This window comes from Aestuariivirga sp., from assembly GCF_046294715.1.
GTDB lineage: Bacteria > Pseudomonadota > Alphaproteobacteria > Rhizobiales > Aestuariivirgaceae > Aestuariivirga.
In genome coordinates this window covers 55,272-98,389 of the sequence record NZ_JBKBKI010000013.1, presented here as the reverse complement: position 1 = coordinate 98,389, position 43,118 = coordinate 55,272, and the positions used below count along the sequence as shown (strand labels likewise).

At 66.9% G+C, this 43,118-nt stretch carries 39 protein-coding genes (1 of these 39 only partly in view); 13 read left to right on the top strand and 26 right to left on the bottom strand.

The window, feature by feature from the left end; translation table 11 throughout:
• The 6 genes from ACK4HL_RS11040 to ACK4HL_RS11015 form a co-directional block, all read right to left on the bottom strand.
• A partial coding sequence (locus tag ACK4HL_RS11040) for an ATP-binding cassette domain-containing protein (RefSeq protein WP_409760099.1) occupies window positions 1-278 on the bottom strand: 278 nt, incomplete at its 3' end.
• A gap of 5 nt (window positions 279-283) precedes the next feature.
• On the bottom strand, window positions 284-1,132 hold the full coding sequence (locus ACK4HL_RS11035; RefSeq protein WP_409760096.1) for an ABC transporter permease: 849 nt from the start codon (window positions 1,130-1,132) through the stop codon (window positions 284-286).
• Window positions 1,132-2,004: an ABC transporter permease gene (locus tag ACK4HL_RS11030; RefSeq protein WP_409760093.1), complete on the bottom strand. Its 873-nt coding sequence runs from the start codon at window positions 2,002-2,004 to the stop codon at window positions 1,132-1,134. The genes ACK4HL_RS11035 and ACK4HL_RS11030 overlap by 1 nt, the downstream gene beginning before the upstream one ends.
• A gap of 71 nt (window positions 2,005-2,075) precedes the next feature.
• Window positions 2,076-4,391 (bottom strand): aminotransferase class III-fold pyridoxal phosphate-dependent enzyme, encoded by a 2,316-nt coding sequence (locus tag ACK4HL_RS11025; protein ID WP_409760089.1) that lies wholly within the window; start codon window positions 4,389-4,391, stop codon window positions 2,076-2,078.
• A 65-nt stretch (window positions 4,392-4,456) separates the two neighbouring features.
• On the bottom strand, window positions 4,457-5,536 hold the full coding sequence (locus ACK4HL_RS11020; protein WP_409760086.1) for a PotD/PotF family extracellular solute-binding protein: 1,080 nt from the start codon (window positions 5,534-5,536) through the stop codon (window positions 4,457-4,459).
• A 126-nt stretch (window positions 5,537-5,662) separates the two neighbouring features.
• Entirely contained in the window at window positions 5,663-7,048 is a 1,386-nt protein-coding gene (locus ACK4HL_RS11015; RefSeq protein WP_409760083.1) for an aspartate aminotransferase family protein, read from the bottom strand.
• A 298-nt stretch (window positions 7,049-7,346) separates the two neighbouring features.
• Between ACK4HL_RS11015 and ACK4HL_RS11010 the strand changes: the two genes are divergently transcribed.
• Complete coding sequence (locus ACK4HL_RS11010; RefSeq protein WP_409760114.1) at window positions 7,347-8,081, top strand: peptidase; 735 nt, start codon at window positions 7,347-7,349, stop codon at window positions 8,079-8,081.
• A gap of 31 nt (window positions 8,082-8,112) precedes the next feature.
• Here the strand turns inward: ACK4HL_RS11010 and ACK4HL_RS11005 are convergent, their stop codons facing one another.
• The 5 genes from ACK4HL_RS11005 to ACK4HL_RS10985 all read right to left on the bottom strand — a co-directional run bounded on the left by ACK4HL_RS11005 (window position 8,113) and on the right by ACK4HL_RS10985 (window position 16,069).
• Window positions 8,113-9,750: an ABC transporter ATP-binding protein gene (locus tag ACK4HL_RS11005; RefSeq protein WP_409760080.1), complete on the bottom strand. Its 1,638-nt coding sequence runs from the start codon at window positions 9,748-9,750 to the stop codon at window positions 8,113-8,115.
• Window position 9,751: 1 nt separating this feature from the next.
• The gene (locus tag ACK4HL_RS11000) at window positions 9,752-10,870 is read right to left on the bottom strand and encodes an ABC transporter permease (protein ID WP_409760077.1); all 1,119 of its coding nucleotides are present in this window, start codon (window positions 10,868-10,870) and stop codon (window positions 9,752-9,754) included.
• Window positions 10,863-11,786 carry an ABC transporter permease subunit gene (locus tag ACK4HL_RS10995; protein ID WP_409760074.1) on the bottom strand — a complete coding sequence of 308 codons (924 nt, stop codon included), beginning with the start codon at window positions 11,784-11,786 and terminating at the stop codon, window positions 10,863-10,865. Before ACK4HL_RS10995 ends, ACK4HL_RS11000 begins: the two co-directional genes overlap by 8 nt.
• A gap of 79 nt (window positions 11,787-11,865) precedes the next feature.
• Window positions 11,866-13,449 carry a peptide ABC transporter substrate-binding protein gene (locus ACK4HL_RS10990; protein WP_409760111.1) on the bottom strand — a complete coding sequence of 528 codons (1,584 nt, stop codon included), beginning with the start codon at window positions 13,447-13,449 and terminating at the stop codon, window positions 11,866-11,868.
• A gap of 13 nt (window positions 13,450-13,462) precedes the next feature.
• The gene (locus tag ACK4HL_RS10985; RefSeq protein ID WP_409760071.1) at window positions 13,463-16,069 is read right to left on the bottom strand and encodes a hypothetical protein; all 2,607 of its coding nucleotides are present in this window, start codon (window positions 16,067-16,069) and stop codon (window positions 13,463-13,465) included.
• A gap of 182 nt (window positions 16,070-16,251) precedes the next feature.
• Between ACK4HL_RS10985 and ACK4HL_RS10980 the strand changes: the two genes are divergently transcribed.
• The gene (locus ACK4HL_RS10980) at window positions 16,252-17,466 is read left to right on the top strand and encodes a trans-sulfuration enzyme family protein (protein ID WP_409760068.1); all 1,215 of its coding nucleotides are present in this window, start codon (window positions 16,252-16,254) and stop codon (window positions 17,464-17,466) included.
• Here the strand turns inward: ACK4HL_RS10980 and pssA are convergent.
• From pssA to ACK4HL_RS10960, 4 genes are all read right to left on the bottom strand, one after another.
• On the bottom strand, window positions 17,463-18,281 hold the full coding sequence (gene pssA, locus ACK4HL_RS10975) for a CDP-diacylglycerol--serine O-phosphatidyltransferase (RefSeq protein ID WP_409760065.1): 819 nt from the start codon (window positions 18,279-18,281) through the stop codon (window positions 17,463-17,465). The genes ACK4HL_RS10980 and pssA overlap by 4 nt on opposite strands.
• A complete protein-coding gene (locus ACK4HL_RS10970) occupies window positions 18,281-18,985 on the bottom strand; it encodes a phosphatidylserine decarboxylase (RefSeq protein WP_409760062.1) in 705 nt (234 codons plus the stop codon). The genes pssA and ACK4HL_RS10970 overlap by 1 nt, the downstream gene beginning before the upstream one ends.
• A 70-nt stretch (window positions 18,986-19,055) precedes the next feature.
• Entirely contained in the window at window positions 19,056-20,972 is a 1,917-nt protein-coding gene (locus ACK4HL_RS10965) for an ABCB family ABC transporter ATP-binding protein/permease (protein ID WP_409760059.1), read from the bottom strand.
• A 45-nt stretch (window positions 20,973-21,017) separates the two neighbouring features.
• Window positions 21,018-22,577 carry a LysM peptidoglycan-binding domain-containing protein gene (locus ACK4HL_RS10960; protein WP_409760056.1) on the bottom strand — a complete coding sequence of 520 codons (1,560 nt, stop codon included), beginning with the start codon at window positions 22,575-22,577 and terminating at the stop codon, window positions 21,018-21,020.
• 171 nt (window positions 22,578-22,748) lie between these two features.
• On the opposite strand from ACK4HL_RS10960, the gene ACK4HL_RS10955 reads away from it, so the two are divergent.
• Window positions 22,749-23,348, top strand: a complete 600-nt coding sequence (locus tag ACK4HL_RS10955) for a TIGR00730 family Rossman fold protein (RefSeq protein WP_409760053.1) — start codon at window positions 22,749-22,751, stop codon at window positions 23,346-23,348.
• 1 nt (window position 23,349) lies between these two features.
• On the opposite strand, the gene rarD is transcribed toward ACK4HL_RS10955, so the two are convergent.
• The 4 genes from rarD to cysS form a co-directional block, all read right to left on the bottom strand.
• Window positions 23,350-24,294 carry an EamA family transporter RarD gene (gene rarD, locus ACK4HL_RS10950; RefSeq protein ID WP_409760050.1) on the bottom strand — a complete coding sequence of 315 codons (945 nt, stop codon included), beginning with the start codon at window positions 24,292-24,294 and terminating at the stop codon, window positions 23,350-23,352.
• Between the two features lie 84 nt (window positions 24,295-24,378).
• Window positions 24,379-25,962 carry a citramalate synthase gene (gene cimA, locus ACK4HL_RS10945; RefSeq protein WP_409760047.1) on the bottom strand — a complete coding sequence of 528 codons (1,584 nt, stop codon included), beginning with the start codon at window positions 25,960-25,962 and terminating at the stop codon, window positions 24,379-24,381.
• Complete coding sequence (locus ACK4HL_RS10940; RefSeq protein ID WP_409760044.1) at window positions 25,962-26,102, bottom strand: hypothetical protein; 141 nt, start codon at window positions 26,100-26,102, stop codon at window positions 25,962-25,964. The genes cimA and ACK4HL_RS10940 overlap by 1 nt, the downstream gene beginning before the upstream one ends.
• A complete protein-coding gene (gene cysS, locus ACK4HL_RS10935) occupies window positions 26,099-27,430 on the bottom strand; it encodes a cysteine--tRNA ligase (protein ID WP_409760041.1) in 1,332 nt (443 codons plus the stop codon). Before cysS ends, ACK4HL_RS10940 begins: the two co-directional genes overlap by 4 nt.
• 280 nt (window positions 27,431-27,710) lie before the next feature.
• Between cysS and ACK4HL_RS10930 the strand changes: the two genes are divergently transcribed.
• Window positions 27,711-28,607, top strand: coding sequence for a DMT family transporter (locus ACK4HL_RS10930; protein ID WP_409760038.1), 897 nt, complete (start codon window positions 27,711-27,713; stop codon window positions 28,605-28,607).
• A gap of 27 nt (window positions 28,608-28,634) precedes the next feature.
• Here ACK4HL_RS10930 and ACK4HL_RS10925 read toward each other — a convergent pair whose 3' ends face one another.
• Together ACK4HL_RS10925 and ACK4HL_RS10920 are read right to left on the bottom strand one after the other, a co-directional pair.
• Window positions 28,635-29,321, bottom strand: coding sequence for a glutathione binding-like protein (locus tag ACK4HL_RS10925; RefSeq protein WP_409760035.1), 687 nt, complete (start codon window positions 29,319-29,321; stop codon window positions 28,635-28,637).
• Window positions 29,322-29,479: 158 nt separating this feature from the next.
• Window positions 29,480-30,877, bottom strand: a complete 1,398-nt coding sequence (locus ACK4HL_RS10920) for a class II 3-deoxy-7-phosphoheptulonate synthase (protein ID WP_409760032.1) — start codon at window positions 30,875-30,877, stop codon at window positions 29,480-29,482.
• 174 nt (window positions 30,878-31,051) lie between these two features.
• Here ACK4HL_RS10920 and ACK4HL_RS10915 point away from each other — a divergent pair, with 174 nt between their 5' ends.
• Window positions 31,052-31,312 carry a hypothetical protein gene (locus ACK4HL_RS10915; protein ID WP_409760029.1) on the top strand — a complete coding sequence of 87 codons (261 nt, stop codon included), beginning with the start codon at window positions 31,052-31,054 and terminating at the stop codon, window positions 31,310-31,312.
• Here the strand turns inward: ACK4HL_RS10915 and ACK4HL_RS10910 are convergent.
• Window positions 31,296-31,514, bottom strand: coding sequence for a DUF2093 domain-containing protein (locus ACK4HL_RS10910; RefSeq protein WP_409760027.1), 219 nt, complete (start codon window positions 31,512-31,514; stop codon window positions 31,296-31,298). The genes ACK4HL_RS10915 and ACK4HL_RS10910 overlap by 17 nt on opposite strands.
• Before the next feature lie 84 nt (window positions 31,515-31,598).
• On the opposite strand from ACK4HL_RS10910, the gene ACK4HL_RS10905 reads away from it, so the two are divergent.
• On the top strand, window positions 31,599-32,828 hold the full coding sequence (locus ACK4HL_RS10905) for an aminopeptidase (RefSeq protein ID WP_409760024.1): 1,230 nt from the start codon (window positions 31,599-31,601) through the stop codon (window positions 32,826-32,828).
• A 16-nt stretch (window positions 32,829-32,844) separates the two neighbouring features.
• Here ACK4HL_RS10905 and ACK4HL_RS10900 read toward each other — a convergent pair whose 3' ends face one another.
• Both ACK4HL_RS10900 and xseA read right to left on the bottom strand, forming a co-directional pair.
• A complete protein-coding gene (locus ACK4HL_RS10900; protein ID WP_409760021.1) occupies window positions 32,845-33,297 on the bottom strand; it encodes a hemerythrin domain-containing protein in 453 nt (150 codons plus the stop codon).
• Window positions 33,298-33,381: 84 nt separating this feature from the next.
• Window positions 33,382-34,779 carry an exodeoxyribonuclease VII large subunit gene (xseA, locus tag ACK4HL_RS10895; RefSeq protein WP_409760018.1) on the bottom strand — a complete coding sequence of 466 codons (1,398 nt, stop codon included), beginning with the start codon at window positions 34,777-34,779 and terminating at the stop codon, window positions 33,382-33,384.
• 81 nt (window positions 34,780-34,860) lie between these two features.
• Here xseA and purD point away from each other — a divergent pair, with 81 nt between their 5' ends.
• The 5 genes from purD to ACK4HL_RS10870 are packed head-to-tail and all read left to right on the top strand — an operon-like array spanning window position 34,861 to window position 39,230.
• Window positions 34,861-36,135, top strand: a complete 1,275-nt coding sequence (gene purD / locus ACK4HL_RS10890) for a phosphoribosylamine--glycine ligase (protein WP_409760015.1) — start codon at window positions 34,861-34,863, stop codon at window positions 36,133-36,135.
• Window positions 36,132-36,431, top strand: coding sequence for a Dabb family protein (locus tag ACK4HL_RS10885; RefSeq protein ID WP_409760012.1), 300 nt, complete (start codon window positions 36,132-36,134; stop codon window positions 36,429-36,431). The genes purD and ACK4HL_RS10885 overlap by 4 nt, the downstream gene beginning before the upstream one ends.
• A gap of 9 nt (window positions 36,432-36,440) precedes the next feature.
• Window positions 36,441-37,343 (top strand): alpha/beta fold hydrolase, encoded by a 903-nt coding sequence (locus tag ACK4HL_RS10880; protein ID WP_409760009.1) that lies wholly within the window; start codon window positions 36,441-36,443, stop codon window positions 37,341-37,343.
• Window positions 37,333-38,397 carry a phosphotransferase family protein gene (locus ACK4HL_RS10875; RefSeq protein WP_409760006.1) on the top strand — a complete coding sequence of 355 codons (1,065 nt, stop codon included), beginning with the start codon at window positions 37,333-37,335 and terminating at the stop codon, window positions 38,395-38,397. The genes ACK4HL_RS10880 and ACK4HL_RS10875 overlap by 11 nt, the downstream gene beginning before the upstream one ends.
• Complete coding sequence (locus ACK4HL_RS10870; protein ID WP_409760003.1) at window positions 38,394-39,230, top strand: patatin-like phospholipase family protein; 837 nt, start codon at window positions 38,394-38,396, stop codon at window positions 39,228-39,230. Before ACK4HL_RS10875 ends, ACK4HL_RS10870 begins: the two co-directional genes overlap by 4 nt.
• On the opposite strand, the gene ACK4HL_RS10865 is transcribed toward ACK4HL_RS10870, so the two are convergent.
• Complete coding sequence (locus ACK4HL_RS10865) at window positions 39,227-39,676, bottom strand: nucleoside deaminase (protein WP_409760000.1); 450 nt, start codon at window positions 39,674-39,676, stop codon at window positions 39,227-39,229. The genes ACK4HL_RS10870 and ACK4HL_RS10865 overlap by 4 nt on opposite strands.
• A 42-nt stretch (window positions 39,677-39,718) precedes the next feature.
• Between ACK4HL_RS10865 and rsmD the strand changes: the two genes are divergently transcribed.
• The gene (rsmD, locus tag ACK4HL_RS10860; RefSeq protein WP_409759997.1) at window positions 39,719-40,282 is read left to right on the top strand and encodes a 16S rRNA (guanine(966)-N(2))-methyltransferase RsmD; all 564 of its coding nucleotides are present in this window, start codon (window positions 39,719-39,721) and stop codon (window positions 40,280-40,282) included.
• Window positions 40,279-41,382: a mandelate racemase/muconate lactonizing enzyme family protein gene (locus tag ACK4HL_RS10855; RefSeq protein WP_409759994.1), complete on the top strand. Its 1,104-nt coding sequence runs from the start codon at window positions 40,279-40,281 to the stop codon at window positions 41,380-41,382. The genes rsmD and ACK4HL_RS10855 overlap by 4 nt, the downstream gene beginning before the upstream one ends.
• Window positions 41,383-41,398: 16 nt before the next feature.
• On the opposite strand, the gene mutL is transcribed toward ACK4HL_RS10855, so the two are convergent.
• A protein-coding gene (mutL, locus tag ACK4HL_RS10850; RefSeq protein WP_409759991.1) for a DNA mismatch repair endonuclease MutL crosses the window boundary here: on the bottom strand, window positions 41,399-43,118 show its 3' portion. 2 nt of this gene lie beyond the right edge of the window; the window shows 1,720 of its 1,722 coding nt (coding positions 3-1,722); the start codon is cut by the window's right edge — 1 of its three bases falls inside, at window position 43,118; it ends in the stop codon at window positions 41,399-41,401.

The window sequence follows — 43,118 nt, the reverse complement described above, 5'->3', positions numbered from 1 at the left end:
ATGTGCGGGAACACCGCATAGGACTGGAACACCATGTTGGTGGGACGCTTGTTGGGCGGCGTGAAGGCCATGTCCTCGCCGGCGATGATGATCTGGCCCGAGGTCGGCGTCTCGAGGCCGGAGATCATGCGGAGAAGCGTGGTCTTGCCGCAGCCCGAGGGGCCGAGCAGCGCGAAGAATTCGTTCTGCGCGATGTCGAGCGAGACATTGTCCACGGCGGTGACGCTGCCTGCGAACTGCTTGGTGACGTTGCGGATGGAGACGATCGCGTCGGACATCTGTTTCAACCCTTGTCCGCCTTCTGAGGCGCCTGGAGTTTCATGGCAAGGACGGTGGCGACCACGGTGATGACGATCAGCACCGTGGAGGCAGCGTTGATCTCGGGCGAGACGCCGCGGCGCACCAGCGAATAGACCTTGACGGGGAAGGTCACGGTCTCCGGCCCGGAGGTGAAGAAGGTGATGACGAAGTCATCGAGGGAGAGCGTGAAGGCGAGGAGCGCCCCGGCGATGAGGCCGGGCTTCATGAAGGGCACGATCACCGACCAGAAGGTCTGCCACTCGCTGGCGCCCAGATCCTTCGAGGCTTCCTCGAGCTGGCGGTTGAAGCCCACCAGCCGCGAGCGCACCACCACCGCCACGAAGGGAAAACAGAAGCTGACATGGGCGAAGATGATGTTCCCGAGGTTGAGCGGCCAGGGCATGTTGACGAAGAGCTCCATCATCCCCGAGTTCACGAAGAACAGCAGCAGCGCAACGCCCATGCAGATTTCGGGGATGACGATGGGAAGCGCCATGAAGCCCTCATAGGCGCCCTTGAAGGCAAAGCGGAAGCGCCACAGCAGCAGCGCTGCAAGCGCCCCGAGGATCGTGGCGAACAGCGTGGCGATGAGGGCGATGACGAGCGAATTGGTGAGCGCCTCGATCAGCGAGGCGTTGTTCCATGCCTTGGTGTAGTTGTCGAAGGTGAAGCCGCGCCAGACCACGCCGCGCCTGTCGGTGTTGAAGGAAAAGGCGATGAGCGTGATGATCGGCGCATAGAGCAGGAAGAAGATGGCGGCGAACAGCAGCTTGAGCCAGGTGCGGCTGCCGTAGTCGAGGGGCCCCTGGCCGGGTTTCAGTTTCGCAGCCATCACACATCCACTCCCTTGCTGCGCAGCGTGAAGAGGTAGCGCAGGGCCAGCGCTCCGAAGGTGGCATACATCAGGAGGAAGGAGAGCGCTGCGCCGAAGGGCCAGTCGTTCGCCGCCTTGAATTGCCGCTCGATCACGTTGCCGATCATGATGGCGTTGGCTCCGCCCAGGAGATCCGGCGTCAGGAAGGAGCCGAGGCATGGAATGAAGACCAGGATGATGCCCGAGACGATGCCCGGCATGGTGAGCGGCACGGTGACGCGCAGGAACGTCTGGAACTGGGAGGCGCCGAGATCGAGGCTGGCCTCGAGGAAGGACTTGTCCAGCCTCTCGATCGTCGCATAGAGCGGCAGCACCATGAAGGGCATGTAGACGTAGACGAGGCCGAATATGACGGCGAAGTCGTTGTAGAGCATCTCGAAGGGGCCGAGGCCCACCACGCCCAGGACTTTGTTCACATAGCCCTGGGTTCGGAACACCGCGATCAGGGCATAGGTGCGGATCAGCAGGTTGATCCAGAAGGGCAGCACCACGAGCAGCAGGAGCAGCGGCTTCCAGCGTTCCTGAGCGAAGCAGATGCCGAAGGCGATGGGATAGGCGGTGAGCAGGCAAAGCACGGTGGCCAGCGCGCTGATCCACACCGACTTCCACATGATGGTGAGATAGAGCGGATCGAAGGAACGGAGATAATTGCCGATGCCCGTCAGGTAGTCGTATTCGGTGATCGACACCTGCCCGTCGATGACCGCCTTGTCGCTGAAGGACATGACGAAAAGGAAACCGAGCGGGATGATGAAGAAGGCGAGAAGCCAGACGGAGGGAGGCAAGCCCAAGGTCCAGAAGACCCGCGGGTTCTGTTTCCAGTTCTCCAAGATTCCGTCACTCCCCCTGTTCTGTTTTGAATTGAAGCTAGCGCAGACCTGCCCTGCACGGCAACCCCGGGTTAGAGCCGGGCGAGCGCCCGGTCCACCGCGGCGACGGCGATATCCGCATCCCCACGGGTGAAGACGATGGGCGGCCTGATCTTGAGCACATTGCCGAACTTGCCCTCGCCGCCGATCAGCACGCCCTCGTCGCGGAGCAGGCTGAGGAGGCGCGTGGTTTCGGCTCCCGCGGGTTCCTTTCCCTTCCGGTCCCGGACGAGTTCGACGCCCGTCGCCAGCCCCACGCCGCGAACGTCGCCGATGAGCGGGTGCTTGACCATGAGCGCGGAAAGCCCCTGCCGCAGATAGGCCCCGGTCGCCCGGGCGTTCTCCACCAGCCCCTCGTCGCGGATCACGTCCAGGACCGCGATCCCCGCGGCGCAGGCGACGTTGTTGCCGCCGAAGGTGGAGAAGAACGGGCCGAAGCTCAGGAAATGGGCGAGAATTTCCGGCCTCGTGATCACTGCGCCGACAGGATGCCCATTTCCGGCCGGCTTTCCGGTGGTGATGAAATCCGGGGTGACGCCGTGGTGGCGATGGCCCCAGAAGGCGGTGCCCATGCGGCCGAAACCCGACTGGACCTCATCCGCGATGAAGAGGCCCCCTGCCCGGTGCACCCGGTCGACGATGGCCTGGAGATAGCCCTCCGGCGCGTCGAGGATGCCATTGGTCATGAAGGCGGAATCGATCATCGCCGCGGCGACGCCGTGCCCCGTGGCCTCGAGCTCGGCGATCAGCGGATCGGCAAGCGCAGCGTATCGCGCGCCGAGGCCCAGCTCGTCCGCCCCGTAGGGACCGCGATAGGTGTCGGGCGGCGGCAGCAGGCGGATGTGCGGGGCGTGCCAGTGTTCCGGCGCGTTGGAGGGCGAGAAGGCGTCGATCGCCTCGCTCACCCCGTGATAGGCGAAGTCCATGGCGAGGCCGCCCGACTTGCCCGTGAAGGCCTTGGCCATGCGCCAGGCGAGATCGTTCGCCTCGCTTCCCGAATTGACGAAGACGACGGCGGTGAGCCCCTCGGCCGAAAGGCCGGCCAGCCGCTCGGCATATTCGATCGACTGGTCCGTGATGTAGCGGGTGTTGGTGTTGAGCGTGCGGGCCTGGCGGGCGATGGCCTCGGTGACATATGGATGGCAGTGCCCGACATGCGGCACGTTGTTGTAGCAGTCGAGATAGCGTCTGCCGTCCGAGGCGGTGAGCCAGACGCCCTCGCCCCTCACGATGTGCAGCGGCGGATCGTAGAAGACGTAGAGCTTCTCGCCCATCACCCGGCGGCGGCGGGCGATCGCCTCCTCCGCCGTCTGCGCGTGGCGGGCGGGCTCGGACGGGAAAGTGGCGGCGCGGCGGACCAGACCCTTGAGCTTTCCGGGGCCGAGCCTCCGCAACTCGCGGATCATCGGCATGCTGCGGCCGTTGAAGGATTCGAAATAGCCCTGCGCCTCGATGCCGTTCGCCGATTTCAGTGCATCGATGAGGGGCGTCATCACCAATCGCACTTCGATGAGGTCGAGGAGCGCATCGGCCTCGGCTTCCTCGAGGGGCGTCACGGACTGGTAGCCGCGCACCATCTCGAACAGGGTTTCGGCGGCATCGCCCGAGGGATGAAGGAAATCGCCCGCTGCATTGGCGAGGTCGAGGATCAGCGGCCCGTGCACCATGTCGCCGAAGTCGATGATGCCGGAGACCCTGCCATCACGGCCATGCAGCGCGTTGTAGGGGTGGACGTCGCCGTGGATGATCTGGCTCCGCATGCGGCGCATGGCGGGAGCCGTCACGTCGCGGTGGCGGGCGAGGATCTCCGCGGCGAGCGCTCCGTCCTCTTCAGGCAGGAGTGCGGCCTGGGGCGCGAGGCCGAGCACGCGGCGGGTGTCCCACACCAGCGACCGCGCGGCGGGAGCGCCGCTGACGAAGCCGCGGAGCGCAAGGCCGAGGCGGGCGAGCAGCGCTCCGAGATCGCGCAGCGCCTCGGGCGTGAGCCTGTCCTCTCCCAGCACGCGGCCTTCGAGCCAGCTCAGCACCATCACCGGATAGCGGCGGCCCTCGTGCTCGAGATGGCCGAGAAGGTTCCGCTCGCGCGTGCGGAGAAGGCGCGGCACGGGAAGGGAGGGATCGGCCAGCGCGATATGCTCGAGCGCTTCGGCCTGGCAGAGCAGGACGTCCTCCCCCTCCTCCGGATGGCACAGCTTGAAGACGACGCTGCCGGCGCCGCCTTCCACCCGGAAGTTCTGGTCGCGCTCGCCCTCGAGCGGCGTCCAGCGGCCTTCGAGCCCGTAGGCCGCGGTGGCGAAGGCCTGGAGCACGGAGGCCGGAAGCCGGGGAGGCCGCAGGGTATTGAGCATCACGTCGCCTGTCTCGCCACAGAGAAAGGGCGGCGCTTGCGGGCGCCGCCCATGGGAAGTGCCGCTCAGGCGGCCTGGATGCGCGTCCAGATCTCGTCGCGGACCTTGGTGGCCTCTTCGCCGAGGTAGAGTGCCGGCTCGCACTTGGCCAGAACATCTTCCGGCGGGAAGATCACCGGGTTGTTCTTGTAGTCGTCCGGCATCAGGTCGCGGGCCGCGCGGTTTGCGGTGGCATAGAGGATGGTCTGGACGATCTCCTTGCCGGCCTCCGCGTCGAGCACGAAGTTGATGAAGGCATGGGCGTTCTCCGGGTGTGGCGCGCCCTTCGGAATGGCCAACGTATCCTGCCAGACAAGAGAGCCCTCCTTCGGCACGACGTAGTTCACGTCGTCATCTTCCTGCATGATCTGCTTGATGTCGCCGTTCCACTCCTGGCAGATCTTCACCTCGCCCGAGGCGAGCAGGTCCTGGCCGTTGTCGTCGGCGAAGACCTTGATGTTCTTCTTCTGCTTGATCAGGAGCTCCTCGGCCTTCTTGAGCTCGTCGGCATTGGTCGAGTTCCAGGAATAGCCCAGATACTTCAGGGCGGCGCCCAGCACGTTCTGCTGGTCGCCGAGAAGCGATATGGCGCCGGCATATTCATCCGAGTCGAGCAGCACCTTCCAGCTGTCCGGCGGGGCGCTCACCGCGGACTTGCGATAGCCGATGCCGAGGGTGCCCCACATGTAAGGCATCGTGAACTTGCGGCCGGGATCGAACTGCGCATCCTGGAAGGCCTTGTCGATGTTCGACATGTTCGGGATCTTGGAGTGATCGAGCGGGACCACCATGTCCGCCGCGATCATGCGCTCCACCATGTCATTGGTGGGAACGATCACGTCGTAGCCCGGGTTGCCGCCCTTCAGCTTGGCGAAGAGCTCGTCGTTGTCGGCGTAGAGGTCCATCTTCACCTCGATGCCGGTGGCCTCGTTGAAGTTGGCGAGCGTGTTCTCGCCGATGTAGGTATCCCAGTTGTAGAAATTCAGCTTCTTCTCTTCCTGGGCCAGCGAGAAGCGCGGCAGGAAGGTGAGGCCCACGGCGAGGGCGCCGGTGCCCTTCAGCACCGCGCGGCGGTTCGGGCGGAAACGGGGACGGTACGTCGACATTTCTGAAACTTCTCCTTGGTTGCACCGATGCTGGAACCGCCCGGCGCTTCAGCGGCTCAATCCGGCAGGAAGACTAGCGCCCCCCTGCCGCCGCGCAATGCGCTTTTTTCTTAAGCTCCTGTAATCTCACACAACTTCTGCCTTCACATCGGCATAGGTGGCATCCAGGGCCGCACGCGCAAGTTGTACGAGCCTGTCGATCTCCTGGCGGGTGATGACGAGCGGCGGCGCCAGAACCATGGTGTCCCAGCAGGCGCGCATGATGAGGCCGCTCCGGAAGGAGTGGTCGCGGCACATGGTGCCGACGCGGCCCGGCTTGGCGAAGCGGCCGCGCTTGGCCTTGTCGTTCGAGAGTTCGATGGCGCCGATGAGGCCCATGGAACGCGTCTCGCCGACGATCGGGTGATCGTTGAGCGAGGCCAGCGCCTCGGCGAAATAGGGGCCGATCTCGCGGGTCCGCTCGACGAGCTTCTCCTGCTCGATGATCTCGATGTTCTTCAAGGCGACGGCGCAGGCGACCGGGTGCCCGGCATAGGTCATGCCGTGATAGAACTCGCCACCGAGCTCGAAGAAGTCCTTGATCAGGTGGTCGGCGAAGGCCACCGCACCGATCGGCAGGTAGCCGGAGGACAGGCCCTTGGCCATCGGCACGATGTCCGGCTCGAAGCCGAGGCTCTCGAAGCCCCACCAGTTGCCGGTGCGGCCGAAGCCGCAGATCACTTCGTCCGAGATGATGAGCACGCCGTACTTGCGGCAGATCCTCTGCACCTCCGGCCAGTAGGTGGAGGGCGGGATCAGCACGCCGGCCGCGCCCTGGATCGGCTCGCCGATGAAGGCCGCAACGTTGTCCGGCCCGACCTCGAGGATCTTCTTCTCGACTTCGGCCGCGGCCTCGAGGCCGAACTCCTCCGGAGTCTTGTCGCCGCCGAAATCGTACCAGTAGGGCTGCTGCACGTGGTGGAAGCCGGGGAACTCGGTGCCGACCTGCTCGTGCATGCCCTGGAAGCCGCCGAGGTTGGCCGCCACCATGGTGGAGCCGTGATAGCCGCGGGTGCGCGCGATGAAGTGCTGGCGGTAGGGCTTGCCCTTCAGCTTCCAGTAATGGCGGACGAAGCGGACGATGGTGTCGTTCGATTCCGAACCCGAGTTGGTGAAGAAGATGTGCTTGAACCGCTTCGGCATCACCGAGGAGATCTTGGCCGCGAGCTCCGCCGTGGGCACCGTCGTCGTCTTGAAGAAGGTGTTGTAATAGGGAAGGTCGAGCATCTGGCGGTAGGCCGCCTCGGCGAGCTCCTTGCGGCCATAGCCGACATTGACGCACCACAGGCCGGACATGCCGTCGAGGAGCTTGTTGCCCTTGCCATCCCAGATCCAGATGCCGTCGGCCTGCGTCATCACGCGGGGGCCGCCCTCGGCGTGGAAGGCCTTGTGGTCGGTGAAGGGGTGGAAGTGGTGCTCCACGTCGTGGCGCACGACTTCGGCCAAGTCGATGTTCTTGCTGAGGACGTTCATGACGGTGTCTCCGGACTGAATACGGGAAAGCAGGCCCTTCTGGGGCTTCTGGCAGGCGATCAGGCTGAAGAGAGAGGCCTTACGGCTTGAATCCGATCCGCGCACAGCGAAGCATGACTTCGTCATATGCGGTTTTTGACCAGACGGGCAAAATCGCCCCGGATATGGTCGCGTGGAAGCACATGGCCTGCTTATGGCATTTCCGCCCGCATTTCGCAAGAAAGCCACGGGGCCGGCGGAACACTTGGCGGGTGAGGCGGGTTTTTTCCTGTTTTTCGAAGGCACGGACGAAACGGATATGACCTATTGCGTGGGACTGCTGCTCGACGAGGGCCTGGTCATGGCCGCCGACACCCGCACCAACGCGGGCGTGGACAATGTCGGGAAATTCAAGAAGCTCTATACGTGGGAAAAGCCCGGCCACGCGGTGTTCGTGCTGCTGACGGCGGGAAACCTCGCCATCACCCAGGCGGTGGTGAGCCTTCTGAACGAGGGCGCCGAGAGGAAGGGCGCGGGAGCCGAGCAGAACCTGTTCGCCGCCCGGACGATGTTCCAGGCGGCGCGCATCGTGGGCCGCGCGGTGCGTGAGGTGAAGGCGATCGACGCCGAATTCCTGCACGCCCAGGGCGACGCCTTCGCGGCGAGCTTCATCTTCGGCGGGCAGATCGGCAAGGAGAGGCCGCGGCTGTTCAACGTCTATGCGGCGGGGAACTTCATCGAGGCCACCGTCGACACGCCCTTCTTCCAGATCGGCGAGCACAAGTACGGAAAGCCCATCCTGGACCGGGTGGCGCGCAAGGACATGAAGCTCGGCGACGCGGCGAAGATGGTGCTGCTCTCCTTCGATTCCACGCTGCGCTCCAACCTGAGCGTGGGGCTGCCCATCGACATGCTGACCTACGAGGCGGGCTCGCTCCGCATCGAGCACACACGGCGCTTCGGGCTGGACGACCCGTATTTCCAGAGACTGTCGCTGGCCTGGTCCAAGGCGCTGCGGACCGCCTTCACGGAGATCGAGGCGCTGGACCTGTAGGGCAGTTTTTTCCTATTGACTTTTATTCCTATTACGGGTATAGACCCCCGTGATGCTGCTGATTGAAAACATAGTTTCTTTCCGGAAATGCCGCCGCCATCAGGCGCTGGGTGTAATCATCCTGGGGATCGTCCATCACCTCCTCTGGGGAGCCCTGCTCCACCACGCGGCCGTCCTTCATCACCATGATGTGGTCCGCCATGGCGCGGACCACGGCGAGATCGTGGCTGATGAAGAGATAGGCGAGATCATGCGCCCGCTGCAGGCCGCGCAGCAGCTCCACGATCTGCTTCTGGACCTGCCGGTCGAGGGCGGAGGTGGGCTCGTCCAGCACGACGAGGCTGGGCTTCAGGATGATGGCGCGGGCGATGGCGATGCGCTGGCGCTGCCCGCCGGAGAACTCGTGCGGGTAGCGGTTGCGGAGCGCGGGGTCGAGCTGCACCTCCTCGAGCGCCAGGGCGGCGCGCCTGTCGCGCTCGGCGCGGCCCATGGCGGGCTCGTGGACGAGAAGCCCCTCGGTGACGATCTGGCCCGCCGTCATGCGCGGGCTCAGGGAGCCGAAGGGATCCTGCAGGACGATCTGCATCTGGCGGCGCAAGGGCCGCATCGCCTCCCGCGGGAGGTTCTGGATGGAGCGGCCCTCGAAACTGATGGCGCCCTCGCTGGGAATGAGGCGGAGCAGCGCGCGGGCGAAGGTGGACTTGCCGGACCCCGACTCGCCCACGATGCCGATCGTCTGCCCCCGCCGCAGCGTGAGCGACACGCTGTCCACCGCGCGGAGGAGGAGCGGCGGGCCGGAGAGGAAGCCGCCGCCGATGCCGAAATCGACCTTGACGGCGGTGGCATCGAGAAGCCGCGGCGCGCCGGGAGGGACGGGCTCCTTGCGGCCCCCGGGTTCCGCCGCGATGAGCGCTTGAGTGTAGGGATGGCTGGGGGCGGCGAAGATGCCCGCGGTGGACCCCTCCTCCACCACCTCGCCGCGGCGCATGACATAGACCCGGCCGGCGATGCGCCTCACGATGTTGAGGTCATGGGTGATGAAGACCATGGCCATGCCGAGGCGCAGCTGCAGGCCCGCCATGAGATCAAGGATCTCGGCCTGGATCGTGACGTCGAGCGCGGTCGTCGGCTCGTCGGCGATCAGCACGTCCGGCTCGTTGGCGAGCGCCATGGCGATCATCACGCGCTGGCGCTGGCCGCCCGAGAGCTCGTGCGGGTAGGAGGACATGCGGCGCTCGGCCTCGGGGATCAGCACCAGTTCCAGCATGTCGACGGCGCGCCGGTGCGCCTCGGCCGACGTAACGCCGGCGTGGCGGATGATCGGCTCCGTCAGCTGGTCGCCGATGGTGTAGAGCGGGTCGAGCGAGGTCATGGGTTCCTGGAAGACCATGCCCACCTTGCGGCCGCGAATGGTGTTGAGCTTCGCCTTGCGCATGGCGAGAAGATCCTCGCCGCGATAGAGCGCCTGGCCCGAGGCCTTGCCATTGGCGGCAAGGAGGCCCATGGCCGCCATCATCAGCTGGCTCTTGCCTGAACCGGATTCGCCGACGATCGCCACCGTCTCGCCCGCTTCGACGTGCAGGCTCACGCCCTTCACGGCCTCGACCGTGCCGTCGAGCGTTCCGAAATTCACCCGCACGTCGCGCAGTTCGAGGATGGGCGCGGGCATCTCAGCGGTCCTTCGGGTCCAGCGCGTCCCGCAGGCCGTCGCCCAGGAAGTTCAGCGCGAAGAGCGTGGTGGTGAGGAAGAGCGAGGGGAAGATCAGGAGCCAGCTGGCGCCCGGGATGTTCTTGGCGCCCTGCGAGATGAGAACGCCCCAGCTCGACATCGGCTCCTGCACGCCAAGCCCGAGGAAGGAGAGGAAGCTCTCGAGGATGATCACCTGGGGCACGAGCAGCGTCATGTAGATGACGACCGGGCCCAGGAGGTTCGGCACGATGTGGCGGATGAGGATGCCGGAGGGCGGAACGCCGAGCGCCTCCGCCGCCTGGACATATTCCTGGCGCTTGAGCGACAGCGCCTGGCCCCTCACGATGCGCGCCATGTCCAGCCACAGCACGGCCCCCACGGCGAGGAACATGAGCACGAAGTTCCGCCCGAAGAAGACGACGAGCATGATGACGAAGAAGATGAAGGGCAGCGAATAGAGCACGTCCACGACGCGCATCATCACCTCGTCCGTGCGGCCGCCGGCGAAGCCGGAGACCGCGCCATAGACCACCCCGATCACCACCGCGACCAGGCCGGCGAGGAGGCCGATCGCCAGCGAGACGCGGCCCGCCACCAGCGTGCGGGTGAGGAGGTCGCGGCCGTTGGCATCGGTGCCGAAGAAGAAGTGCTTCCGGTCGATCTCGGCGCTGAGCGTGAGGCGCAGGCCATCGGCGGATTTCCCCTCCACCATCGCAGCTTCGAAGACATCCGAGCGGTCGATGTAGCGCGTCACCCGCTCGTCGATGGGCTGCGACCCCGTGAGGGTGATGAAGATGCGCCCGTCCCTCTCCTCCCAGCCGGCGAGATCGAGTCGGGCGCGCTTCACCGCGTCCTGCACCGCGGCCTCGACGGCATCCGCCCTGGGGTAGGCCGAGAGGCTCGGCGGCACGCGGGTGTAGTCCTGGTAGATGGTGGTGAAGGCATGCGGCGTGAACCAGGGCCCGGCAATGCAGAGGAGAGCCATGAGCGCCAGATAGACGAGGCTCACCATGGCGGCGCGGTTGGCCTTGAGGCGGACCCAGGCATCGGCCCAGAGGGAGCGGCCCGGCGCGGCTGCGGCAAGGCTCGCGTCAGTCATAGCGCACCCGCGGATCGACCACGGCGTAGAGGATGTCCACCGCCAGGTTGAAGAGGATGGTGAAGATGGCGATCACCACCACGGTGCCCATGACGAGCGTGTAATCCCGGTTCAGGGCCGCCTCGACGAAGTAGCGCCCTACGCCCGGGATGGCGAAGATCGTCTCGACGATGATCGAGCCGGTGAGCAGTGCCGCGGCGGCGGGGCCGGCATAGGAGACGACGGGAAGCAGCGCGCCGCGGAGCGCATGGCGGATGACGACGGAATAGTCCGACAGCCCAAGGGCGCGGGCGGTGCGGATGTGGTGCGAGCGCAGCGACTCGATCATGGCGCCGCGCATGAGCCGGGCCACGATCGCCAGCTGCGGCAGCATCAGCGTGAGAACGGGCCCCACCTTGTTGACGAGGGCGCCATCGCCCCAGCCGCCGACCGGAAACCACTTGAGCGTGAGCGCGAAGAAGAGCTGGAACAGGGGCGCGATGACGAAGGTGGGAATGGTGGAGCCGGCGGTGGCGGCGGCGATCACCGCGTAATCCGCCGAGCGGTTCTGGTAGAGCGCGGCGAGGATGCCGAGGGCGCCGCCGATCACCAGCGCGAGAACGAGTGCGGTGGCGCCGAGCTGGATCGAGATCGGCAGACCGGCGGCGAAGAGCTCCGCCACGGTGAAATCCGGCAAGGTGTAGCTCGGGCCGAAATCGCCCTGGAGGAGATTGCCGAGATAATGGAGATATTGCCGCCACAGCGGCTGGTCGAGATCGAAGGCGCGCTCGAGATTGGCCTTGATGGCGGGGTTCAAGCCCTTCTCCTGGTTGAAGGGACCACCCGGGGCGAGGCGCATCAGGAAGAAGGACAGCGTGACGATGACGAAGAGCGTCGGGATCGCCGTCAGGAACCGCCTCAGCACGTAGCGCAGCATCAGGGGGTGATCTCCTGGGGGAGGCCGGGCCGCCCCTGCCCCCGAGGGGGCAAGAGGCGGCGCATCGTCCGTGGACGGATCACTCCTTGGACAGGAAGCGCGTGGGGTGGACGTCCATCACGTTGTCCTCCCAGCCCTTGATGCGGTCCGAAACGACGGTGTGATAGCTGTAGAAGAGGAGCGGCATGACGCAGAGATCGCGCGCCACGCCGAGGGCCTCGGCCTCCGAGAGCTTCTTCATGCGCTCCTCCGGCGAGGCGGCGGAGGCCGCGGCGGCGAGGAGATCGTCATAGTCCTTGCCGGAATAGCTGGCGTAGTTGTTGCCCGCACCCGTCTTGCAGAGGGAGAGGAAGTTCTCCGGGTCCTTGTAGTCGGCGATCCACCCGGCGCGGGCCACGTCGAAATCGCCCTTCTGCTCGAGATGGCCGTAGTGCGTCTTGGTGTCGGTGTTGAGGAGCGTCACCTCGATGCCCAAGGGCTTCAGCTGTTCCTGGATCGCCACGGCGGTGTTCTGGTGGTTCTCGGACGTGTTGAAGCGGATCTCCATCTTCAGGGGCTTGTCCGGGCCGTAGCCCAGTTCCTGGAGGATCTTCTTCGCCTCGTCCTCGCGGTCGAGCTGGGACTTGCCGGAATAATCCGTGGCGCGCGCCTCGTAGCCGGGGATGCCGGGAGGCACGAAGGAATAGGCCGGGAGCATGGTGTTCTGCCACACCTTCTCGGCCAGATAGTCGCGGTCGATCGCCATCGAGACGGCATGGCGGAGCTTCACGTCGTTCCACGGCGCCTTGTCGGTCTTGAAGGCGTAGTAGTAGGTGCCGAGATAGGGGCCGATCCTGAGCTGGTCGCCGAACTTGGCCTTGAGGTCGGCGAGCTGCTCGGTGGGGATGTCGTCGTTCGAATCGAGTTCGCCCGCCTCGAAGCGCTTCATGGCGGTCGAACGGTCCTCGGTGGGGATGTAGTTGACCACGTCGATCTTCACGTTGGCGGCGTCATGGAACTTGTCGTTCTTCACCGCCTCGATGTGATCGTTGGGAACGAACTCCTTCAGCACATAGGCGCCATTGGAGACGAGGTTGCCGGGCTTGACGAAATCGGCCCCGAACTTCGCGATGTTCGCCTCGCTCACCGCATAGGTGGCCTGGTGGGTGAGCATCTCCAGGAAATAGGGGGTGGGCGCGTTGAGGGTGACCTCGAAGGTCATGTCGTCCACCGCCCTGACGCCCAGCTCCTCCGGCTTCTTCTCGCCCTTGGTCACGGCCTCGGCATTGACCACGGGTGCCAGCATGTAGGCGTATTCGGCCGCGGTCGCCGGATCGACGAGGCGGCGCCAGGAAAAGACGAAATCCTTCGCGGTGACGGGCGAGCCATCCGACCACAGCGCGCCCTGGCGGAGCTTGAAGCTGTAGACCTTGCCGTCCGGCGAGACGGTGTGGCTCTCGGCGGCACCGGGCTCGAGCTCGGCCTTGGCATTGTGGATCATCAGGCCCATGAACAGGTCGCGCAGGATGTTGGCCTCGTAGACGGTCGAGGTCTTGTGCGGGTCGAGGGACTCGGGATCGGCCGAGTTGCCGCGGTTGAAGACGGTCTCGGCGAAGGCGCCGCCCGCCGCCAGCGCCAAAAGGGCGCAGGCCGTGGCCCAGGATTTCAGGCCGTTCTTGAGCATCATGATGTTCTCCCTATTCACGTGTCTTGCCATTGGTGCGCGCCGCCACACCTGTGGTTGAGGCTAGCACCGCTTCCGTCTCCTGTCTCGGGCTTCGGCGCGAGCGGAAGAGCGCCTCATCGCCCGGCGACAGCCGGTCGAGCCAGCGGGCGAGCGCCGGAACGATGAGGACGCAGAGCAGCGCCGCCATCACCAGGAGCAGCGCGAGCACGGCGCCGAACTCCGCCACGGCGGGGCGCGAGGAGACGGCGAGCGGGGCCACCGCGCCGGCGAGCACGACGGGCGCGAGGAGCGCCGCGCGCACCGGCAGCCGGGACTGCGGCTTGCGGAATTCCTCGGGCCCGGCGAGGCGGGCGGCCACCATCATCGAGGAGGCGATCAGCACGGCGACCGCGGCGCTGGCGCCTGCCAGCATGGCGGCGTTGAGCCAGATGCCGAGGCTCACCGTGACGGCCGCGGTGAAGGTGACGAGGGCCGCCGCGGGGGCGAGCGACAGGACCCAGGCCTTGATGCTGCGCAGCGCCGCGAGCAGGAGCACGGCGGCGGCGACGAGCGCCGCGGCGAGCGCCAGGATCGTCTCGTGGTGGATCATCTCGTTGCGCACCAACGCCACGACGGGCTCGCCGGCGCTTTCGGGCACGGCGCGGCGGAGTGCTGCGGCGAAGGAGAGCTGGCCCACGCCGTTCCGCGGCATGACCTCGATCCGCCACTCTCCGGCGGGCGAGACGAACCGCGCGAGGAGCCGCGGGTCGAGATCGGCCACTTGCGGCTCACGCAGCGTGGCGAGGCGCCGCGCGCTGGCGGAGGCCTCGCCGAGGCTCGCGAAGAGGGCACGCTCCAGCTCCGCCACGCGTTCCGCCGCCGGCGGGGCGGCCGAGGCATAGAGCTGGACGGCGCGGCGCAGGCGCAGGGCGGCATCGCGCAGCGCCTCCGAGGTGGCAGGGCCGCTGGCGATGGTGGCGAGCTGCTCCTCGAGATCGGCGAAGGCCTGGCGAAGCGCGTCCTCCTCGGGGGGATCGCGGTAGACGGGGTCGAAGGGCGTCAGGTCGCGGAGCCGCCGCAGCTCGGCCACCTTGGGGGCGGCATCGGGCGGCAGGAACTGGGAAGCGGTGCGGATCGCCCCCACCTCGGGAAGCTTCGCCAGACCCGCCACCAGATCCGGCACGCGCCCGGGCGGGGCGAGGATGTGGACGGCGCCCCGCGAATCCGGCGTTTCGAGGAGCGGCGGCGGGGCGGAGGGCAGCTGCCGCTCGCCAAAGCGCATGGCGGGCAGGAAGATGGCGCAGAACAATGCCGCCGCCAGCACCAGCATGGCGAGCACGTCCATGGCGTTGCGGGCGTGGCGCGAGAGAGGCCCGTCCAGCGTCTCGTCCAGCCAGTGGCGCGGCTCCTCCTCGCGCATGGGAGAGAACAGCGCGAAGGCGGCGGGCAGCAGCGTCATGGCGAGGAGCCAGGCGACGGCGCAGCCGACGAGCGCGATCATCGCGAACTGGCTCAGCGAGGGGAGCTGGCGCACTGCCCAGGCTACCCAGACTCCGGCGAAGAGAAGGATTGCGGTGGACACGAGCCCGCCCTGGCGCTGCGCCGAGAGCATGACCGACTGGACGGCGGAGAGACCCCTCGCCCGGCACTGGCCGTAGGCGATCGCCAGCATGGCGCCGGCGACGATGACGGGGGCGAGCACGGCGAGCGCGAAGGACCAGGTGGCGCCGTCGAGCGGGCGGCCCATGGCGGCAGCGACGGCGGCGGTGGCGGCGAGCGTCACCGCGCAGGCGAGCATCACCGCCAGGGTCTGGCGGAAGGAGCCCAGCAGTGCGGCGAGCAGCAGCAGCGACAGGAAGACCGAAAGGGCCGCGGGCACCACGAAATCGCGCATCGGGCTCGGCGTGGCGGTGAGCGCCCGGCGCGGCCACAGCCAGCTCACGCCCTGCATGCCGTCAGAGGCCTGGCGCGCCAGCGCCGCCGCCTGCCGTTCGGCACCGGGCTGCGGCACGGCGAGCACGTACCAGCGCTGGCTCGCCACGTCGCCGTCGAGCCCGGCCAAGACCGTCCAGCGCACCGGCCGCGCCATGCCCTTCACCTGCGCTTCCGTGGTGGCGGCGGCGGCGGCGAGCACCGCCTCGAGGCCGGGCGGCGAACGCCCCTGCTCCACCGCGCGGCCGATCTCCTTCACCAGGGCGGCGAAGCCCAGGATGTCCGGGGCGGCCGCCATGGCATGGTAGAGGGGTTCCATCGCGAGCAGCTGATCGACCCTGGCGCGCACGTCGGCTGCATCGTGGAACAGGAGCGCATGGTCGCGGTAGAAGGCGCCGGTGCCGGGCACGAAGGCGGAGAGGAACAGGTCCGGGCGGTTGGCGAGCGATGAGGCGAGCGCCAGAGCCTGCTCGCGCGCCGTCTCGGGATCACGGCTTTCGACGAGGGCGAGGAAGGTCTGCTCGATGCCGGGGAACTGCCGGTCGAGCGCGGCCTGGAGGCGCGCGGTGTTCTCGTCGAGCGTCACGCGCGGGCGGGCATCGGGATCGGCGCGCAGAACGCTCGCCGCGGCTCCGCCCATCACCAGCGCCAGCACGGCGTAGAGCAGCACGAGGATCATGCGGTTCTCGGCGGAGAAGCGGGCCATTCGCGCGAACGCGTTGGGGCGCAGCCTCGGCCGCGGCACGGCGCTCGGCTGCGGCCTACCGCTCCAATGGGGCTGCTCCCATTCCATGCCCGGCCCTGAAGATCCCCACTCTGCTCTGTTGCAGATTCGTCCTGCCCCCCGCATCATAGGCGAGATTTGTCTGAAAGGAAGAAGAGTGCATCATGGCGTCGCGGGCGGAAGGCAACAGGGAATGGGCGGTGGAAACCGCGGCGGTGCATGCGGGCGAGGCGATCGACCCCGCGACGCGCGCTTCCTCGCCCAATCTCGTGATGTCGGTGACCTTCGCGCCCGAAACGCTCACCGGCTTCTCCGCGCGCGACGAGCAGGGCTATGACGGTTTCGTCTATGCCCGGGCCGGAAGCCCCACGGTGCAGCAACTCGCCGACAAGCTCGCGGCACTTGAAGGGGCGGAGGCGGCACTCTGCTGTGCCTCGGGCGTTGCCGCGGCGCACGCGCTGATCTGCGGCAGGCTCGGCCGCGGCGACCACCTGATCCTTCCCGATGCCAATTACGTCGGCATCGCGGAACTGGCGCGCGACACGCTGCCCCGCTTCGGGATCGAGGTTTCCTACGTCGACCTGGCGAGGCCGGAGGAGGTGGCGGCGGCGATCCGCCCCGAAACGAAGATGCTGTGGCTCGAGACGCCCGCCAACCCGACGATGAAGCTCGCCGACATCGCCGCCCTCGCGAGGCTCGCGCACGAGAGGGGCGTGCGCGACGTGGCGGTCGATTCGACCTATGCGACGCCGATCGCCACGCGGCCCATCGAACTCGGCGCCGACTTCGTCGTCCATTCGCTGACCAAGTACATCGGCGGGCATGGCGATGCGATGGGAGGAGCGGTGATCGGCCGCAAGGCGGAGATCGAGGCGCTCAACCTCGAGGCCAACGTGCATTTCGGCGGCGTGCTCTCGCCCTTCAACGCCTGGATGATCCTCAGGGGCGCGGCGACGCTGCCCATCCGCATGAGGGCGCACGAGGAGGCGGCACTCAAGGTGGCGCGCTTCCTCGAGGACCATCCGCAGGTGGCCCGCGTGTTCTATCCGGGCCTCCCCTCCCACCCGCAGCACGCGCTGGCGAAGCGGCAGATGCGGAACTTCTCCGGCATGATGACCTTCCAGACGAAACGGCCCGGCGCCGAGATCGCGGCGCGCATGGTGAAGGAACTCGAGGTGATCCACTACGCCGTGTCGCTCGGGCATCACCGCAGCCTCGTCTACTGGATCGGCACGGAAGACATCGAGGCCTCCACCTTCCGGCACGATGCCGAGCAGCGCCGCCGCTACCGCGAATATGCGGGCGACGGCGTGTTCCGGCTATCGGTGGGGATCGAGAATGCCGACGACCTCACGGCCGACCTCGCGAGAGTGCTCTAGGAGCCGGCGGCCCGCCTCTGGTCCTCCGCCATGCGGCGGCGGTAGGAGCGCATGCTGACGGGGATCATCGCGAGATAGAGAATGCTCACGATGGTGAGGAATTCCCAGGGGTAGGCGATGAGCATGATGACGGCGAGGACCGCGAGGCCGAGCACCGGGAGCACCTTGTCGCCCGGGATGCGGCCCATGTTCTTGCCGGAGAAGGTGGGGATGCGGCTCACCATGAGGAGCGCGATCAGCACCACATAGGGGCCGACGAGCAGCGCCCAGCCGTGGCCGTCGTCAATCACGCCGAGGAAGCCCAGATAGAGGGGGAGCAGCGCCAGCCCGGCGCCGGCGGGCGCCGGCGCCCCGGTGAAGAACTGGCTCGCCCAGGCGGGCTTGTTCGGATCATCCAGGGCGACGTTGAAGCGCGCCAGCCGCAAGGCGCAGCAGATCGCCAGCACGAGGGCGATCACCCAACCCGCGGTGCGCAGCGTGTTGAGCGACCAGACATAGAGGAGAATGGCCGGCGCCACGCCGAAATTGACGAAGTCGGCGAGCGAGTCGAGTTCGGCCCCGAACCGCGAGGTGCCCTTGAGAAGCCTGGCGAGGCGGCCATCCACCGCGTCGAGCACGACGGCCAGCATGACGCAGGCCACCGCCAGCTCGTAGCGCGCCTCGACCGCCAGCCTGATCGCCGTGACGCCGCTGCACAGCGCCAGCAGCGTGATCATGTTGGGCAGAAGGTAGCGCACCGGAACCATGCGGAAGCGGCGCTGCCGGTTCTGGCCGTCAGCCACCGCGCCGTCGAGGTTCTCGGGGGCCTCTTCCATCAGCTCGTGCGCCCCTGGCGCTCGGGTTCGGCGGCATCGAGATCGGCGAGCACGGTCTCGCCCGCGACGGCCCGCTGGCCGACGCAGGCCAAGGCCTTCACGCCGGCCGGCAGATAGACGTCGACGCGGCTGCCGAAGCGGATCAGGCCGAAGCGCTGGCCGGCGGAGAGATGCTCACCCTCGTTGACGAATTTCACGATGCGGCGGGCGACGAGGCCGGCGATCTGCACGACGCCGATGCGGCGGCCGTCGGCACGCTCCAGCGTGAGGGCCTGGCGCTCGTTGTCGAGGGAGGCCTTGTCGAGGTCGGCGTTGACGAAGAGGCCCGGCACATAGGTGATGCGGCGGATCGCTGCGTCGATCGGCGAACGGTTCACATGGACGTCGAAGACGTTCATGAAGACGGAGATGCGGGTGACCGGCCCGCGCGGCAGGTCGAGCTCGACGGGCGGGATCACCTCCTCGATGGCGCTCACGCGGCCATCGGCGGGCGAGATCACCAGCCCGTCGCGGAGCGGCGTCACGCGTTCGGGGTCGCGGAAGAAATAGGCGCACCAGAGGGTGAGCACCAGCCCGGCCCAGGCGAGCGGACCCGCCCCCAGCCAGAACAGCACCAGCGTGACCGCCGCGAAGATCGCGATGAAGCGATAGCCTTCACGATTGATGGGGACGAGGACTTCGGACACCGAGTTGATAATCGACATGAGGGTCCATGTAGCGAGTCAGGGGGAGTTTGAAAAGCGTTTCGGCTCGCGCGGGGCGGGCATTCGCCGCCTAGACGGTGTAGCTGGTCGCCCGCTTGGCGAGTTCGCGCTCGATCTCTTCGGGAATGCCCAGCGCATCTTCGTCCTCGGCTTCCTTGAGCTTCTCCCGGGCCTCCTCCGCCTCGCGCTGGCGGTTCCACATGGCGGCGTAGATTCCGCCTTCGGCCAGGAGCTCGGCATGGGTGCCCCGCTCGGCCACCTGGCCGCGGTCGAGCACGACGATCTCGTCGGCATCGACGACGGTCGACAGCCGATGCGCGATGACAAGCGTGGTGCGGTTCTCCGACACCTTGCGCAGCGCCGCCTGGATCTGGTGCTCGGTGAAGCTGTCGAGTGCCGAGGTGGCCTCGTCGAGGATGAGGATGGGCGGACCCTTCAGGATGGTGCGGGCGATCGACACGCGCTGCTTCTCGCCGCCCGACAGCTTGAGGCCGCGCTCGCCCACCAGCGCGTCGTAGCCCTTGGGCAGGCTCATCACGAAATCGTGAATCTGGGCCATGCGGGCGGCCTCCTCCACCTCCTCGTCGGTGGCGTCCGGCCGGCCATAGCGGATGTTGTAGCGGACGGTATCGTTGAACAGCACCGTGTCCTGCGGGACCATGCCGATCGCCGCGCGGAGCGATTTCTGGGTGACGTCGGCAATGTCCTGGCCATCGATCAGGATGCGGCCCGAGCCGACGTCGTAGAAGCGGTAGAGAAGGCGCGAGATCGTCGACTTGCCGGCGCCCGAGGGGCCGACGATCGCCACCGTCCTGCCGGGCGGCACGCGGAGCGACAGGTTGCGCAGGATGGGCCGCTCCGGATCATAGGCGAAGGTCACGTTCTCGAAGACGACCTCGGCGTCGCGCACGTCGAGCGGCCTCGCGTGGGGCTTGTCCTCGATCTCGGCATTGACCTTGAGCAGCGTGAACATCTGCTCCACGTCGATCAGGCCCTGCTTGATCTCGCGGTAGGAGGAGCCGATGAAGTTCAGCGGCATGTAGAGCTGGATCATCAGCGCGTTGATCATCACGAAGTCGCCGACGGTGGCGGTGCCGGCCCGCACCGCGAGCGCCGACATGACCATGACGACCGTGAGGCCGATCGAATAGACGACGGCCTGGCCGGAGTTCAGCACGGCGAGCGACACCCAGGTCTTCACGGCCGCCTTCTCGTAGCTCTCCATGGAGCGGGCATAGCGCCGCGTCTCGTGCTCCTCGTTGCCGAAATACTTCACCGTCTCGAAATTGAGGAGGCTGTCCACCGCCTTGGTGTTGGCCTCCGTATCGGCGGCGTTCATGTCGCGGCGGATGCTGATGCGCCACTCGGTGGCGGCGTAGGTGAACCACACATAGGCGATGACGGTGGCGACGATGACCGCCGCATAGAGCCAGCCATAGGACCAGGCGAGGATGGCGGCGACGAAGACGATCTCGAGGATCGTCGGGAAGGTGTTGAAGAGCGAGAAGCGCAGCACGGTGTCGATGCCCATGGTGCCGCGCGAGACGATGCGCGAGAGACCTCCGGTGCGGCGCTCGAGATGGAAGCGGAGCGAGAGCGCGTGCAGGTGGCGGAAGGTGCGGACGGCGAGCTCGCGAACGGCGCGCTGGCTTACCCGCGCGAAGACCGCATCGCGGAGCTGCGCCAGGACCACCATCATGATGCGGCCCACGCCATAGGCGAGGACGAGGAAGACGACGGCGGTGGCCGCCGTGGTGGCGGCGTCGGCGTTCCCGGTCAGGGCATCGGTGGCGTGCTTGAAGGCATAGGGCGTGGCGACGGTGACGACCTTCGACAGCACCAGCGCCAGCATGGCCAGCGCGACGCGCGCCTTGAGGCCGGGATGGCCGGCGGGCCAGAGATAGGGGAGCATGTCGCGGAGGATGGCCCATTGATTGCCATCCACCGCGAGCGGCTTTTCGAGATTCGTGGTCGTCCTGCGGCTCATGAAGGCTGCATATAGGTAGCCGGAGCCGTTACAGGAAGCGGAAAGCTACTGCACCCCGGCCGCATTCTCCTCCGGCGTCAGGGGATCGCGGCGCTTCGGGTCGATGGCTTCGGTCTTGGGCGCCACCTCCGGCGTCTTGAAGACCTGGCCCGGATAGATCAGGTTCGGGTTGCGGATCTGATCCTTGTTGGCCTCGTAGAGCAGCGTGTACTTCGTGCCGGAGCCGTAAAGGACGCGCGAAATCCGCCAGAGGTTGTTGCCCGGCTGGATGACGACGCGGCCTTCCTTCGGAGTGGCCGGAGCCTCGGCCTGGGCGGGTTCGCCGATGGCGGCGGCCTCGGTCTGCGCCTCGGGCTGTGCCGTGGTGACGGGCTGGCTGCTTGCCTCGACGGAGGGCGCGGCGGCTGCCGGGGCCTCGGGCTGGGCCGGGGGGGAGGCTTCCGCAGCAGGCTCGCCTTCGGTGGCGACGGTGCCGCCCGCCGTTTCAGCCGCCGGTGCCGGGGCCGGCGCCTGCGTCGCCTCGGCCACCCGGGCGTGGTCCTCGCGGACGAAGGGCACCTCGACGCGGTTCACGACATTGCCCTTGGCATCGAGACCATCCACGCGGAGCGTGTGAACGCCTGGCTTGATCTCTGCGGTGCCGGAGAAGCTCCAGCGGCCGTCCTCTCCCACGGGGGCATCGCCGATGAAGGAATTGTCGACGTAGACACGCGCGGTGTTGCCCTTCTCGCCCTGGCCCGAGAACACGATGTTGCCGGAGGAGTCATAATCCACCGCATCGATGCTCACGAGCTTGGCGGGGGTGGGGGAAGATTCGGCCGCGGCCGGTTCGGCGGCGGGAGAAGGTTGCGCGGCGGCGGTTTCCGGCGCGACCTCGGCCGCCGGGGCGGCGGCCTGTTCCTGGGCCGGCTCCTGGGCCGGCTGCCCAGCGGGCTCCTCTGCCGGCTTCTGCAGGACGCGGGTCGGCTCGTCGGGGCTCACCACCGCGACGAGCGGCTCCTGGCCGCCCGCGGGAACGATGACGGCGACGCTCTGCTCCGAGGCGGTCGGGGCCTGTTCGTCCTGGGCCCTCGACTCGAGGGTGAGCGCGCCGCTCCCCTGCGGCAGCGGCTTTTCCGGGACCACGACGAAGGCGCCATCGTTGTTGGCCTTGGCCCGGCCGATCTCCGCGCCATCGAGCTTGACCACGACCTCGGAGCCCGCTTTCGCGGTTCCGGCGATCACGGCCTCGCCCGTCTTCTCGACACGGACCGTGTCAAAGGCGGGAACTTCGGCGCCGGCAGCGCCGTTCGGTGCTGGCTGCGCTCCGGCCGGCGCTTCCGCAACGGGCTCTTCCGAAGGCGTACCGGGCGGGGGTTCGGTCGTGGCCTGCTGGCTCCCGCCGGCGGGCTGCTCCGGGGCGGGGCCCGTCTCCGCCGGCGCTTCGGCGGCGGGAGCGGCGGCCTGCTGCTGGCCGGCCGGCTGCTGGGCCGGCTGGGCGGCTTCGGGTGTTGCGACGGCCTCGGTCTTCTCGGCCATCCACTGGTCGCGCGTCAGTCCGGCGACGGCTGCAACCGCCACGATGGCGAGGCCGGTGAGCACCAAAATCGGGTTCTTGTTCTTCATGTCCTTGCCGTTTCCAACCTTCGACGCCTGTGGCGAATGGCCCCTTCGAATTCGGGGAGAAAGCGCCTTAATAGGCCGCTGTTTCCATTTAGGCAAAGATTTGCGAAGGGTTTCTTGACCCGCAACCGGGGTGAATCGTCGCGATTCGCCCGTTTCTGGAGGAGTCCGTCCATGAGTCCACCCCGCAAGCTCTGCGTCTATTGTGGTTCCGGCCACGGGCGGAACCCCGCCTACAAGGCCGCCGCGCAGAGGCTCGGCCGGGCGATGGCGGAGGCCGAAATCGGTCTCGTCTACGGCGGCGGCAGCCTCGGGCTGATGGGCGAAGTGGCCCGGGCCGTGCTCGACAATGGCGGCCATGTGACGGGAATCATTCCAGAATTCCTTGCCAACCGGGAGCGGATGCTGACCGACGTGAACGAGCTCATCGTCACCGCCGACATGCATGAGCGCAAGATGACGATGTTCGCCCGCGCCACCGGCTTCGTGGCGCTCCCGGGCGGGCTCGGCACGCTCGAGGAGCTGGCCGAGATCTCGACCTGGGCGCAGCTCGGCCAGCACCAGAAGCCGATCATCCTCTGCAACATCGAGGGCTATTGGGACCCGCTGGTGACGCTGTTCGAGCACATGCGGGCCGAGCGCTTCATCCGCGAGGGGCTGGAATTCGGCATGGATGTGGTGAAGCGGGCGGAGGACGTGATCCCCGCCTTCGAATACCGGGTGAAGACCACGCGCGAGCTGGTGCCGGAGCAGCCGCTGCTCACCAAAATGTAGTCTAGACGGGCTCGGCGGCCTCGGCCGTATCCTGCCGCCTCGTCCGCTCGTCCCGCAGCGCCGCCAGCGAGAAGATGGCGAGCGCCAGCCAGATCAGCGCGAAGGAGGCGAGCTTGAGGAGGCTCATCGGCTCGCCGAAGACGAAGACCGCGGTGAGGAAGACGAGCGAGGGCGAGATGTATTGCAGGAGACCCGCCGTCGAGTAGCGGATGCGGCGGATCGAGGCGGCGAAGAGCATGAGCGAGGCCGCCGTGAGCACGCCGCAGCCGAGCAGCATCAGGGTGTCGAAGGTGGTGGCGCCGAAATGCGCCTCGCCCTTCGAGAACAGCCACCACTGCGCGGCGAGCAGCGGCAGCGCCGCGATCGCGACCTCGATCAGGAAGCCCTGGGTGGGGCCGACGGGGATCGTTTTCCGCAGGAAGCCGTAGAGGCAGAAGGTGGCGGCGAGCATCAGGCCGAGCCAGGGAAAGTGGCCGAGCGCGACGGTCTGGATGATGACGGCCACCGCCGCCAACGCCAGCGCAACCTTCTGCGCGCCGGTGAAGCGCTCGCCCAGGAAGAGATAGCCCATCACCACGTTGAGCAGCGGATTGATGAAATAGCCGAGGCTCGATTCCAGCGTGCGGCCAACCTCGATCGACCAGACATAGAAGCCCCAGTTGAACACCACGAGGCCGGAGGTGAGCGCCAGAAGCGCGAGGTTCCGGGGGCTCGACACGGCGCGGCGCACGTCATCCCACTGGCCGAGGTACCAGACGACGGCAATCGCGATGGGAAGCGCCCAGAAGCCGCGGTTCACCGCGATCTCGATAGGCGAGATGTGGCGGATGAGGCCGAAATAGACAGCCATGCCGCCCCAGACGAGATGGGCCATCACGGCCAGCACCACGCCCTTCTCGGCACTCGTCAGTGTACGGGGCACCCGGCTTTCCTCGGCGATCGACATCGGTGCCCTTTAGACCTTGAGTGGTGCGCGGCACAAATCCGCGCCGGGCATGGTCTCATGACGCGCGCGCATGACCCGGCGCCCTCACTCGGCCGGAATCCCTTCGCGGACGAGCTTGTAGGTGATCGAGTCCGACAGCGCCTGGAAGGAGGCATCGACGATGTTGGGCGAGACGCCCACCGTGAACCAGCGGTTTCCCTTGCCGTCCCGGCTCTCGATCAGCACGCGGGTGGTGGCGCCCGTGCCGCCGTTGAGGATACGAACCTTGAAATCCACGAGTTCCATGTCGTCGATGTAGGTCTGGTACTTGCCCAGGTCCTTGCGGAGCGCCACGTCGAGGGCGTTCACCGGGCCGTTGCCCTCGCCGGCGTTGAGATAGATCTCGTCGTCGACCTTCACCTTGACCACCGCCTCCGAGATCATCTCGCGGTCGCGCTCCTCGACGATGACGCGGAAGGAGAGCACGTCGAAATACTTCGGCACGCTGCCTAGGGTGCGGCGCGCGAGAAGCTCGAAGGAGGCCTCCGCACCGTCATAGGCATAGCCCTGCGACTCGCGCTCCTTCACCATGCGGAGCAGATCGTCGAGGCGGGAATCCTCCTTCGCCACCGCGATGCCGATGCGCTGGAGCTCGGCGATGAGGTTCGACTTGCCCGCCTGGTCCGAGACCAGCACCTGGCGGCGGTTGCCCACCGCTTCCGGCGGCACGTGCTCGTAGGTCTCGGGCTCCTTCATCAGCGCCGAGGCGTGGATGCCGGCCTTGGTGGCGAAGGCGCTCTTGCCAACGTAAGGCGCCTGCTTGTTGGGCGAGCGGTTCAGGAGCTCGTCGAAGGCGCGGGAGACGTGCGTGAGCTGCGAAAGCCGCGCCGTGTCGACTCCCGTCTCGAAGCGCGCGGCATAGTGCTTCTTGAGGGCCAGGGTGGGGATGATGGAAACGAGATTGGCGTTGCCGCAGCGCTCGCCGATGCCGTTGAGCGTGCCCTGGATCTGGCGCACGCCCGCCTCGACGGCGGCGAGCGAATTCGCCACCGCGTGGTCCGTGTCGTTGTGGGCGTGAATGCCGAGATGGCTGCCCGGCACGCGCTTCGTCACGGCACGGACGATCTCCGAGACCTCGGAGGGGAGCGTTCCGCCATTGGTGTCGCACAGCACCACCCAGCGCGCGCCCGCGCCGTAGGCCTCTTCCGCACAGGCGAGCGCATAGGCGGGGTTGGCCTTGTAGCCATCGAAGAAGTGTTCGGCATCGATCAGCACTTCCTTTCCCGCCGCCTTCGCGGCCTCGACCGTCTTGCGGATGGAGTCGAGGTTCTCCTCGTTGGTGCAGCCGAGGGCCACGCGCACGTGATAGTCCCAGGATTTCGCCACGAAGCAGGCGGCCTGCGACTTCGCGTTCAGGAGTTGCTGGAGGCCCGCGTCGTTCGACACCGAGCGCCCTGCGCGCTTTGTCATGCCGAAGGCGGTGAAGGTGGCCTTCGTCCGGCGCTCGGCCGCGAAGAGTGCCGTGTCGGTGGGATTGCCGCCCGGATAGCCGCCCTCGATGTAATCCAGCCCCAGCTGGTCCAGCATGGAGATGACGACGAGCTTGTCCTCGAGCGAGAAGTCGATGCCCGGGGTCTGCTGCCCGTCGCGCAGGGTCGTGTCGTAGAGGTAGATGCGTTCGCGGGCCATCACAGCAATCCGTTCCAGCGCAGCACCAGGTACACCGCGAGCGCCAGCACGACGATCTTCAGCGCGATGTAACCCAGCCAATGCTTCGGAAAGGGCAGATTGTCGTGCCAGGACTTCTTGCCGTTCTCGGGAGTGCTCATCTCTTCATTTCCCAGCTCGTGGTGCCATCCTTGTTGTCCTTGATGGCAATGCCCATGGACGAAAGTTCGTCCCGGATACGGTCGCTCTCCGCCCAGTTCTTCGCCTTGCGCGCCTCGAGGCGCGCGGTGACCAACGCGTTCACCGCCGCCTCGTCCACGTTGGTCTCCGCGCCCGGCGTGACGAGGTTTCCGGTGAAGCCCAGGGCCTTCAGCGTCTCGCCCAGTTCGTTCTGATGGCCGGGCCTGTCCAGCGCGTGTAGTTCGGCGATAGCCTTGGGCGTGTTGAGATCGTCCTCGAGCGCCTCTCGCACGTGGGGGGCGATGCGGCCGGCCTCGGCATGAACGGCCCCGGCATTGTTGAAGAAGCCCTCGAGGAGGCGCCAGCTCTCCTCCAGACCCTTCACCGTCCAGTCGATCGGCTGGCGGTAATGCGTCCTCAGCATGTTGAAGCGCAGCACGTCGCCCGGCCAGTCCTTCAGCAGGTCGTGGATGGTGAGGAAGTTGCCGAGGCTCTTCGACATCTTCTGGCCCTCGACCTGCAGGAAGCCGTTGTGCATCCATATGTTCGCCATGACACGGTGGCCGAAGGCGCAGCGCGTCTGGGCGATTTCGTTCTCGTGATGGGGGAAGATGAGATCGATGCCGCCGCCGTGGATGTCGAAGACTTCGCCCAAGTGCTTCCAGCTCATCGCGGAGCACTCGATGTGCCAGCCGGGGCGGCCGCGGCCCCAGGGGCTTTTCCAGCCGGGCGTTCCCTCATCCGAGGGCTTCCACAGCACGAAGTCCATCTCGCCGCGCTTGTAGGGCGCGACGTCGACGCGCGCACCCGCCACCATCTCGTCCAGCGAGCGGCGGGAGAGCTGGCCGTAGTCCTTCATCGATGGCACGTCGAAGAGGACGTGCCCATCCGCCGCATAGGCGTGGCCGGAGGCGATGAGCTTCCCGATGAGCGCGATCATCTCCGCGATATGCTCGGTGGCGCGGGGCTCGACGGTGGGGGGCAGCACGCCCAGCGCCGCGATGTCCTCGTGGAACTGCTTCGCGGTCCGCTCCGTCAGTTCGCGGATCGAGACCCCCTCCTCGCGGGCCCGCGCGTTGATCTTGTCATCGACGTCGGTGATGTTGCGGACATAGGTGACGTGCCCGGCGCCATAGAGCTGGCGGAGCAGGCGGAACAGCACGTCGAAGACGATGACCGGCCTGGCATTGCCGATATGGGCATAGTCGTAAACGGTCGGCCCGCAGACGTACATGCGCACGTTCGAAGGGTCGAGGGGGGCGAAATCCTCCTTCGTGCGGGTCAGCGTGTTGTAGAGGCGCAAAGACATGTCGATCCTCAGGCTTGCCGGCCCGGGTACGCTTTGTCTTGGATTCAGGTCAAGCGGCGCCCAGCCAGCGTTTTTCGGCTAGCTGCAAATAATGAGGCCGCAAAGGGCGGCGGTGGCGGGGCGGCGGGTCATTTCGCGGCGCACCATGCGTCAGCCCGCTTCCAAAATCAAGGGCCTGGAGAAAAGCAGGGTTGCCATGCCGTTTCCCGGCTACCGGGCCTGCGGGGCCTGAGATATGAGGATTCTCCCGCCAGCCCCCTCCGCCGGACCCACGCCTTCCATGACCGCCGCCGAACACAGACAGCACAGGATCGGCCTTCTGCTGGTGGCGGCGGCGGCACTCGCCTGGTCCACCTCCGGCCTGTTCGTGCGCAACATCTCGGCCGACCTGATGACCATGCTGTTCTGGCGGGGCGTCTTCTCCGGCGCTGCGGTGTTCGCGATCTTCTTCGCCATGGAACGGCAGCGCAGCCTGGACATCCTTCGCTCGCTGCGCTGGCCGACGCTGGCGGTGGCCTTCTTTTCCGCCTCCGGCATGATCTCTGGCATCGGGGCGCTGCGTTTCACCACGGCGGCGGACGCCATGGTGATCTATGCCACCGTGCCCTTCGTGACGGCGGCGGTGGCGTATCTGGCGATCGGCGAGCGGCCGTCGCGTTCGACGCTGACCGGCAGCACCTTCGCGCTCCTGGGCGTGGGCGTGATGCTGTGGGGCTCGGAAATGGGCGGCAGCCTGTTCGGCCAGTTCCTGGCGGTGCTGATGACGCTTTCCATGGCGGGCTTCACCACCATCATGCGCCGCCACCGCGAGGTGCCGATGCTGCCGGCGATGGCGCTCTCGGGTTGGCTCTGCTCGCTGTTCTGCCTGTGGTTCGCCGAGCCCCTGGCGATCTCGCAAACCGATTTCCTGCTCTGCGTGGCCTTCGGCATCATCCAGAACGCCACGGGGCTGGCACTCTACACCTTCGGCTCGAAGCGCGTGCCGGCGGCGGAAGCGACACTGCTCGCCGCGCTGGAAGTGCCGTTCACGCCGTTCTGGGTGTTCCTTTTCCTGGGCGAGACGCCGTCGCTGCAGACGCTGGCGGGCGGCGGCATCGTGATGGCGGCCCTGTTCCTGCACATCCTCTCGGAATTCCGCCGGCGGCCGCTCGCCTCCGAACCCATGATGGTGGTCTGAGGCGGGGAGGCCCTCACCGGGCCTTCCTCAGCGCTTCGCCGTCTGCCCGAAGAGAACCATGCGCTCTTCCTCCGTCACCGGCTTCGAGTAGGAAGGCCGGACGTTGGCGTAGACCTTGGCCACGGCGGGCCGCGCCTTGATCGTCTCGAACCAGCGCTTGAGGTTCGGGAAGTCGGCGAGGTCCTGGCCGTAGCGCTCGTGCGGCACGACCCAGGGATAGGAGGCGATATCGGCAATGGAATAGTCGCCGGCGAGGAAGGGACGGTCTGCCAGTCGGCCGTCCATGACGCCATAGAGGCGGTTCGTCTCCCTCACGTAGCGGTCTATCGCGTAGGGGATCTTCTCGCGCGCATAATGCACGAAATGGCCGTTCTGCCCGGACATGGGGCCGAGACCCGCCACCTGCCAGAACAGCCACTGCAGCACCTCGGCCCTTCCGCGGAGGTCCTGCGGGAGGAAGAGGCCCGTCTTTTCGGCCAGATAGAGCAGGATGGCGCCGGACTCGAAGAGCGAAACGGGCTTGCCGCCATCGGCCGGGGCCGTGTCGACGATGGCCGGGATGCGGTTGTTGGGCGAAATCGCCAGGAACTCCGGCCGGAACTGCTCGCCCTTGCCGATATTCACCGGGTGCAGGTTGTAGGCGAGGCCCGCTTCCTCGAGGAAAATCGTGATCTTGTGCCCGTTGGGAGTGGGCCAGTGATAAAGCTCGATCATGACGGCTCCGCTTTTCCGTAACAACGATCCTCACAGTTATGTGGCGCAGCGGATCCTTTCAACCCGCCGCCCAATCCGGACGCGCATGGCCCGCCCCCGAAAAAGAATGGCCGGGTCAAGCCCGGCCATGTGCAAAACGTGAAAAGAGGACCGCGGGTTCACTCCGCCGCTTCGACCATGCCCTCGTCGTCGGTCCTGGGCCGCGAGGCCATTTCCTTCTTGATCTCCTCGGCGACGAGGAAGGAGAGCTCCAGCGCCTGGGCAGCGTTGAGGCGGGGATCGCAGAAGGTGTGATAGCGGTCGTTCAGGTCTTCGTCGCGGAGCGCCCTGAGGCCGCCGGTGCACTCGGTCACGTCCTTGCCGGTCATCTCGACATGGATGCCGCCGGCGTGAGTTCCCTCCGCCTGGTGAACGCCCATGAAGCGGCGCACCTCGGAGAGCACCGCCTCGAAGGGGCGCGTCTTGTATCCCGAGGTCGACTTGATGGTGTTGCCGTGCATCGGGTCGCAGGACCAGACCACCACCTTGCCCTCGCGCTTCACCGCCCGGATGAGCTCAGGCAGGTGCTTTTCCACCTTGTCCGCGCCGAAGCGGGCGATGAGGGTGAGGCGGCCCGGCTCGTTCTCCGGGTTGAGCGCGTCGATCAGCCGGACGAGCTCGTCGGCCTTCAGCGAGGGGCCGCATTTGAGGCCGATCGGGTTCTTGATGCCGCGCATGAATTCGACATGCGCATGGTCCGGCTGGCGGGTGCGGTCGCCGATCCACAGCATGTGGCCCGAAGTGGCGTACCAGTCGCCGGAGGTGGAATCGACACGGGTGAGCGCCTCCTCGTAGCCCAAGAGAAGCGCCTCGTGGCTGGTGAAGAAATCGGTGGTGCGAAGCTGCGGCGCGGTATCGGCATTGATGCCGCAGGCGCGCATGAAGCCGACCGCCTCGGTGATGCGGTCCGAGATCTCCTGGTAGCGCTCGTAGGCGGGGGAATCCTTCAGGAAGTCCAGCGTCCATTTATGGACGTGCTCGAGATTGGCATAGCCGCCCTGGGCGAAGGCGCGCAGAAGGTTCAGGGTGGCCGCCGACTGCCGGTAGGCCATGATCTGGCGCTCGGGGTCCGGCCGGCGGGCCTCGATCGTGGTCTCCGCGCCGTTCACGATGTCGCCCCGGTAGATGGGGAGCTCGATGCCGTTCACCGTTTCGGTGGGCGATGAGCGCGGCTTGGCGAACTGGCCGGCGATGCGGCCCACCTTCACCACCGGCTGTCCGCCGGCGAAGGTCAGGACGACCGACATTTGCAGGAAGACGCGGAAGAAGTCGCGGATGTTGTCGGCGGAATGCTCGGCGAAGCTCTCGGCGCAGTCGCCGCCCTGCAGAAGGAAGCCCTTGCCTTCAGCCACGCGGGCGAGCTTGCGCTTCAGCTTGCGCGCCTCGCCTGCGAAAACCAGCGGCGGGAAGCCGGCGAGCTGCTCTTCAACGGACTTCAGCTTCGCCTTGTCGTCATAATCGGGCACCTGCACCACCGGGAATTGCCGCCAGCTGTCAGGTGTCCAGTTAATGCTCATCGATCCTACTCCGCCGGGGTGCGATCTAGCCCCCGCCCCTTCTGTTAGCACAGGTTTCGGGCGGTCCTATACACGGCTTGGGGAGATGATTCCAGTCTGAGGGGCAATCTCAAGAAAGCCTTAACGCCGGCCTGCAATCATTCTCACGCCTCTGGGAGAACGAAACGGACAGCCATGCTGGAGTTGATTTACAGGGCGAGATGGGACCAGGCCTACCTGTTTCTGGCCTCGGGAGAGCCGTCCCTGGCGGTGAAGCTGTTCGCGCTCAACGCCTTCTTCCTGGTGCTCTATGCAATCCGCAAGGTGAGTACTCAGAAAACGATTACCATGCGCGGATTGGTACAGCTTCACCTGCTGATCTTCCTGGCCAACTGCGTGGTGCTGTTCCAGTACGACATCCAGCGGCTGACCAACCCCCTCATTCTCCGGATCTGACGAGGGCGTCGAAGGCCGCCTCGGCGGTCTTGAACGGCACCTGGCGGAGCACGTTCCAATAGCGAAGGCTGGAGAGCGGGATGGGATCTCCGGTTGCAGCGCAGCGAACGAACTCCCCCTCCAGTATGATCTGGAAATCGGCATCGAGGTAGCGGAGCTTGGCTTCGCGGGCCTCGGGGCGCGTCGGGTCGAGAATGTTCATGGCCGGAAGACTACTCCTCCAAGCGGGCGAAATGAAGATGCCCGAGATTGGACTTGGCGCGGACTTTCCGTGTAGATTCGCGGCATGACAAATGAACAGCTCCTGGATTCCTATGCGAAGCTCGCCGTCAGGTCGGGCCTCAACCTGCAGCGCGGCCAGCAATTGCTGATTTCGGCGCCACTCGATGCGGTGCCGCTGGTGCGGCGCATCACCGAACATGCCTACCGGGCGGGTGCAAGCCTCGTCACCACCGTCTATGCCGACGACGCCGCCACGCTGGCGCGCTATGCGCATGCGCCGGACGAAGCCTTCGACGTTGCTCCGGCCTGGCTGTTCAACGGCATGGCGGAGGCCTTTCGGGGCGGGGCGGCGCGGCTCGCCATCGCCGGGGAGGACCCTTCGCTGCTGGCAGGCCAGGATCCGAAGAAGCTGGCGCGCGCCAACAAGGCCCGCTCACTCGCCTACCGTCCGGCACTCGAACTCATCACCGGCTTTGCCATCAACTGGTGCGTGATCGCGGCGGCGACGCCCGCCTGGGCCCGCTCCGTGTTTCCAGGGCTGCCGGAGGCGGAGGCGGTCGAGCGGCTGTGGCGGGCCATCTTCGCCTGCACCAAGGCCGACCTGCCGGACCCCGTCGCCGCGTGGGAGGCGCACAACGCCGAGCTTCACCGGCGCACCGAGTTCCTCAATGACCGGCGATACAGGGCGCTGAAATACATGGGCCCCGGGACCGACCTGACCCTGGGCCTCGCCGAGGATCATTACTGGAAGGGCGGCGGCGGCCGGGCGCTGAACGGGGTGTTCTGCAACGCCAACATCCCCACGGAAGAGGTGTTCACCGCGCCTCACAAGGACATGGTGGAGGGCACGGTGCGCTCCTCGAAGCCGCTCTCCTACCAGGGATCGCTGATCGACGGCATCCGCGTGCGCTTCGAGCGCGGGCGCATCGTGGAGATGACGGCGGAGAAGGGCGAGGACGCCTTCCGCAGCCTGATCTCGACGGACGAGGGCGCGGCACGTCTCGGCGAAGTGGCACTCGTGCCGCATTCCTCCCCCATCTCGAAGAGCGGCATCATCTTCAACAACACGCTGTTCGACGAGAACGCCGCCAGCCACATCGCCGTGGGCCAGTCCTATACGGAAAACATCCGCGACGGTTCGAAGCGCTCGCGCGAAGAGCTTGCCGCCCTGGGCGCGAACTCGAGCCTCGTCCATGTCGACTGGATGATCGGATCGGCGGAGCTCGACGTCGACGGCATCCTGCCCGACGGCACGCCCGAGCCGCTGATGCGCAAGGGCGAGTGGGCGATCTGAGAAGATCGGTCGCGCCTCAGGCGCGGGCCAGAATCTGCTTCACATAGCGGCCGACGAGGATCGAGGCGGGATAGGCCAGTTGCTCCTCGGCCTGGGCATGCAGCTTCAGGCGCTTCGCGAAGGCCTCCAATTCTGGCTTCGCCTCCTTGCGCGCCGCCGCGATGAGCGCATCGAGCGCGGCGGTGATGGCGCGGTGCTCGGCCATCATCTTGGGCATCTCGGCCTCGAGCCGGTCGGTCATCTTCAGCACATCCGCCATGTCCGGCGTGACCGCGCCACTGGCGAGGCTCTGAAGAAGGCCGAGCGGCGGCATGGCGAACTCCTCCTCACCGACGAAATGTCCATGCAGAACGCGGGCGAGCGCCTTTGCGGCCTCACCAGTGTCACCACCCGCCTTCGTGGCCTTCACCAGATCGGCATGAAGCTCGTCGTGTTCGGCCTTCATGGCGGCGGGGATCTCAAATTTCATGGCTCCCTCCGTGCTCGACGTGTTTGATTGGTCTACACGAGAGATTGTGTTCACGTTGGCGCATATCAAGAGCGGCGGAACGCCTCACAGCAGGCGGCCCTGCTTCGGGCTGTCCTCCCTCACCTGCACCTCGCCATCGGCGAATTCGAGGCGGAGCGGCTGCCACGGCTTCACGGACGCTGCCGCGTGGACGGGCTGGCCGCTCTCGTTCCGCACCAGGGCGAAGCCGCGGCGCAGCACCGACTTGTAGGAGAGGGAGTCGGCGAGCTTCGCCACCCCGTCGAAGCGCTGGCGGCTGAAGGCGACGAGGCGCGTCAAGGCCTGAGCGGCGCGCCGGCCCGAGAGATCGAGTGAGCGGCGCTCGTTGGCGATGACGGCGCGGAGCGGCGCCAGGGAGAGCCGCGGCGCCACTCGGTTTAGACGCGCGCCGTGATCGCGGGTGTTGGCCTTCAGCGCCTGGACGAGTCGGCCGCTTGCTGAATCGAAGCGCTGGCGGACCAGCGCCAGGAGCTCGTCCGGGCGCGGCAGCGCGCGGGAGGCGGATTTGACGCGGGTGTGGCGATCGTCCATGCAGCGGCGGAGGCCGCCCTGCGCGCGGGCGTCGAGGCGGGCGAGATCTGCCATGAGGTCCGCCCTCACGGGCACGGCCATTTCGGCGGCGGCCGTCGGGGTGGGCGCGCGGAGATCTGCCGCGTGGTCGATGAGCGTCGTATCCGTCTCGTGGCCAACGGCCGAGATGACGGGAATAGCGCTCGCCGCCGCGGCCCTGACCACGGCCTCCTCGTTGAAGCCCCAGAGATCCTCGAGCGAACCGCCGCCGCGGGCCACGATGATGACGTCGGGCTTCCGTGCCATGGCGTTGAAGCCGGCGATGGCGGCGGCGACCTCGGCCGCGCAGGTGTCGCCCTGGACTCGAACCGGCCAGACCATCACATGGCGCGGGAAACGGTCGTTCAGGCGGTGGAGAATATCGCGGATCACGGCACCAGTCGGCGAGGTGACGACGCCGATCAGTTTCGGCAGGTAGGGAATGGGACGCTTGCGGGCCGGGTCGAACAGACCCTCGGCCGCGAGCCTCCTCTTACGCTCCTCGAGCAAGGCCATCAGCGCGCCCGCACCGGCCGGCTCGATGTTCTCGACGATGATCTGGTAGTTGGACTTCATCGGGTAGGAGGTGATCTTGCCGGTGGCGATCACCTCGAGCCCCTCCTGCAGCTTGGTGCGCAACCTGCCGAAGCTGCCGCGCCAGATCACCGCGTCGAGCCTGGCGGCCTCGTCCTTGATGCAGAAATAGCAGTGACCGGAGGCGGAGGGACCCTTGAAGCCCGAAATCTCGCCCCGCACGCGGACATGGCCGAAGCGGTCCTCCAGCGTGCGCTTGAGGGCACTGGCGATCTCGGAAACGGAGTATTCGCCGAGATTGGCCTTGGCCTCCTCGATGATCTCGCCCGTTTCCGGGTCATGGTCCCAGATGTTGGACATGGGAAAAATCCGCGCTTTGATTCCACGGCATCAAATGCGAGAAGGCGGGCGAAAGCAAGGAATGGCCTTGAAGGTGCCGTCATGAACATTCTCCTCATCGGATCCGGCGGACGCGAGCACGCGCTGGCCTGGGCCATCGGCGCAAGCGCACTCTGCGACAAGCTCTTCGTCGCCCCGGGGAACCCCGGAACGGACCAGATCGCCCGCAACGTGGACGTGAAGGTGACCGACCACGCGGCGGTGATCGCGTTTTGCCGGGCCGAGACCATCGGGCTCGTGGTGGTGGGGCCGGAGGCGCCGCTCGTGGCGGGGCTGGCAGACGATCTCGCGGCCGCCGGGATCAAGTGCTTCGGGCCCAGGAAATTTCCAGCCCAGCTCGAGGGCTCCAAGGGCTTCACCAAGGACATCTGCGCCAGGCACGGCATTCCGACCGCGGCCTATGGGCGGTTCACCGACAGGTTGGCTGCCCTGGCCTATCTCGACTCCCGTGGCGCGCCCATCGTCGTCAAGGCAGACGGCCTCGCCTCGGGCAAGGGCGTCACGGTCGCCATGGACATCGAGACGGCGCGGGCGGCGGTCGAGGACATCTTCTCCGGCAAGTTCGGCGGGGCGGAATGCGTGATCGAGGAGTTCCTCGAGGGCGAGGAGGCGAGCTTCTTCGTGCTGACGGACGGCCGGAATGCCCTGCCGCTCGCCACCGCACAGGACCACAAGCGCGTCGGCGAGGGCGACAGCGGGCCAAACACCGGGGGCATGGGCGCCTACTCCCCTGCCCCCTGCATGACGCCAGCGCTCTGCGAGGAGGCGCTCGAGAAGATCGTGAAGCCGACGATCCGCGCCCTTGCGGAGCTGGGGCAGCCTTACGTGGGCGTGCTCTATGCCGGGCTGATCCTGACGAAGGGCGGTCCCAAGCTCATCGAATACAATTGCCGCTTCGGCGACCCGGAGGCCCAGGTGCTGATGATGCGGCTGAAGGACGATCTCGTCCCGCTGCTCCTCGCCTGCTGCGACGGTACGCTCGACAAGGTGACGGCGCGCTGGCTCGACGACGTGGCGCTGACCGTCGTCATCTGCGCCAGGGGCTATCCGGGTGAACCGCATAAGGGGAGCGAAATCCGCGGTCTCGAAGGCGCATCCGCCATGGAAGGCGTCGAGATCTTCCACGCCGGCACGGCGCTCAAGAACGGCGCGATCGTGGCCAATGGCGGGCGCGTGCTGAACGTGACCGCCCGCGGCGCCAGCGTCAGGGAAGCACAGGAGCGCGCCTATGCCGCCGTCGACCGCATCGACTGGCCGGAAGGATTCTGCCGCCGCGACATCGGCTGGCGAGCGCTCGAGCGGGAGGCGACGCGATGATCCGCCATGTCGTGCTCTGCCGCTTCCGCAAGGACCAGGACGTCGCGGCAATCTTCAAGGCGCTGACGCAACTGCAGGACAGGATTCCGGGCATCCTCGCCATCAGCAGCGGCGCGGACAACTCGCCCGAAGGGCTGCAGAAGGGCTTCAGCCACGGCTTCACCGTAGACTTCATCGATGCCGCGGCGCGCGACGCCTATCTCCCCCATCCGGAGCACCAGGCGGTGGGCAAGATGATCGTGGAAGCGCTCGAAGGCGGGCTCGAGGGGTTGGCAGTCCTCGATTGGGAGATGTAGTCTCTCTTCATGGGCAATCTCTTCCCCGGCACCGTGGAGCATCGCCAGAAGATTGCGGGCGTCGAGATATTCGCGCGGATCGGCGGCTCCGGCCCTCCCCTCCTGCTCGTTCACGGCTTCCCGCAGACCCACGCGATGTGGCACCGGATCGCACCGGAACTGATGCGGCACTTCACATGCGTGATGCCGGACCTTCGCGGCTATGGCTATTCTGGCTGCCCGCCCAACGATGCTGGAAACGAAGCCTATTCCAAACGGGCGATGGCCAATGACCTGGCCGGGCTGATGCAGGCGCTGGGCCATGCGCGCTTTGCCGTCGCCGGGCACGACCGCGGGGCGCGCGTCGGCTATCGCATGGCGCTGGACCACCCCCAGGCCGTGACTTCTCTCACGGTGCTCGACATCGTTCCGACCCATGCGATGTGGCACAATTTCACGGTGAAGCTGGCGATGAAGACCTATCATTGGCTCTTCCTCGCGCAGCCGCACCCCCTGCCCGAGATGCTGATCGAGCAAAACCCGGTGGGCTACCTGGATTACACCCTCGCCAGCTGGACCAAATCGAAGGATCTCTCAGCCTTCAGCGAGGAGGCGCTGGCCGAGTATCGCCTGCATTATGCGACGCCCGATCACATCCACGCCACCTGCAACGATTACCGCGCTGGCGCCACTGCCGACCTGGCGGCGGACGAGGCAGACCGCAAGGCAGGCCGGAGGATCGGCTGCCCCACGCTTGCCCTCTGGGGCAATGCCGGAATTCCGGGCGAGACGGATGGGCCGCTCGATACATGGCGGGAATGGTGCACGAGCGTCGAGGGCCGTGAGATCGAGTCCGGCCACTTCCTGGCGGAGGAAAACCCGGAAGAAACCCTTGCCGCCCTGCTGCCCTTCCTGAGGTCGCATGCGGCTTGACCGGCAGCAGGCCTTTTCCGGCACCACGGCGGCGGACATCGACTCCGCGGTGCTGGAGGATTATCTCGCCCGTCATCTCCCGGGCTACGCGGGGCCGTTGAGCCTGGAGCGCTTCAAGGGCGGGCAGTCGAACCCTACCTACCGCCTCACGACGCCGGAGAAATCCTACGTGCTGCGGCGAAAGCCCTTCGGCAAGCTGCTGCCCTCGGCCCATGCCATCGAGCGCGAATTCCGGGTGACGAGTGCGCTGGCGGGTGGCGGCTTCCCCGTGGCCCGGCCGCTCCACCTCTGCGGCCAGGACAGCGTGATCGGAGCACCCTTCTACGTCATGGAACATGCCGCGGGCCGGGTGTTCTGGGAGCCGCATGCGCTTGGGGTTCCCGGAGAGGAAAGGGCCGCCCTGTTCGACTCCCTCAACTCCACGATTGCCAGGCTGCACGGGTTCGACCCCGAGGCGCTCGGCCTAGCCGATTTCGGCAAGCCGCAAGGTTATGTGGCGCGCCAGATCCGGCGCTGGAGCGAGCAGTATCGCGCCTCGGAGACCGAGAGGATCGCGGAGATGGACCGGCTCATCGCCTGGCTGCCGGGAGCCTGCCCGGCGGACTCCGGCGCCGCCATCGTTCATGGCGACTTCCGGCTCGACAATTGCATCGTCCACCCCTCGGAACCGCGCGTCATCGCCGTGCTTGACTGGGAGCTTTCGACCATCGGCGACCCGCTGGCCGATTTCACCTATCACCTGATGCAGTGGTTCATGCCGGTCTCGGAAACGGGGGCCGGTGTGGGCTCGCTCCTCGGCCATGAAAACGACCCGGGCGTTCCTGCCATCGCGGACTACATCGCGGATTACTGCCGGCGCACCGGCCGGAGCGGCATTCCCGACCTCGCGATCTACATGGCCTACAACTTTTTCCGCCTCGCCGCCATCCTGCAGGGCATACTGGGCCGGGTGCGCGACGGCACGGCGGCCAATGCCGATGCGACGGCGATGGCGAAGCAGGTGCGACCGCTGGCGGAGACTGCCTGGCGCTTCGCCACGGAGGCCGGCGCATGAGCACGCCCACGATCGGGTTGGCGCTGGGGGGCGGCAGTGCCCGGGGCCTCGCCCACATTCCCATGCTCGAGGTTTTCGACGAGCTGGGGCTCAAGCCCTCGGTGATCGCCGGCTGCTCGATCGGCGCGCTGGTCGGCTCGGCCTATGCCGGGGGGATGAGTGCGGCCGAAATCCGCGCCCGGGCGGAGATGCTGCTGGCCAACCGGCTCACCGCGATGCGCTATGCCTTCGGAGAGAAGCGCGTCTCGCCCTTCGAGCTGGTGGCCATGAAGGGCCTCGCCTCGCTGCATTTCCAGGGCGAGACGCTGGCCGGCCTCGTGCTGCCCGAGACGCTGCCCAAGCTCATCGAGGACCTGCAGATCCCCTTCAAGGTGATCGCCACCGACTTCGACATGATGGAGGAGCGGGTGATCGAGTCTGGCTCTCTCGTCAAGGCGATCGCGGCTTCGATCGCCATTCCGGGCGTGATCCTGGGGCCGCAGTACGACGGGCATACCTATGTCGACGGCGGCGTCAGCAACCCCGTGCCCTTCGACCACGTGCGGCAGGGCATGGACATCGTGGTGGCGGTGGACGTGACGGGGCGGCCGCGGGCCGCCAATGGCGCGAGCCGCTCCAACATGGAGCTCGCCGTGGGCTCGCTCTTCATCCTGTTCCACCAGGTGGCGGGACTCAGGCGGGCCATGAATCCGCCGGACATCTACATCCGGCCGGCCATCGACTCGTTCTGGGGCGGAGACTTCTTCCGCATCAAGGAGGTGCTGGAACTCGCCACCACGGCCAAGGACCAGCTGAAGCGGGAGCTCGAAAAGCGAATCAATGCGCTAGGTTAGCGGCGGGCCTTGAAGAATTCCCTGAGGAGCGTCCTGGCCTTGTCCTCGCCGATGCCGCTGTAGACGTCGGGCGCGTGGTGGCAGGTCGCCTGCGCGAAGAAACGGCTGCCATGCTCGACGGCGCCCATCTTCTCGTCACCCGCCCCGAAATAGAGGCGGCGGATGCGGGCGAAGGAGATGGCGGCGGCGCACATGGCGCAAGGTTCGAGCGTCACGTAGAGATCGCAGGCAACCAACCTTTCGGAGCCAAGGATCCTCGCCGCGTCGCGGATGGCCAGCAGCTCGGCATGGGCGGTAGGGTCCTTCAGTTCGAGAGTGCGGTTGCCGGCGTGGGCAATGACGTTTCCCGCCTTGTCGGCGACCACAGCACCCACGGGCACTTCGCCCCGGCGGGCAGCCGCCTCGGCCTCCTCGAAGGCAATGCGCATTGGCTCTGGCAGTTTCATCCGCATTCTGCCAGATGAGGCAAGCAGGGGTTTCTGGTCAAGATGCGGATCGTCGGGGGAAAATTCAAAGGCCACAGCATTGCGCCGCCGCAGGGATCGTCCACCCGGCCGACGACGGACCGGGTGCGGGAATCGGTTTTCAACATCCTGGTCCATGGCATAGAGGGACTCTCGCTCGAAGGTGCCCGCGTGCTCGACCTCTTCGCGGGGACGGGGGCGATGGGCCTCGAGGCCATCTCGCGCGGCGCGCGGTTCTGCCAGTTCGTGGAGGAGAGCGCGGAAGCCAGGGGGCTGATCCGCAGGAACGCGGACGCGCTGGGGGTGATCGGCCTCGTCAAGATCTGGCGGCGCGATGCCACCAATCTCGGACCCTGCGCGCCGCAACCCGGTTTCGACCTCGTGTTCGCCGATCCGCCCTACGGCAAGGGGCTGGGCGAAAAGGCTCTCCTGTCGCTGGTTTCGGGCCAGTGGCTCAACCCCGGCGCCATCGTGGTGCTGGAGGAGGCCCAGAAGGCGGAGGTTTCCGCCATTGCCGGGCTGACGCTCATCGACGAGCGCGGCTATGGCGACACCACGATCCGCTTCTACCGTCAGGGGGATACATGAAGATCCGCAAGCTCGAAACGTTCTGCAACGAGTTCGTGGGGTTCGTGCGGGTGACCGCGGACACGGGCGACCAGGGCTGGGGCCAGGTCTCCACCTACAATGCCGACATCACCTGCGAGATCTTCCACCGCCAGGTGGCGCGCCACGCGCTGGGCACCGATGCGCTGGATTTCGCCGGCACCCTCGAGATCATCAACGAGCGCGAGCACAAGTATCCGGGCTCCTACCTCAGGCGCGCCACGACGGGGCTGGACACAGCACTGCTGGACCTCAGGGGCAAGCTGGAGGGAAAGCCGGTGACGGCGCTCCTCGGCGGGACCCCCGGCAAGCTCCGGGCCTATGCTTCCTCGATGAAGCGCGACATCACGCCGAAGGACGAAGCAAAGCGGCTCTGCCGCCTTCGCGACGAGAAGGGATTCGACGCCTTCAAGTGGCGGGTGGGTGCGGAATGCGGGCGCGACAGGGATGAATGGCCGGGCCGCACGGAGGAAATCGTGCCCACCGTCTCGCGCGCCCTGGGCAACGGCGTCGCCAAGCTGGTCGATGCCAATTCCTGCTATTCGCCAAAACGCGCCATCGAGGTGGGGCGCCTCCTCGAGGCGGAGGGCATCGGCCACTTCGAGGAGCCCTGCCCCTACTGGGAATTCGCCCAGACGAAACAGGTGGCGGATGCGCTGTCGATCGACGTCACCGGCGGCGAGCAGGACTGCGAGTTCACCGCCTGGGAGACGATGATCGGCATGCGCGCGGTGGATGTGGTGCAGCCCGACGTGATGTACATGGGGGGTATGCTGCGCACGCTCCGCGTCTGCCAAATGGCGGAAAAGGCCGGGCTTCCGGTGACGCCGCATGCGGCGAACCTTTCGCTCGTCACCATGTGCACGATGCATCTGCTCCGCGCCATTCCGAATGCCGGGAAATATCTCGAGTTCTCGATCGAGGAGGAGGATTACTACCCGTGGCAGTATGGCCTGTTCCGGGGCGATCCCTACCGCATCTCAGAGGGCAGGGCCGAGGTGACGGATGCCCCGGGCTGGGGTGTCGAGATCGATCCGGCCTGGCTGGAGAGGGCGCAGTACAAGGTGAGCGAGGCGGGCTAATCGCGCCACCGGGCGGCTAGCGCCTTCCGAACAGCTTCTCGATGTCGGCGAGCTTCAGCTCGATGAAGGTGGGGCGGCCGTGGTTGCACTGGCCGGAGTTGGGGGTAGCCTCCATCTCGCGCAGCAGGGCGTTCATTTCCTCCGGGCGGAGCTTGCGGCCGGAGCGCACCGAGTGGTGGCAGGCCATGGTGGCCAGCACGTGGTTGATGCGCTCCTCGAGGCTGGTCGAAACGCCGAGTTCAGACAGCTCGTCCGCCACGTCGCGAAGGATGCCGGCGATGTCGGCTCGTCCGATGGCGGCGGGCACCTCGCGCACGATGACGGCGCCCTCGCCGAAGGGCTCGACCACAAGGCCCCCTTGCGCCAGCACTTCCGCGGCGGCCGCGATGCGCTCGACCTGCACGGGGTCGAGGTCGACCACCTCGGGCACCAGGAGCGGCTGGGTTTCAACGCCGCGCTTGTTGCGTTCGCGCTTCAGACGCTCAGAGACGGGGCGCTCGTGCGCGGCGTGCTGGTCGACCAGCACGAAGCCGTCTCTCGTCTGCGCGAGGATGTAGTTGTCGTGGAGCTGGGCGCGGGCCTGGCCAAGCGGATAATCGGGGAGCGGCGCCTCGCCGGGCGCAGGCATTGGCGCGGGCGGCAGGTTCATGCCGAAGGCGGCCTGCGCTTCCGCCAGGCTCGGCCGGAACGCCGATTGCGGCATGACCGGCCGGAAACTCGATACGGTCTGCCGCGCCAGACCGGTATCGGGCGCGCGCCGGCGGCCCAGCGCCTCCCGGATGGCGCTGACGATGACGCCGCGCACCAGGCCTGGGTCGCGGAAGCGGACCTCGGCCTTGGCGGGATGGACGTTCACGTCCACCCGGTCCGGAGGGCAATCGAGGAACAGCACGAGGGCGGGATAGCGGCCTGCCGGCATCAGGTCCGCGTAGGCGCCGCGGATGGCGCCGGCGATGAGCTTGTCCCGCACGCTGCGGCCGTTGACGAACATGTATTGCTGGGCAGTCGTGTTGCGCGAGAAGGTTGGAAGCCCGGCATGGCCGTGGACTCGCACCCCTTCGCGCGCCAGTTCGAAGGGAACGGCATTCTCCATGAATTCCGCGCCCATGATGCGGCGAATGCGCGTCTCCTCGCTTTCGCCCCTGGGAACATCGAGGAGGCGGCGCTCTTCGGTGGCGAAGGAGAAGCCGGTCTCCGGATGGGCGAGCGCCATGCGGCGGACCACCTCGGCGGCTTCGGCCGTTTCGGTGCGGTCCGCCTTCAGGAACTTGAGCCGGGCGGGTGTCGCGAAGAACAGGTCCTTCACCTCGATCTCGGTGCCCTGGCTGAGGGCGGCGGGGCGTGGCGGCACGAGTGAGCCGCCCTCGACGGCGATCACATGGGCATCGCCACCGCCGCGCGGTCTTGACAGGATTGCAAGCCGGCTCACCGCGCCGATCGAGGGCAGAGCCTCGCCTCGAAAACCGAGGAAGCGGATGTCGATCAGGTCGTCGTCCGCAAGCTTCGAGGTGGCGTGACGCTCGACGGCCAGGGCGAGGTCTTCGAGGCCCATGCCGATGCCATCGTCCGAGACGCGGATCAAGCTCTTGCCCCCGCCCCGGAAGGCGACGTCGATCTGGCGGGCGCCGGCGTCTATGGCGTTCTCAACGAGTTCCTTGACGACGCTCGCCGGCCGCTCGATCACTTCGCCCGCGGCGATGCGGTTGACGGTTCCCTCTGAAAGGCGGCGGATTCGC

Coding starts and splice junctions, on each gene's coding strand:
- ACK4HL_RS11035 (WP_409760096.1), bottom strand. CDS start 1,132: ATGGCTGCGAAACTGAAACCCGGCCAGGGGCCCCTCGACTACGGCAGC.
- ACK4HL_RS11025 (WP_409760089.1), bottom strand. CDS start 4,391: ATGCTCAATACCCTGCGGCCTCCCCGGCTTCCGGCCTCCGTGCTCCAG.
- ACK4HL_RS11020 (WP_409760086.1), bottom strand. CDS start 5,536: ATGTCGACGTACCGTCCCCGTTTCCGCCCGAACCGCCGCGCGGTGCTG.
- ACK4HL_RS11015 (WP_409760083.1), bottom strand. CDS start 7,048: ATGAACGTCCTCAGCAAGAACATCGACTTGGCCGAAGTCGTGCGCCAC.
- ACK4HL_RS11010 (WP_409760114.1), top strand. CDS start 7,347: ATGACCTATTGCGTGGGACTGCTGCTCGACGAGGGCCTGGTCATGGCC.
- ACK4HL_RS11005 (WP_409760080.1), bottom strand. CDS start 9,750: ATGCCCGCGCCCATCCTCGAACTGCGCGACGTGCGGGTGAATTTCGGA.
- ACK4HL_RS11000 (WP_409760077.1), bottom strand. CDS start 10,870: ATGACTGACGCGAGCCTTGCCGCAGCCGCGCCGGGCCGCTCCCTCTGG.
- ACK4HL_RS10995 (WP_409760074.1), bottom strand. CDS start 11,786: ATGCTGCGCTACGTGCTGAGGCGGTTCCTGACGGCGATCCCGACGCTC.
- ACK4HL_RS10990 (WP_409760111.1), bottom strand. CDS start 13,449: ATGCTCAAGAACGGCCTGAAATCCTGGGCCACGGCCTGCGCCCTTTTG.
- ACK4HL_RS10985 (WP_409760071.1), bottom strand. CDS start 16,069: ATGGCCCGCTTCTCCGCCGAGAACCGCATGATCCTCGTGCTGCTCTAC.
- ACK4HL_RS10980 (WP_409760068.1), top strand. CDS start 16,252: ATGGCGTCGCGGGCGGAAGGCAACAGGGAATGGGCGGTGGAAACCGCG.
- pssA (WP_409760065.1), bottom strand. CDS start 18,281: ATGGAAGAGGCCCCCGAGAACCTCGACGGCGCGGTGGCTGACGGCCAG.
- ACK4HL_RS10970 (WP_409760062.1), bottom strand. CDS start 18,985: ATGTCGATTATCAACTCGGTGTCCGAAGTCCTCGTCCCCATCAATCGT.
- ACK4HL_RS10965 (WP_409760059.1), bottom strand. CDS start 20,972: ATGAGCCGCAGGACGACCACGAATCTCGAAAAGCCGCTCGCGGTGGAT.
- ACK4HL_RS10960 (WP_409760056.1), bottom strand. CDS start 22,577: ATGAAGAACAAGAACCCGATTTTGGTGCTCACCGGCCTCGCCATCGTG.
- ACK4HL_RS10955 (WP_409760053.1), top strand. CDS start 22,749: ATGAGTCCACCCCGCAAGCTCTGCGTCTATTGTGGTTCCGGCCACGGG.
- rarD (WP_409760050.1), bottom strand. CDS start 24,294: ATGTCGATCGCCGAGGAAAGCCGGGTGCCCCGTACACTGACGAGTGCC.
- cimA (WP_409760047.1), bottom strand. CDS start 25,962: ATGGCCCGCGAACGCATCTACCTCTACGACACGACCCTGCGCGACGGG.
- ACK4HL_RS10940 (WP_409760044.1), bottom strand. CDS start 26,102: ATGAGCACTCCCGAGAACGGCAAGAAGTCCTGGCACGACAATCTGCCC.
- cysS (WP_409760041.1), bottom strand. CDS start 27,430: ATGTCTTTGCGCCTCTACAACACGCTGACCCGCACGAAGGAGGATTTC.
- ACK4HL_RS10930 (WP_409760038.1), top strand. CDS start 27,711: ATGACCGCCGCCGAACACAGACAGCACAGGATCGGCCTTCTGCTGGTG.
- ACK4HL_RS10925 (WP_409760035.1), bottom strand. CDS start 29,321: ATGATCGAGCTTTATCACTGGCCCACTCCCAACGGGCACAAGATCACG.
- ACK4HL_RS10920 (WP_409760032.1), bottom strand. CDS start 30,877: ATGAGCATTAACTGGACACCTGACAGCTGGCGGCAATTCCCGGTGGTG.
- ACK4HL_RS10915 (WP_409760029.1), top strand. CDS start 31,052: ATGCTGGAGTTGATTTACAGGGCGAGATGGGACCAGGCCTACCTGTTT.
- ACK4HL_RS10910 (WP_409760027.1), bottom strand. CDS start 31,514: ATGAACATTCTCGACCCGACGCGCCCCGAGGCCCGCGAAGCCAAGCTC.
- ACK4HL_RS10905 (WP_409760024.1), top strand. CDS start 31,599: ATGACAAATGAACAGCTCCTGGATTCCTATGCGAAGCTCGCCGTCAGG.
- ACK4HL_RS10900 (WP_409760021.1), bottom strand. CDS start 33,297: ATGAAATTTGAGATCCCCGCCGCCATGAAGGCCGAACACGACGAGCTT.
- xseA (WP_409760018.1), bottom strand. CDS start 34,779: ATGTCCAACATCTGGGACCATGACCCGGAAACGGGCGAGATCATCGAG.
- purD (WP_409760015.1), top strand. CDS start 34,861: ATGAACATTCTCCTCATCGGATCCGGCGGACGCGAGCACGCGCTGGCC.
- ACK4HL_RS10885 (WP_409760012.1), top strand. CDS start 36,132: ATGATCCGCCATGTCGTGCTCTGCCGCTTCCGCAAGGACCAGGACGTC.
- ACK4HL_RS10880 (WP_409760009.1), top strand. CDS start 36,441: ATGGGCAATCTCTTCCCCGGCACCGTGGAGCATCGCCAGAAGATTGCG.
- ACK4HL_RS10875 (WP_409760006.1), top strand. CDS start 37,333: ATGCGGCTTGACCGGCAGCAGGCCTTTTCCGGCACCACGGCGGCGGAC.
- ACK4HL_RS10870 (WP_409760003.1), top strand. CDS start 38,394: ATGAGCACGCCCACGATCGGGTTGGCGCTGGGGGGCGGCAGTGCCCGG.
- ACK4HL_RS10865 (WP_409760000.1), bottom strand. CDS start 39,676: ATGAAACTGCCAGAGCCAATGCGCATTGCCTTCGAGGAGGCCGAGGCG.
- rsmD (WP_409759997.1), top strand. CDS start 39,719: ATGCGGATCGTCGGGGGAAAATTCAAAGGCCACAGCATTGCGCCGCCG.
- ACK4HL_RS10855 (WP_409759994.1), top strand. CDS start 40,279: ATGAAGATCCGCAAGCTCGAAACGTTCTGCAACGAGTTCGTGGGGTTC.